This is a genomic window from Uliginosibacterium paludis (genome assembly GCF_039631355.1).
In the GTDB taxonomy this organism is placed as follows: Bacteria; Pseudomonadota; Gammaproteobacteria; order Burkholderiales; family Rhodocyclaceae; genus Uliginosibacterium; species Uliginosibacterium paludis.
Window position 1 is genome coordinate 1 of record NZ_JBDIVF010000011.1, and the last position, 56,380, is coordinate 56,380.

49 protein-coding genes (1 of these 49 cut by a window edge) are annotated in these 56,380 nt (G+C 64.7%); 28 read left to right on the forward strand and 21 right to left on the reverse strand.

Features of this window, described 5'->3' with window-relative positions; translation table 11 throughout:
• Positions 1-80: 80 nt before the first annotated feature.
• Together ABDB87_RS17905 and ABDB87_RS17910 are read left to right on the forward strand one after the other, a co-directional pair.
• Positions 81-974, forward strand: a complete 894-nt coding sequence (locus ABDB87_RS17905) for a LysR family transcriptional regulator (protein WP_345929611.1) — start codon at positions 81-83, stop codon at positions 972-974.
• 118 nt (positions 975-1,092) lie between these two features.
• Positions 1,093-2,364 carry an O-acetylhomoserine aminocarboxypropyltransferase/cysteine synthase family protein gene (locus ABDB87_RS17910; protein ID WP_345929613.1) on the forward strand — a complete coding sequence of 424 codons (1,272 nt, stop codon included), beginning with the start codon at positions 1,093-1,095 and terminating at the stop codon, positions 2,362-2,364.
• A gap of 186 nt (positions 2,365-2,550) precedes the next feature.
• On the opposite strand, the gene ABDB87_RS17915 is transcribed toward ABDB87_RS17910, so the two are convergent.
• Both ABDB87_RS17915 and ABDB87_RS17920 read right to left on the reverse strand, forming a co-directional pair.
• Positions 2,551-3,072, reverse strand: coding sequence for a hypothetical protein (locus tag ABDB87_RS17915; protein ID WP_345929615.1), 522 nt, complete (start codon positions 3,070-3,072; stop codon positions 2,551-2,553).
• A gap of 369 nt (positions 3,073-3,441) precedes the next feature.
• Complete coding sequence (locus tag ABDB87_RS17920) at positions 3,442-4,590, reverse strand: PQQ-dependent sugar dehydrogenase (RefSeq protein WP_345929617.1); 1,149 nt, start codon at positions 4,588-4,590, stop codon at positions 3,442-3,444.
• 175 nt (positions 4,591-4,765) lie between these two features.
• Between ABDB87_RS17920 and ilvA the strand changes: the two genes are divergently transcribed.
• The 3 genes from ilvA to ABDB87_RS17935 all read left to right on the forward strand — a co-directional run bounded on the left by ilvA (position 4,766) and on the right by ABDB87_RS17935 (position 8,826).
• Entirely contained in the window at positions 4,766-6,289 is a 1,524-nt protein-coding gene (ilvA, locus tag ABDB87_RS17925) for a threonine ammonia-lyase, biosynthetic (protein ID WP_345929619.1), read from the forward strand.
• A gap of 841 nt (positions 6,290-7,130) precedes the next feature.
• Positions 7,131-8,126 carry a hypothetical protein gene (locus ABDB87_RS17930; protein ID WP_345929621.1) on the forward strand — a complete coding sequence of 332 codons (996 nt, stop codon included), beginning with the start codon at positions 7,131-7,133 and terminating at the stop codon, positions 8,124-8,126.
• Between the two features lie 112 nt (positions 8,127-8,238).
• A complete protein-coding gene (locus ABDB87_RS17935; protein ID WP_345929623.1) occupies positions 8,239-8,826 on the forward strand; it encodes a LysE family translocator in 588 nt (195 codons plus the stop codon).
• Positions 8,827-9,330: 504 nt separating this feature from the next.
• On the opposite strand, the gene ABDB87_RS17940 is transcribed toward ABDB87_RS17935, so the two are convergent.
• Together ABDB87_RS17940 and tyrS are read right to left on the reverse strand one after the other, a co-directional pair.
• A complete protein-coding gene (locus ABDB87_RS17940; protein ID WP_345929625.1) occupies positions 9,331-10,158 on the reverse strand; it encodes an AraC family transcriptional regulator in 828 nt (275 codons plus the stop codon).
• A 19-nt stretch (positions 10,159-10,177) separates the two neighbouring features.
• Complete coding sequence (gene tyrS / locus ABDB87_RS17945; RefSeq protein WP_345929627.1) at positions 10,178-11,452, reverse strand: tyrosine--tRNA ligase; 1,275 nt, start codon at positions 11,450-11,452, stop codon at positions 10,178-10,180.
• A 185-nt stretch (positions 11,453-11,637) separates the two neighbouring features.
• Here tyrS and ABDB87_RS17950 point away from each other — a divergent pair, with 185 nt between their 5' ends.
• Entirely contained in the window at positions 11,638-12,036 is a 399-nt protein-coding gene (locus tag ABDB87_RS17950) for a hypothetical protein (protein WP_345929629.1), read from the forward strand.
• Between the two features lie 8 nt (positions 12,037-12,044).
• Here the strand turns inward: ABDB87_RS17950 and ABDB87_RS17955 are convergent, their stop codons facing one another.
• The 4 genes from ABDB87_RS17955 to ABDB87_RS17970 form a co-directional block, all read right to left on the reverse strand.
• Entirely contained in the window at positions 12,045-12,383 is a 339-nt protein-coding gene (locus ABDB87_RS17955; RefSeq protein ID WP_345929631.1) for a zinc ribbon domain-containing protein YjdM, read from the reverse strand.
• Positions 12,384-12,435: 52 nt separating this feature from the next.
• Positions 12,436-13,014: a DUF4337 domain-containing protein gene (locus ABDB87_RS17960; RefSeq protein ID WP_345929633.1), complete on the reverse strand. Its 579-nt coding sequence runs from the start codon at positions 13,012-13,014 to the stop codon at positions 12,436-12,438.
• A gap of 211 nt (positions 13,015-13,225) precedes the next feature.
• The gene (locus tag ABDB87_RS17965; protein WP_345929635.1) at positions 13,226-14,440 is read right to left on the reverse strand and encodes an exo-beta-N-acetylmuramidase NamZ family protein; all 1,215 of its coding nucleotides are present in this window, start codon (positions 14,438-14,440) and stop codon (positions 13,226-13,228) included.
• Positions 14,437-14,982, reverse strand: a complete 546-nt coding sequence (locus ABDB87_RS17970) for a DOMON-like domain-containing protein (RefSeq protein WP_345929637.1) — start codon at positions 14,980-14,982, stop codon at positions 14,437-14,439. The genes ABDB87_RS17965 and ABDB87_RS17970 overlap by 4 nt, the downstream gene beginning before the upstream one ends.
• 234 nt (positions 14,983-15,216) lie before the next feature.
• On the opposite strand from ABDB87_RS17970, the gene ABDB87_RS17975 reads away from it, so the two are divergent.
• Genes ABDB87_RS17975 through ABDB87_RS18005 form a run of 7 tightly spaced genes read left to right on the forward strand, consistent with a single transcriptional unit; the run spans position 15,217 to position 22,967 of the window.
• Entirely contained in the window at positions 15,217-15,669 is a 453-nt protein-coding gene (locus ABDB87_RS17975) for a type IV pilin protein (protein WP_345929639.1), read from the forward strand.
• The gene (locus ABDB87_RS17980) at positions 15,663-16,259 is read left to right on the forward strand and encodes a GspH/FimT family pseudopilin (protein ID WP_345929641.1); all 597 of its coding nucleotides are present in this window, start codon (positions 15,663-15,665) and stop codon (positions 16,257-16,259) included. The genes ABDB87_RS17975 and ABDB87_RS17980 overlap by 7 nt, the downstream gene beginning before the upstream one ends.
• Positions 16,256-16,648: a type IV pilus modification protein PilV gene (gene pilV, locus ABDB87_RS17985; protein ID WP_345929643.1), complete on the forward strand. Its 393-nt coding sequence runs from the start codon at positions 16,256-16,258 to the stop codon at positions 16,646-16,648. Before ABDB87_RS17980 ends, pilV begins: the two co-directional genes overlap by 4 nt.
• Positions 16,645-17,811, forward strand: coding sequence for a PilW family protein (locus ABDB87_RS17990; protein ID WP_345929645.1), 1,167 nt, complete (start codon positions 16,645-16,647; stop codon positions 17,809-17,811). Before pilV ends, ABDB87_RS17990 begins: the two co-directional genes overlap by 4 nt.
• A 2-nt stretch (positions 17,812-17,813) precedes the next feature.
• The gene (locus ABDB87_RS17995) at positions 17,814-18,407 is read left to right on the forward strand and encodes a pilus assembly PilX family protein (RefSeq protein ID WP_345929647.1); all 594 of its coding nucleotides are present in this window, start codon (positions 17,814-17,816) and stop codon (positions 18,405-18,407) included.
• 26 nt (positions 18,408-18,433) lie between these two features.
• Positions 18,434-22,381: a pilus assembly protein gene (locus tag ABDB87_RS18000; RefSeq protein ID WP_345929649.1), complete on the forward strand. Its 3,948-nt coding sequence runs from the start codon at positions 18,434-18,436 to the stop codon at positions 22,379-22,381.
• A 7-nt stretch (positions 22,382-22,388) separates the two neighbouring features.
• Positions 22,389-22,967, forward strand: coding sequence for a hypothetical protein (locus ABDB87_RS18005; protein WP_345929650.1), 579 nt, complete (start codon positions 22,389-22,391; stop codon positions 22,965-22,967).
• 282 nt (positions 22,968-23,249) lie between these two features.
• On the opposite strand, the gene dusA is transcribed toward ABDB87_RS18005, so the two are convergent.
• On the reverse strand, positions 23,250-24,251 hold the full coding sequence (dusA, locus tag ABDB87_RS18010) for a tRNA dihydrouridine(20/20a) synthase DusA (protein WP_345929652.1): 1,002 nt from the start codon (positions 24,249-24,251) through the stop codon (positions 23,250-23,252).
• A gap of 80 nt (positions 24,252-24,331) precedes the next feature.
• On the opposite strand from dusA, the gene ABDB87_RS18015 reads away from it, so the two are divergent.
• Positions 24,332-24,808 (forward strand): hypothetical protein, encoded by a 477-nt coding sequence (locus tag ABDB87_RS18015; protein WP_345929653.1) that lies wholly within the window; start codon positions 24,332-24,334, stop codon positions 24,806-24,808.
• 66 nt (positions 24,809-24,874) lie between these two features.
• Here the strand turns inward: ABDB87_RS18015 and ABDB87_RS18020 are convergent, their stop codons facing one another.
• The 5 genes from ABDB87_RS18020 to ABDB87_RS18040 form a co-directional block, all read right to left on the reverse strand.
• The gene (locus ABDB87_RS18020) at positions 24,875-26,191 is read right to left on the reverse strand and encodes a DcaP family trimeric outer membrane transporter (protein WP_345929655.1); all 1,317 of its coding nucleotides are present in this window, start codon (positions 26,189-26,191) and stop codon (positions 24,875-24,877) included.
• A 63-nt stretch (positions 26,192-26,254) separates the two neighbouring features.
• Positions 26,255-26,989 (reverse strand): amino acid ABC transporter ATP-binding protein, encoded by a 735-nt coding sequence (locus ABDB87_RS18025; protein WP_353978494.1) that lies wholly within the window; start codon positions 26,987-26,989, stop codon positions 26,255-26,257.
• Between the two features lie 22 nt (positions 26,990-27,011).
• Positions 27,012-27,767 (reverse strand): amino acid ABC transporter permease, encoded by a 756-nt coding sequence (locus tag ABDB87_RS18030; protein ID WP_345929660.1) that lies wholly within the window; start codon positions 27,765-27,767, stop codon positions 27,012-27,014.
• A gap of 63 nt (positions 27,768-27,830) precedes the next feature.
• Positions 27,831-28,598 (reverse strand): ABC transporter substrate-binding protein, encoded by a 768-nt coding sequence (locus ABDB87_RS18035; RefSeq protein WP_345929662.1) that lies wholly within the window; start codon positions 28,596-28,598, stop codon positions 27,831-27,833.
• Positions 28,599-28,796: 198 nt separating this feature from the next.
• Positions 28,797-28,952, reverse strand: coding sequence for a hypothetical protein (locus ABDB87_RS18040; protein WP_345929664.1), 156 nt, complete (start codon positions 28,950-28,952; stop codon positions 28,797-28,799).
• A 305-nt stretch (positions 28,953-29,257) separates the two neighbouring features.
• Between ABDB87_RS18040 and ABDB87_RS18045 the strand changes: the two genes are divergently transcribed.
• The 3 genes from ABDB87_RS18045 to ABDB87_RS18055 all read left to right on the forward strand — a co-directional run bounded on the left by ABDB87_RS18045 (position 29,258) and on the right by ABDB87_RS18055 (position 33,394).
• Positions 29,258-30,181, forward strand: a complete 924-nt coding sequence (locus tag ABDB87_RS18045; protein ID WP_345929666.1) for a LysR family transcriptional regulator — start codon at positions 29,258-29,260, stop codon at positions 30,179-30,181.
• A gap of 46 nt (positions 30,182-30,227) precedes the next feature.
• Positions 30,228-32,864: an EAL domain-containing protein gene (locus ABDB87_RS18050; protein ID WP_345929668.1), complete on the forward strand. Its 2,637-nt coding sequence runs from the start codon at positions 30,228-30,230 to the stop codon at positions 32,862-32,864.
• A gap of 155 nt (positions 32,865-33,019) precedes the next feature.
• A complete protein-coding gene (locus ABDB87_RS18055; RefSeq protein ID WP_345929670.1) occupies positions 33,020-33,394 on the forward strand; it encodes a DoxX family protein in 375 nt (124 codons plus the stop codon).
• Between the two features lie 66 nt (positions 33,395-33,460).
• On the opposite strand, the gene pepN is transcribed toward ABDB87_RS18055, so the two are convergent.
• Positions 33,461-36,142, reverse strand: coding sequence for an aminopeptidase N (gene pepN / locus ABDB87_RS18060; RefSeq protein WP_345929672.1), 2,682 nt, complete (start codon positions 36,140-36,142; stop codon positions 33,461-33,463).
• A 233-nt stretch (positions 36,143-36,375) separates the two neighbouring features.
• Here pepN and ABDB87_RS18065 point away from each other — a divergent pair, with 233 nt between their 5' ends.
• Positions 36,376-36,789 carry a hemerythrin domain-containing protein gene (locus tag ABDB87_RS18065; protein ID WP_345929674.1) on the forward strand — a complete coding sequence of 138 codons (414 nt, stop codon included), beginning with the start codon at positions 36,376-36,378 and terminating at the stop codon, positions 36,787-36,789.
• A gap of 62 nt (positions 36,790-36,851) precedes the next feature.
• Here ABDB87_RS18065 and ABDB87_RS18070 read toward each other — a convergent pair whose 3' ends face one another.
• The 3 genes from ABDB87_RS18070 to ABDB87_RS18080 all read right to left on the reverse strand — a co-directional run bounded on the left by ABDB87_RS18070 (position 36,852) and on the right by ABDB87_RS18080 (position 40,679).
• Complete coding sequence (locus ABDB87_RS18070) at positions 36,852-37,898, reverse strand: PfkB family carbohydrate kinase (protein ID WP_345929675.1); 1,047 nt, start codon at positions 37,896-37,898, stop codon at positions 36,852-36,854.
• Between the two features lie 144 nt (positions 37,899-38,042).
• Positions 38,043-39,239 carry an acetate/propionate family kinase gene (locus tag ABDB87_RS18075; RefSeq protein WP_345929677.1) on the reverse strand — a complete coding sequence of 399 codons (1,197 nt, stop codon included), beginning with the start codon at positions 39,237-39,239 and terminating at the stop codon, positions 38,043-38,045.
• Positions 39,240-39,260: 21 nt separating this feature from the next.
• Positions 39,261-40,679 (reverse strand): bifunctional enoyl-CoA hydratase/phosphate acetyltransferase, encoded by a 1,419-nt coding sequence (locus ABDB87_RS18080; RefSeq protein WP_345929679.1) that lies wholly within the window; start codon positions 40,677-40,679, stop codon positions 39,261-39,263.
• A 163-nt stretch (positions 40,680-40,842) separates the two neighbouring features.
• On the opposite strand from ABDB87_RS18080, the gene glmU reads away from it, so the two are divergent.
• From glmU to ABDB87_RS18130, 10 genes are all read left to right on the forward strand, one after another.
• The gene (gene glmU / locus ABDB87_RS18085) at positions 40,843-42,201 is read left to right on the forward strand and encodes a bifunctional UDP-N-acetylglucosamine diphosphorylase/glucosamine-1-phosphate N-acetyltransferase GlmU (protein ID WP_345929681.1); all 1,359 of its coding nucleotides are present in this window, start codon (positions 40,843-40,845) and stop codon (positions 42,199-42,201) included.
• A gap of 35 nt (positions 42,202-42,236) precedes the next feature.
• Positions 42,237-42,707 (forward strand): MOSC domain-containing protein, encoded by a 471-nt coding sequence (locus tag ABDB87_RS18090; protein WP_345929683.1) that lies wholly within the window; start codon positions 42,237-42,239, stop codon positions 42,705-42,707.
• A 381-nt stretch (positions 42,708-43,088) separates the two neighbouring features.
• The gene (locus ABDB87_RS18095; protein WP_345929685.1) at positions 43,089-45,359 is read left to right on the forward strand and encodes a TonB-dependent hemoglobin/transferrin/lactoferrin family receptor; all 2,271 of its coding nucleotides are present in this window, start codon (positions 43,089-43,091) and stop codon (positions 45,357-45,359) included.
• 22 nt (positions 45,360-45,381) lie between these two features.
• Positions 45,382-49,362 carry a cobaltochelatase subunit CobN gene (gene cobN / locus ABDB87_RS18100; protein WP_345929687.1) on the forward strand — a complete coding sequence of 1,327 codons (3,981 nt, stop codon included), beginning with the start codon at positions 45,382-45,384 and terminating at the stop codon, positions 49,360-49,362.
• Positions 49,363-49,398: 36 nt separating this feature from the next.
• Complete coding sequence (locus ABDB87_RS18105) at positions 49,399-49,902, forward strand: MotA/TolQ/ExbB proton channel family protein (protein WP_345929689.1); 504 nt, start codon at positions 49,399-49,401, stop codon at positions 49,900-49,902.
• Positions 49,899-50,288, forward strand: coding sequence for a DUF2149 domain-containing protein (locus ABDB87_RS18110; protein ID WP_345929691.1), 390 nt, complete (start codon positions 49,899-49,901; stop codon positions 50,286-50,288). The genes ABDB87_RS18105 and ABDB87_RS18110 overlap by 4 nt, the downstream gene beginning before the upstream one ends.
• A 907-nt stretch (positions 50,289-51,195) precedes the next feature.
• The gene (locus ABDB87_RS18115) at positions 51,196-51,495 is read left to right on the forward strand and encodes a hypothetical protein (RefSeq protein ID WP_345929693.1); all 300 of its coding nucleotides are present in this window, start codon (positions 51,196-51,198) and stop codon (positions 51,493-51,495) included.
• A 29-nt stretch (positions 51,496-51,524) separates the two neighbouring features.
• A complete protein-coding gene (locus ABDB87_RS18120) occupies positions 51,525-51,722 on the forward strand; it encodes a hemin uptake protein HemP (protein ID WP_345929695.1) in 198 nt (65 codons plus the stop codon).
• A 112-nt stretch (positions 51,723-51,834) separates the two neighbouring features.
• Positions 51,835-52,446, forward strand: a complete 612-nt coding sequence (gene rpsD / locus ABDB87_RS18125) for a 30S ribosomal protein S4 (RefSeq protein ID WP_345929697.1) — start codon at positions 51,835-51,837, stop codon at positions 52,444-52,446.
• 36 nt (positions 52,447-52,482) lie between these two features.
• A complete protein-coding gene (locus ABDB87_RS18130) occupies positions 52,483-53,736 on the forward strand; it encodes a DUF2325 domain-containing protein (RefSeq protein WP_345929699.1) in 1,254 nt (417 codons plus the stop codon).
• A gap of 13 nt (positions 53,737-53,749) precedes the next feature.
• On the opposite strand, the gene ABDB87_RS18135 is transcribed toward ABDB87_RS18130, so the two are convergent.
• The 3 genes from ABDB87_RS18135 to ABDB87_RS18145 form a co-directional block, all read right to left on the reverse strand.
• A complete protein-coding gene (locus tag ABDB87_RS18135) occupies positions 53,750-54,196 on the reverse strand; it encodes a PilZ domain-containing protein (RefSeq protein WP_345929701.1) in 447 nt (148 codons plus the stop codon).
• Between the two features lie 82 nt (positions 54,197-54,278).
• On the reverse strand, positions 54,279-54,527 hold the full coding sequence (locus tag ABDB87_RS18140; RefSeq protein ID WP_345929704.1) for a DUF3820 family protein: 249 nt from the start codon (positions 54,525-54,527) through the stop codon (positions 54,279-54,281).
• 171 nt (positions 54,528-54,698) lie between these two features.
• Positions 54,699-56,380 carry the 3' portion of a B12-binding domain-containing radical SAM protein gene (locus tag ABDB87_RS18145; RefSeq protein ID WP_345929706.1) on the reverse strand. It continues 244 nt past the right edge of the window, so only the last 1,682 of its 1,926 coding nucleotides appear in the window; its start codon lies beyond the right edge, outside the window; its stop codon occupies positions 54,699-54,701.

Sequence of the window (56,380 nt, forward strand, 5' to 3'; positions counted from 1 at the left end):
CTCCCGACTCCCGACTCCCGACTCCCGACTCCCGACTCCCGACTCCCGACTCCCGACTCCCGACTCCCGACTCCCGAAAAATGAAAGCCCTGCAAGACCTGGACATCTTCCTGCGCACGGTCGAGTCCGGCAGCCTGTCTGCCGCCGCCCGCGCGCTGGACATCACGCCCGCGGCCGCCAGCGCGGCGCTCAAGCGCCTGGAAGCCGAGCTGGCTGCGCCGCTCTTCGTGCGCTCCACGCGCAGCATGCGGCTCACCGGTGAAGGCGAGACCTTTCTCGCCCATTGCCGCATTGCGCTGGATGCGCTGCGCGAAGGGCAGGCCGCGCTCTCGGGGCGCAGCGAGATTGCCGGCACCCTGCAGATCACCGCGCCCTCGGATCTGGGCCGCAATGTGCTGCTCGAATGGCTGGCGGAATTTGCGGCGCGGCATCCGGCGATCCGCTACCGCCTGCATCTCGGTGACCGCATGGCAGACTTCTACCGCCAGCCGGTGGACATCGCGATCCGTTATGGCGAGCCGCAGGATTCCGCCCTGATCGCACTGCCGCTGGCCCCGGAGAACCGCCGCGTGCTGGTGGCTTCGCCCGCCTGGCTGGCGGCGCATTCCGCGCCCGCATCGCCGCGGGAACTGGCAGGGCATGACTGCCTGTGCTTCATGACCGGCGAAGACGTGCATGACCGCTGGAAGTTCCGTCAGGCGGCCGAGCGCCTGACCGTGCGGGTGCGCGCGGCACTGGTCGCCAATGACGGCGACGTGGTGCGGCGCTGGGCGCTCGCCGGGCTGGGCATCGCCTACAAGTCACGGCTGGATGTGCTGCCCGATCTGGCGGCGGGCCGGCTTGTTGCGCTGTGTGAGGACTGGGAGGGCGAAGCCACGCCGCTCTACCTCACCTGCGCGGATCGTCGCCAGCTCACCCCGGCGGTGAAGCTGCTGCGCGAATTCCTTTTGCATAAACTTGCGCAGCCGGCCTGAGCCGGCGGCTTGTTCATGTTGTATTCCGTGCTGTATTAACTAATCGGATTTCCGTCTTTTGCCGCGTCGCGCAGCGGCGTCAGAATGAACGGTTTTCCAGCCTGAGGAGGATTATTCGATGCGTTTCGACACCCTGGCCATCCACGCCGGTTACAGCCCCGACCCCACCACCAAGGCGGTGGCGGTGCCGATCTACCAGACCACCAGCTACGCGTTTGACGATACCCAGCACGGAGCCGATCTCTTCGACCTGAAGGTGAAGGGCAACATCTACACCCGCATCATGAATCCGACCACCGATGTGCTGGAGCAGCGCGTGGCGGCACTCGAAGGCGGCATCGGCGCGCTGGCACTGGCGTCCGGTCAAGCCGCGATCACCTACGCGATCCTCACCATCGCCGAAGCGGGTGACAACATCATCGCCACCGGCACCCTCTATGGCGGCACCTACAACCTCTTCGCCCACACCCTGCCGCAATATGGCATCCAGGTGAAATTCGTCGACGCGAACGACCCCGCATCGGCCGCTGCGCTGATCGATGAACGTACCAAGGCGATCTATTGCGAATCCATCGGCAACCCGCTGGGCAATGTTGTCGACTTCGCCGCCTTCGCACAGGTAGCGCATGCCGGCGGCATTCCGCTGATCGTGGACAACACCGTACCCTCGCCCTATCTCACCCGGCCGATCGAGCACGGTGCCGACATCGTCGTGCATTCGCTCACCAAATACATGGGCGGCCATGGCACCAGCATCGGCGGCATCATCGTCGATTCAGGCAAGTTCCCCTGGGCCGAACACAAGGCCCGTTTCCGTCGGCTCAACGAGCCCGAAGTGAGCTATCACGGCGTGGTGTATACCGAAGCGCTCGGGCCGGCCGCCTTCATCGGCCGCGCGCGCACCGTGCCCCTGCGCAACATGGGCGCCGCGATCTCGCCCTTCAACAGCTTCCTGATCCTGCAGGGGCTCGAAACGCTCGCCCTGCGCATGGACCGCCATGTGGAAAACGCCACCAAGGTGGCCGAATTCCTGCGCACGCATCCGAAGGCTGCCTGGGTGAATTACGCCGGCCTCGCCGACCACCCCTCGAAGCCGCTGGTCGACAAGTACTTCGGTGGCAAGGCCTCCGGCCTGCTCACCTTTGGCGTGAAGGGCGGGCGGGAAGCCGGCGCACGCTTCCAGGACGCGCTGAAGCTCGTGACCCGACTGGTGAATATTGGCGACGCCAAGTCGTTGGCCTGCCACCCGGCCTCCACCACCCACCGCCAGCTCTCCGACGAGGAGCTGAAGAAGGCCGGTGTATCGGATGACATGGTCCGCCTCTCCATCGGCATCGAACATGTCGATGACATCATCGCGGACCTGGAGCAGGCACTGGCGGCAGTCTGATCGCGACATCAGGTGTCGGGAATGAGGGCTGAGCGAAGTCGCGGCGCTTCGCTCGGCACTTTTTCCGCGCCCGAGGCTCGTTGGGCGCCGTGAGCAGCGCGAAGCGCGCCGCATGCGTAAGAGCACGCAGAGGGGACACTGCGCGTCCCGCCCGATGAAGCGGGTCTGATCCTGCTCACGCAGTGCTTAAGGGCGGCGCTTCCAGCCTGCCATTGAGCAGAGGTAGTCGGCGATTCGTGACGGAGCGCTATTGGTATCTTCTGCCCACTCTTCGTCTCGATCATCGTCGTCGCCAGCGAGACGTTCCAACTCGATGCTGCCGTATCCCTGGAGGCAGTCGTCTTTTTCGAGCTCGACTTTGTAAAGCTCAGCGTGGGCTGGACGCTTCTCTACCGAGGTGACGCTTCTCCCTGCAGAATCAGTGTCACCAGAAATGGCTGCAATTCCATAGGCACCACCGGCGAAGGCGCTTCCTTTCGAGTGTCCGGTTGTATTGGTAATGGTCAGGTCCGACTGAGCAACGAAATTCCAGCGGGTAATGGCTTCAATGCTTTTGCGGCCAATCTCAATCCCGCTGTTCTTGATGTCCACGCTGTAGATCTCTGTGGAAGCAATAGGTCGCCAGCCTGGAGCAGTGGTAATCGTTTCGGGTGTTGTTGCGCAGGCCGATAAGCCGGCCAGAATGAACATCAGGAAAACGGATTTCATGTTCGTGCAGACGCGAGTGAAAACGATATTTTCCGTCTGATGCAAACATCAAGTGGTTGCAGCTTGTGTCCTGCCAAGGGTTCAGCGCATTTTCTACGGCACGCGAAGGGTGGATCATCCTGCGCACCCAGCACGTAGGGCGCATTGAGCGCAGCGAACTGCGCCGCATGCGTGAAAGCATGCAGCAGGGTGTTTCTCTGCGGAGCTTTTTGGCAGGGATTGCAGGCTGGCTTGCGATGCATGGGGTGCTACGGCGCGCTTCGCTTCGCTCAGGGCGCCCTGCAGCACGCGAAGGGTGGATCATCCTGTGCACCCAGCACCCAGCACCCAGCACCCAGCACCCAGCACCCAGCACCCAGCACTTAAAATTTAGCGCATTGTCATGCGCAGGATGCGGCCTTCGGATTCGTCGGTGAGCAGGTAGAGCCAGCCGTCCGGGCCCACGCGGATGTCGCGCACACGGTCGCCCACCGGGATGCGTTCGCTGCCGCTCACCCGGCCTTCGCGCAGCACGAGGCGATGCACGGCTTCGTCCTTGAGCGCTGTCACGAAGAGGTTGCCACGCCAGGCCGGCGCCTTGTCGCTGTCGTAGAAGGCGAGGTTGCCCGGGGCGATCGAGGGATCCCAGTAGCATACCGGCTGGGCCATGCCGGGCTTCTCGCTGCCTTCGCCGATCTTGAGCCCGGTGTAGTGGCGGCCATAGCTGATGACTGGCCAGCCATAGTTGCTGCCTGCGACCAGCAGGTTGATCTCGTCGCCGCCCATGGCACCATGCTCGGCGAGCCAGATGCGCTTGCTGCCGGGCTCGAGCGTCATGCCCTGCGGATTGCGGTGGCCCAGCGTCCAGATTTCCGGCAGCCAGCCCTTGCGGCCGGCGAAGGGGTTGTCGGCCGGAATGCTGCCGTCGGGCTGGATGCGCACGACCTTGCCGAGCGACTGCTGCGGATCCTGCGCCGGGTCGAATTTCTGCCGCTCGCCGAGCGAGATGTAGAGCATGCCGTCGGCGCCGAATACCAGCCGGCTGCCGAAGTGGCCATTGCCGCCGACCTTGGGCGTCTGGCGGTAGATCACGCGAAGCTCGCTCAGCGCGAGCCGGCCCGTGTCGAGTCTGGCGCGGGCCACGGCGGTGCCGCTGCCACCGCTGCCGGATTCGGCGTAGCTCAGGTAGATTGTCCGGTTGCTGGCGAAAGCCGGGTCGAGCAGCACGTCGAGCAGGCCGCCCTGGCCACGCGCCGAGACCTCCGGCAAGCCCTCGACGGGCTCGGAGAGTTTGCCGTCCGGGCTCACGATGCGCAGGCGGCCCTCGCGCTCGGTCACCAGCATGCGGCCGTCAGGCAGGAAGGCCAGCCCCCAGGGATTGGCCAGTCCGCTGGCCACTGTCGTGATCTGTACGCGTCCGGCCGGCTCGGCCGCCACGGCGTTGCAGGCGCTGGCCGCAGACGGGGTCTGGGCGTGCGCCGCGAGGGGAAAGAGGCTGGCCAGGCCGAGGCACAGGGCCAGCAGGTCGGAACGAGGCATGGTGACTCCTGCAAGAATCCGGTTCGGTTCCGGGGCCGGGGCCCCGCTTGATGCGGGTTGTTCGCATCGAATCCAGCAGATTACGGCAGCTTGCGCCGGAACTGTTGAGTCGCCGTGCGCGGTCTGGCGGACTGTGCGGCGATAATGAGCGTCCGAACCCCTGCAGGACCGTCTGATGAGTCAGGAAAGCAGTGCCACCGACTACCTTGTGCGCATTCTCGATGCGCGTGTCTATGAAGCGGCCATCGAGACGCCGCTGGACGCCATGCCCGCGCTGTCGCGCCGCATCGGTCATCAGGTCTGGCTCAAGCGCGAAGACATGCAGCCGGTGTTCTCCTTCAAGCTGCGCGGGGCCTACAACAAGATGGCGCGGCTCACGCCCGGGCAGCGCGCCCGCGGCGTGATCTGCGCTTCGGCCGGCAACCACGCCCAGGGCGTGGCGATGTCGGCCCAGAAACTGGGCTGCCGCGCCGTGGTCGTGATGCCGCTCGCCACGCCATCGATCAAGGTCGATGCGGTGCGCGCGCGTGGCGGCGAGGTCGTGCTGGCGGGTGACAGCTTCGATGACGCCTACGCCCGCGCCCGCGAGCTGGAAGCCCAGCAGGGGCTTACCTTCGTCCATCCCTTCGATGATCCGGATGTCATAGCCGGGCAGGGCACCATCGGTGTCGAGATCCTGCGCCAGCATGCCGGGCAGCTCGATGCGGTGTTCTGCACCGTGGGCGGCGGTGGCCTGCTGGCGGGCGTGTCGGCCTACATCAAGCGCATCCGGCCCGGTACGCGCCTGATCGGTGTGGAGGCGGTCGATTCGGATGCGATGGCGCAGTCGCTCGCGCGTGGCGAACGGGTGGCCTTGCCGCAGGTGGGTCTGTTTGCCGACGGTGCGGCAGTCAAGCGGGTGGGTGAGGAGTGCTTCCGGCTGTGCCGCGAATATGTCGATGAAATCATCCTGGTCAACAACGATGCGATCTGCGCGGCGATCAAGGATGTGTTCGAAGACACCCGCTCGATTCTGGAACCGGCCGGTGCGCTTGCGCTGGCCGGCGCGAAAGCCTGGCTCGCGCGCCAGAAGGGGCCGCGCAGTGTCGTCGCCGTGGCCAGCGGCGCCAACATGAACTTCGACCGGCTGCGCTTCGTGGCCGAGCGCGCCGAGGTGGGCGAGCAGCGCGAAGCCGTGCTCGCCGTCTCCATCCCGGAGCAGCCGGGCAGCTTCAAGGCTTTCTGCAGCCTGCTGGGCGGGCGCACCATCACCGAGTTCAATTACCGGCTCAACGAAGGCAATCTCGCCCATGTTTTCGTCGGGCTCGCGATTTCACAGCGCAGCGAAACCCAGGCGCTGATCGCCCAGCTCGCCGAGGCCGGCCTGCCGGCGCTGGATCTGAGCGACGATGAAATGGCCAAGTGCCACACCCGCTACATGGTGGGCGGCCGGGCGCCTTACGCGGCCAATGAGCGCGTCTATCGTTTCAGCTTCCCGGAGCGGCCCGACGCGCTGCTGCGCTTTCTCGAACACTTGCGCTCGGACTGGAACATCAGCCTCTTCCACTATCGCAATCACGGCGCCGATTTCGGCCGCGCCCTGGTCGGCATGCAGGTGCCGCCGGAGGACGTCACCGCCTTCGAAGCCTTCCTCGCCCGGGTTGGCTACGAATGCGTCGAAGAAACCGCCAACCCGGCGTATCGCCTGTTTTTGCGTTAGGGGGCGTGGGGAGTAGGGAGTCGGGAGTAGGGAGTCGTTGTGGCGGCTTGGCGGCGGAGTGGATCGACTGTCGGGGGCCTCTCGCACACATTGCAGCGCAGGGTGCCGTGAGCAGAGCGAACCGCGCCGCATGGGGGCCTTGGGCATGGGTGTGCTCATGCCGCGTCGTGTCGTGTCGCCAGAAAAGTCGGGCGCTCTGGATTGGGAAGTGAGAGTACGGCGCGCTTCGCTGCACTCAGGGCGCCCTACTGGGGGCGAGGGGCAGGCCATCGCGCGGAGGTGGTCTTTCGTGTCGTAGGGCGCCGTGAGCAGAGCGAACCGCGCCGCATGGGGGCCTTGCGGCATGGGTGTGCTCATGCCGTGTCTTGTCGTGTCGCGAGAGAAGTCGGGCGGTCCGGGTTTTGAAGGGAGCGTACGGCGCGCTTCGCTGCGCTCAGGGCGCCCTACTGGGGGCGAGGGGCAGGCCATCGCGCGGAGGTGGTCTTTCCTGTCGTAGGGCGCCGTGAGCAAAGCGAACCGCGCCGCATGGGTGGCCTTGGGCATGGGTGTGCTCATGCCGTGTCTTGTCGTGTCGCCAGAAAAGTCGGGCGCTCTGGATTGGGAAGTGAGAGTACGGCGCGCTTCGCTGCGCTCAGGGCGCCCTACGGAGCGCGACGGGGGCACCATCGCGCAGCCCCGGTTCTCCGCAGCCAAGGTGCATCATTCTCCGCACTCCGCACTCCGCACTCCGCACTTCCGCACTCCGCACTCGGAACTCAGAACTCGGAACTCGGAACGCAAGACCCGCGAGCGCGCGTTCGCCGGCGCATAATGCCGGCCTCATGGCGAAGGGATGACGGGAATGCGCAGGTGGCTGGTACTGGTGGCGGGGCTTGGTGTCATGGGCGGGTGTGGCAGGACGGATGCCGGGCCTGACACGGCGCCCGGTCCCGTCGAGCCAACGCCCGCAGCCACCGTCAGCACGCCGCCCGCGCCGGCACGGGCCAGTGGCGAGGGCACGGCGGAGGCGCTGATGCAGCTCGCCTTTCCCGGCTGGTCGAAGAGTCGGCCCAGTGTGGTGCGGATGAAGCCGGTGAGCAGGGAGGCCGAGGAGCAGGACGCGGCGCCCTGGGTGAAGGTGACGCCTGCTCTGCGCATTCCACTGGCCGAAGACCGCATCGTGCTGCTGGTGGCAGGGCGGCCGAGCACGGATGAGGGCGTCGACCAGGCCGGCCACGCCAGCCCGGCGAATCTGGGGGCCTACTGGTTCAGGCGTGAGGCGGGCGGCTGGCGTCTGGCGGCTTCGCAAGCGAGTTTCGTGTGGACAGGTTTCTTCGGCGAACCCGGTGAGTTGCATCCGGTGAAGCTCTCATCCCGCCGCCAGGGCGTGGCGGTGAGCAATGGCAGCTGCTGGCAAGGCCAGTGCGGCGAGTGGCTGAGCGTCTTTGAAATCGGTGACGGCCGGGTCACGCCCTTGCTGGGCGGCCAGGACGCCCCGCAGATTGTCTCTGACGTGAGTGGCGCCACCGAAGCCTGCAGTGCGCTGCTGGCGGCGGGCCCCGGTTCGCATCGGGTCGAGGCGGACGCCTATTCCGATGCCTACGGCTGCTTCACGGTGAAGGGCGAGTGGTTGGTGCGGCCCGGCGATGACGCGCCCGGCGAGCTGGAAATCCGCTTCAGCGGGCACCAGGCCTCCGCCGCCTCGCAGGCTCCGGCCGAGACATCGGCACCTGCGCCGCAGGGCGATGGCGCGATGCGGGACGTGAGCGTCAGCCCGGTCAGCGAAACCGTGGTCTACCGTTTCCGCAACGGCCGCTACGAATTGGCCAGCGGCCGCAATCCCGCGCCGTCCTTCTGACGCGTGATCGCCGCTTGCCGGCCCGGCGCCGGCCGCACAGGGTGATTTTCTTCAATACCCGCCCGACATGAAGCCTCAGGCTCGTGGCCTGTCATTCACCACGAGGTGCTTCATGTCGTCCTTGCTTCCAATGTTCCTGTTCGCGTTGGCCGCATCCCTTTCGCCCGGTCCGGTCAATCTGGTCGGGCTGGGCACCGGTGCGCAACGCGGCCTGCGTGCCGGCTTGCTGCATGTGTCCGGCGCGACCTGTGGTTTCGCGCTGCTGCTGGTGCTGTGCGGCTTCGGCCTGCGTGAGTTGCTGGCCGTCGCACCGTGGCTCCTCGGTGGCATCCGTGTGGCAGGCACGCTCTGGTTCGCCTGGATGGCGGGAAAGCTCTGGCTGGATGCCGGGCGCCTGAGTGCGGCGGGGGCGGGCGAGGGTTCGCTGTTCTGGCAGGGCGCGCTGATGCAGTGGCTCAATCCGAAGGCCTGGATCGCCTCGGCCGCCGGCATGGGGGCTTTTGCCGCCGAGGGGGGCAGCGGGCGGATCGGCCTCTTCGCGCTGATCTATTTCGTCGTGTGTTATGCGTCGCTGGCCTGCTGGGTGCTGGCGGGATGGCGCCTGCGCGGCTGGGTGGAAGCACCACCGCGCGTCCGCCTGCTCAACCGCGTGCTGGCCGTGATGCTTTTGTCATGCGCGCCCGCGATGTGGCTCACCTGAGCAGCTGGGTATATTGCAAACGGATGCCGGTGTGCAGGACACAATCCCGCAGGGCGCCGTGAGCAGAGCCGGCTGTGGAGATGTCGGGCGGGGGCTTGGGTGGGCGGGCCAGGCTTTTTTGGGGCCGTTTCGTCGCGTCTGGCGGTGCTGCTGCGGCGCGCTTCGCTCGGGGCCGCTACGGCGCGCTTCGCTTCGCTCAGGGCGCCCTGCCTGTCGGGCCAGAGGCGCTTCCTGCCACGCTGCGCCCGAATTTCGTAGGGCGCCGTGAGCGAAGCGAACCGCGCCGCACGTGGTGAGTCGGCGTGGCAATTTCCGTACGACCGGGGCAGCCGTCTCGGGCATGAGCGCGGGCGTGTCGTGCCGGATTTCTTTGGCGCGTTTCGCTTTGCTCGGGGCAGCTACGGCGCGCTTCGCTTCGCTCAGGGCGCCCTACGGCAAGCCAAGGGCGGATCATCCTGCGCACCCGGCGCCCGGCGCCCGGCGCCCGGCGCCCGGCACCCGGTTTCAAACCCTGCAATACTCGCCCGGCGTGGCAGCGACGTGGCGTTTGAAGGCGCGCTGGAAGTGGGCCTGGTCGGCAAAGCCGGCATCGGTGGCCACCCGGGCCAGCGGCTCGCCGCGGCGCAGGCGTGCACGGCAATGCTGGATGCGGCAGTTGGTGAGGTATTCGTGCGGCGTCATTGCGTAACGGGCCTTGAACGCGCGGATCAGGTAAGAGGCCGAAAGCCCCGCCTCCCGGCAGATCACGGCAAGCCTCAGGTTCTCATGGCAGCTTGCGCGGATGAACTCGGCGGCGCGAGCGAGGCGCGGATCCGTCTGAATGCCGTCGTCATGAGTGGCGAGCGGTGCACGCGCGACGAGCCGGCTGAAGTACGCATGCAGGCGTGCGTCCTTCTCGAGCAGCGCGATATCGTCCGAGATCAGCGCGGCATGCAGCTGGCGAAGCGCCTGGTAGTGCTGCGGATCGGTGCCGAGGTGTTCGGCCAGTGGCCGGAAGCCGCCGCCTTGAGCGCTGCCGTGTTCGTCCTGCAGGGCGCCGAGCCAGCTGCAGTCGATATATAGCATCAGGTAGGACCAGGTGCCGGCGAGCGGGCTGCAGGCGTGTACCTCGCCCGGGTTCATCAGCACGACTGCGCCGGTGTCTGCACGTTCGCGATGCGCGCCGTTCAGATAGTTGCAGCAGCCACCGGTGATGGCGCCGATCGAGAAGGTGTCGTGGGCGTGGCGGTCGTAGCAGACGCTGCGACCGTCCGACACCTCGCGGGCTTCGATGAAGGGCAGGGCTGCATCCCGCCAGAAGCGCTGCCGGACGGGTGTGGCGGGCGCTGTCATGGTGTGCGGCCCTGCGGGCTTACGCCCAGCGGATCATCGCGTAGAGCTTCTTGCCCCGGCGCAGCAGGGTGAAGCGGCTGAAGAGGCGTTCGGCATCACTGAAAGCGTGGTCCAGTGCTTCGGCCTTGTTGCCGTTGATGGCCACCGAGCCGCTCTGGATGAAGCTGCGGGCTTCGGTCTTGGACTTCGCGAGGTTTGAAGCGACCAGGGCGTCGATCAGGCTGCCGACTTCGCGGGAGAGCTCGATGCCGGGCAGGCCGTCCTGCGCCAGCTGTTCGAGGTCGGCTTCGGTCAGCGAGGCCAGATCGCCCGAGAACAGTGAGGCGCTGATGCGCTGCGCGGCTTCGAGCGCGGCCTTGCCGTGCACGAGTTCGGTGGCGTTTTCAGCCAGGATGCGCTGGCCCTGCGGCTTGCCGGAGGCCTCCTTGTCGGCGGCTTCGATCGCGTCGATTTCTTCCACCGAGAGGAAGGTGAAGTAGCGCATGAACTTGTACACGTCGGCGTCCGCCGTGTTCAGCCAGAACTGGTAGAAGGCGTAGGGCGAGGTCTTCTTCGGGTCCAGCCACACGGCGCCGGATTCGGTCTTGCCGAACTTGGTGCCGTCGGATTTCGTGACCAGCGGCAGCGTCAGGCCGTACACCTGCTTCTGGTGAATGCGGCGGGTGAGGTCGGTGCCGGCAGTGATGTTGCCCCATTGATCCGAGCCGCCGATCTGCATCACGCAGCCGTGGCGGCGGTAGAGCTCGGCGAAGTCGAAGCCCTGCAGCAGGCTGTACGAGAATTCGGTGTAGGAGATGCCCTGGTCATCGCGGTTGATGCGCTGCTGAACCGACTCCTTCTTGATCATGGCATTTACCGAGAAGTGCTTGCCGATGTCGCGCAGGAATTCGAGCGCGCCCATGCCGCCGAACCAGTCGTAGTTGTTGGCCATGATCGCGGCGTTTTCGCCCTCGAAACTGAGGAAGGGCGAGACCTGACCGCGGATCTTGTCCACCCAGCCGGCGATCACGTCGGGCGTGTTCAGCTTGCGCTCGGTGGCCTTGAAGGAGGGGTCGCCGATCATGCCGGTGGCGCCGCCGACCAGTGCGATCGGCTTGTGGCCGGCCTGCTGGAAGCGCTTGAGCACCAGCACCGGCACCAGATGGCCCAGGTGCAGCGAGTCGGCCGTCGGGTCGAAGCCGCAATACAGCGTGACTTGCCCCTGCATGAGCATTTCATCGAGTGCTTCTGCATCGGTGGTCTGGGCAATCAGGCCACGGGCTTGCAGGTCCTTGAGCAGGGGGGACTGGTACATCACGCTTCTCCGGGAAAAGGCGCCATGGTCGCGGGCGCCGGGCTTCAGAACCGCACATTTTAGCCTGTTCGCCCTGCCGCAGGCGCGCCCGGCGGCTTACGGCTGGACAATCCGGGCTGGCCGGACGACCATCGCAGTCATGACACGGCCTGCAATCAGGTGGCCGGCGCGGGGGAGGGTAAGGAATGTTCAGAAGCTTTCTGGCAGCACTGGCGCTGGTCTCGCTCGCGGCCTGCGGGCAGGATGCCAGGCGCATCGACGAGGCCGAGCGGGCGGTGCCGGACTTTCATCTGGCCCTGATCGATGGCGATTTTGCCGGGATCTATCAGCGCGCTGCGCCCGAACTGCAGCAGCAGGAAACGGCGGAGGCCTTCGTGGCCCGCCTGCAGACGCAGCGCAAGGCGCTGGGCAGCATCCGCGGCACCGAGCGCAGCAGCGCGAAGGTGGAAGGCGAGCGGGTCACGCTGAGCTACAACACCTTCTATGAAGCGCAGCAGGCGAGCGAGGAATTCGTGATCCTCGCGCCGGCCGGCCAGCCGCCCCGGCTGGCCGGCTACCGCCTGCTCTCGCCGAAGCTGGACTGAAGCCCCGCTCAGACCTTTTTCAGGAAGCAGGCCTTGAGCATGAACTTGCCTTCGTCGAGCTTGCAATCCACTTCGTGATCGCCATCGCCGACCAGGCGGATGCTTTTCACCTTGCTGCCCTGCTTCAGCGTGATCGAGGAGCCTTTCACCTTCAGGTCCTTGATCAGCACCACCGAGTCGCCGTCGGCCAGCACGGTGCCGTTCGCGTCGCGCACGATGCGGCTGTCTTCTTCGGTGCTGGCGGCGACTTGCGGAAACTCATGGCCGCAATCCGCGCAGACATAGTTTTCGCCGTCCGGATAGGTGTTTTCCATCGAGCAGACGGGGCAGGCGGGAATGGCGGACATGGCAGGCTTTCTGATGAAACGGGAAGGGGGCGGAGTCTACCCCTTCAGGCGCTCAGAAGTGCATCAGCGCGGCAATGCCCAGCGCGAGCCCGCCGGCAGACACCAGCCAGACGCCCGTCTGAAGCCATTTGCGCCGCGTCAGCAGGGCAATGGCCGCCAGCGCGATGGCGACCTGCAGCAGCGTGGTGGCCCGGGCCCAGCGGTGGTGAACATGCATCACCGCTTCCGAGCGCTCATCCCACTCGTGCGATTCGGCTTCGAGCGCTTCCGCTTTCTGCTGGATCTCGGCCTTTTCGGTCTTGTAGCGCTCCACATCCTTGCGGTAGGCCTCGGCCTTGCTGTCGGTGGTCAGCGTCGCGCCCAGCTCCGCGAGGTTCTGCTTGCTGCTCTTGGCCTGGTAGAAATTCCACTGGTTCGAGGCCTCGGTCTTCTTGATCGCGGCGTTGTTCTTGAACAGCATCGCGTCAGCCTGCGTGGCGCCGCCCTGATAGGCAAACAGGGCGCCGAGCGTGGCGAGAATGGCCGTGGTGACGGCGATGCGGCCGGCAAAGCGGTCGCTGCCGCCATGCTGGCTGGCGTGTTCGATTTCATGGTCGTGCGGGCCGTGCACATGGAATCCGTGTCCGGACATTTTTTCTCCTGGGAGTGGTGGGCTGAAAGCTTGTTTACGATCTCGTCAAATGCAGCACGGGCGCCCGTTCATGCTTCGACAGGCTCAGCAGGAACGGGGTTTGAAGCCTCACGCGATCCACCCTGAGCTTGTCGAAGCCTGTCCTGAGCTTGGTCGAAGGGGGTGAATCAATGACAACGAACAGATCCTGAACATCCAAGGGTGTCGGGGTTCAGCGATAGAGCAGGAAGGGCTCGCGCTCGGCGCGCCAGCCCGCTTCATCCGGCAGCGTGAGCGCCTCCAGATCGGCCGGCGTGGCGGCCGGATCGTCCACCCACTCACGCAAGAGCGGCGAGCCGTTGATGAGGTCGATGGCGAGGCGGTCGTGCTCGTACTCGTAGGCGAAGTCGCGCCACAGCGGGTAGTCCGGGTAGAGCGCGCGGATCGCCTTGAAAGCCAGCGCCTGCAGCCGCCAGGGGCGGAAGGCGGCGTGATCGTAGTGCGCCGTTTCGACATGAATCTGCACGCCGGCGCAGAGCTTGCCGACATGCTTGTGGAAGGTGGGCTCGAACCAGATCTCGCGCAGCACGCAACCGGCAAGCCACGCCGGGGCGAGTTCTCGCATCTTCGCGATCACGGCGCGAGCATCGAGGTCCGGTGCGCCGAAAAGCTCCAGCGGGCGCGTGGTGCCACGGCCTTCGGAGAGCGTGGCACCTTCCAGCATCACGGTGCCGGCATAGGCGCGCGCCATCGAGAGGTTGGCGGCGTTCGGGCTGGGGTTGATCCAGGCGCGCTCTTCCGGCCAGCCGTAGCCGGGCGCGGCTTCCGGTTGCCAGCCCTGCATCGTGATGACCTTGTATTCCAGCTGCAGGCCGAGCGTGGCGATGAACCAGTGGCCCAGCTCGCCCATGGTGAGGCCGTGGCGCATCGGCATGAGGCCGGCGCCGACGAAGCTCTCCCAGCCTTCGCGCAAGCGCAAGCCTTCCACCGGGCGGCCGGCCGGGTTGGGGCGGTCCAGCACCCACACCGCCTTGCCCAGCTTCGCGGCGGCTTCAAGCACGTAACGCAGCGTCGTGATGAAGGTGTAGATGCGGCAGCCCAGATCCTGCAGGTCGACGAGCAGCACGTCGAATGTCGCCATCATGGCGTCGGTGGGGCGGCGCACTTCGCCGTAGAGGCTGAAGACCGGGATGCCCAGCTGCGGGTCGAGGTAGTCCGGCGACTCGACCATGTTGTCCTGCTTGTCGCCACGCAGGCCGTGCTGCGGGCCGAAGGCGGCGGAAAGATTGATGCCCGGGCAGGCGGCGAGCGCGTCGAGTGCGTGTTCCAGCGTGCGGGTGACGGAGGCCGGATGGGCGAGCAGCGCCACGCGGCGCCCGGCAAGCGGGGCGCGCAGGGCGGGTTCGGTGAGCAGGCGGTCGAGGCCGAAGAGCACGGGCGAGGTCATGGTGCGGAAGCGTCCAGATCGAGTTCGAGGATGAAGGCGTCGCGGCGATGAAAGTCCGGCCGCTCGGCAGTGTGGCGCAGCGCGCGGTAGTCGAGCGTGCCGTCAGCATGCTCCAGCACCGCGCTGAGGCCCAGCGCCAGCACGGTGCTGTCCGGCAGCAGCGCGCGGGGCAGCTCGACCTGTACTTCAAGCGCATCCGCCGCTTGCATGCAGCGGATCAGCGGAGCACTGGCGGGCTGCCAGTCGAGCCGCTCGCGGTAGCCGCTGAAGGCGTAGGCCGCCCAGTGGCCGGAGGGTGCGAAGTTGAATTCGCGGTAGGCCGTGCCGCCCGGCGCGGCCGCGAAAAACTCGAAGCAGGTGTGCTGCCAGAGCCCGTCAGTGAAGCTCGGGGCCTCGGCCGCAGGTGGCAGCCGCAACAGACCCGGCCCGCACGCCGCCCGGAAACACAGCTGCAGCGAGGTACTGCCGGACGCAAGCGACACCGTGAGCCCGATCTCGGTCGGCGGACGGGTTGCAGGATGGCTGGACAGGGCGTGTGGCATGGCGAAGCGTTCCGGAGCGAGGCGCTACTTTACCGGAGCGGCCCGGCAGCGAGTGAGCTGCCTTCGATCGGCGACGAATGAAAACAAAGGTGCTTTTGTGGGTTTTGACGCCGTTTTACGGCGGTGCATGTGTCAATAGCGACCAGTAGAAGACCCTCCGTCAAGGGGCGTAAAGGGCAGTCATTCCGTTGGGCCAGAATGCCCGGGTCGGGCCGCAGTACAGGACAGAGAACCATGCCGAGCAGAACCCATTCCGCCAGCCAGAGAGGCTTCACGCTGATCGAGCTGATGATCACCGTTGCGATCATCGCGATCCTGGCTTCCATTGCCTTGCCGGCTTACTCCGATTACGTGACCCGCAGCCGGCTCGTTGATGCCACCAATGCGCTCTCGACGCTTCGCGCGAAGATGGAGCAGCACTACCAGGACAACCGGACCTACCTGACGGTGGGCAGCTACACCACGCCCTGCAAGGCGAGTGCGAACACCACCGCCGGCAGCTTCACGATCTCCTGCACCGTGGCGGCCACCAGCTACACGCTGACCGCAACCGGCAGCGCGACGACCAGCGGCTTCGTCTACACCATCGATCAGGACGGCACCCAGAAAACCACCGGTCTGCCTTCAGGCTGGGGCAGCGCTCCGCAGACCGGTTGCTGGGTCCAGCGCAAGGCGCAGACATGCTGAGCCGCCTGCGATCCGCTGCGCGCGGATTCACACTCATCGAGATGATGGTCACCATCACGGTGATGACCATCCTCGCGCTGCTGGCCATGCCCGGCATGACGGCCTGGGTGGCGAACAATCGCGTGCGCACGGTGGCGGAAGCCATGCAGAACGCATTGCGTCAGGCGCAGGGCGAGGCCGTCAAGCGCAGCCGCCAGACCGTGTTCGCGCTGACTGCGCAGACGCCTGCGGCCAGCGCGACCCCCTCAGCGAACGGCGGTAACTGGTATCTGCAGACCCTGCCCCTGAGCGGCTCGGACGATGGCACGGCGGGCAGCTTCCTGCGCGGCGAGAAGGTCGCCACGACGCAGTCGGTCACTATCACCGGCGCTTCCTTGCTGTGCTTCAACTCGCTGGGCCGGCTGGTCAGCAACACCTCGACCGGGCTCGGTGCCAGCTGTACGGCTCCGACCAGTTACACCGCCTACAACCTGACGGCCAGCGGCGCGGATCGCCCCTTGCGGGTTGAAGTCTATCTGGGCGGCAAGGTGCGCATGTGCGATCCGGCCAAGACACTTTCCAGCAGCAATCCGGACGGGTGCGCAACATGAAGACGAATCCTGCCCGCCGCGGCCAGCAGGGCATGGCCTTGCTCGAAGCCCTGATCTCCATCCTCATCTTTTCATTCGGCGTGCTCGGCATCGTTGCGCTGCAGGCCAAGGCTTCGCAGTTTTCCGTGGATTCGGAAGACCGCACCCGCGCAGCGATGCTCGCGAACGAAATCATCAGCCAGATGTGGGAGGCCGGCAGCACGTCGGATTGCAGCAGCATCGCTTCCACCACGATCAGCGGCCGAACCGAGCTCGCCCTGCCCGGCAGCAATGCGAGCTGCTCAACCGACAGCAGTGGCGTGGTCACGGTCACCGTGACCTGGAAAGCCCCCTGGCGCAAGAGCAGTGAGCAGAGCAACACCTATGTGACCAAGGTGGTCATGCCATGAGCATGAATGCCATGCGCCAGCGCGGCGTCACCCTCATCGAACTGATGGTCGCGATCGTGATCGCCTCCCTGCTGGCGATCGCGGTGTCCACCGTGCTGGCGGGCTTCGAGGGGCGAAAGCGCTCGACGACTTCCGTCAATGACCTCAACCAGGCCGGCAACTATGCCGCCTGGGTCATCGATAATCTGGTCCGCAGCGCCGGCTCGGGTTATGCGCAGACCGCGGAGTTCTCCTTCGGCTGCAAGCTCTATGCGGCGAAGTCTTCCGCCGTCGTGCTGGGGGACTCGACGACCGTTCCGGCCCCTTTCTCCAGCTATACCGCATTCTCGAGCGGCTTTCGCCTCGCCCCGATCCTGATCGCCAAGGACGCGACCACGCCGGCCAACAGCGGCAGCGGTTCGGATGTGCTGGTCATCATGAGCGGCGCCGCGGGCAAGGCGGAAGCACCGGGCTATCTGAGCACCTATCCGGCGGCCGCTTCACTCTCGCTCAAGAACACCCTGCTGTTCACCGCAAACGATCTGGTGCTGCTGGCCGATCCGGAAGCCACCAGCAGCAGTCTTGCACCCTGCATGCTGACCCAGGTCAGCAGCAGCTTCGTGGAGGCAGGCAGCACCAGTGTTGCACTGGCCGGCACCTACTACGCCGCATCGGTCAATTCGACCCTGCTGACAGGCTTTACCAAGGACGCGGTCGCCATGGTCGTGGGCAATGTCAGCAACGCCAATCCGCCGGCTTTCAATCTCGTCGGTGTCGGGGACAACGGCACGCTCTACACCTATGACCTGCTGCAGGCCACCGGCAGCAGTGCGCAGGCAATCGCGCAGGGCATCTTCGAAATGCATGCCTTGTACGGCCTCGATAGCGATGGCGACGGCAAGCTCGACAAGTGGGTCAAGCCGGAGGGCACCTATTCCTACAGTTCGCTCACGGCGGGCACCACGACCGTGGCCGCAACCCTGGCGACGATCAAGGCGGTCCGCATCGGCCTCATCCTGCGCACCGACCTGCTGGAGAAGGAGACAGTCAGCCCGGCCTCGATCACGCTCTTCAGCGATCTGGGTCTGAGCTACAGCCCGACCATTACGGGTGACAACACCCGCTATCGCTACCGCACGGTGGAACTGACCGTGCCCTTGCGCAACACGATGCTGCTGGAGTGATCATGAAACGCACAATGCCTGCCTCGCGCAGCCGACAGCGCGGCGTGATCATGCTGGTCACGCTGATGGCGATGGTGATCCTGCTGATCTCCTCGATCGCCATGCTGCGCTCCTTCGATACCTCGGTGCTGCTCTCCGGCAGCATGGCCTTCAAGCGCGACCTGATGAACCAGGGCGAGCGCGGCATCGCCCAGGCGATCACCTATTTCAACAGCGGCGCGTTGAGTACCGACTCGGCACGGCAAGCGGATGTGAAGAGCGTGAATTACTCCGCCACGATGCTTTCATCGAATGCCCGTGGCATTCCGGAAGCCCTGCTGGGAAGCGCCAAGTTCTCGGCCGCCGGCATGACCGGCACCGACATCACCGACAGCAGCACCGGGGTGACGATCCGCACCGTGATCGACCGCCAGTGTTCCGCCACAGGCGAGTTCAGCACATCGGGCTGTGTCTATGTGCCGGGCTATTCCGACTCGGGCGGCACCAACTGGCTCAAGAAAGCCGGTGCCGAATATGTGCCGGTGTATCGCATCAGCGTGCGGGTCGACGGCCCGCGCAATACCCAGGTTTATCTTCAGACCACGCTTGCGCGCTGAGCGCCGTCAGCCCAAGGGAGTTCCCGATGATCCATAAAGCCCGTCGAGCCGCGAACCTGCTGCGTGCCGTCCTGCTGGTTGCAGGACTTTCCATGCCGGTACTGGCCGGCGCTGCCGTTGACCTGGCCGATGCGCCCTTGTTTTCGTCGGTGACCGTACCAGGCAATCTCGCACTGACGCTGTCGGTTGAGTGGCCGACGGCAACCACGCCAGCCTACACGGTGGCTTATTCCTCAAGCAGTACGTATCTGGGCTACTTCGATCCGGTCAAGTGTTATACCTACGTTTATAACTCGACGACGCCGTCATCCAGCTACTTCACGCCGTCAAGCTACAGCAGCAGTGGAAGCCATACCTGCAGCAGCAGTAGCAGCGCCCAGCTCTGGAGCGGGAATTTCCTCAATTGGGTGTCGATGCAGACGCTCGACACCTTTCGCTGGGTGTTGACCGGAGGTTACCGGAGTACCGACACGAGCAGCGAAACCATCCTGACCAAGACTTTCGCCGGCTACAACAGCTCAGTAATGCCGCACAAGAGCATCTCGTCAGCAGCGACCACGCTGACCGGGGCCACCCCTCTGAAATGGACCGCATGGAACAGTCGTGTGCGCTACGCCGGGACAGCGGTTTACTTCACGAATTCGGGTACCAGTGCAACAGCCTGGACGGACTACACCGACCCTGCAAGCAAAACGGCCACCGGGACCGATTACAACGGACACAACAGCTACGTCACGAGCAGCAATTCGAAATATGCAAATCCCGCTACGGTGTATCGCATTTTCATCAACGTGAAGGTCTGCGACAGCAGTGTGAAAGTAGAAGACAACTGCGTGGGGTATCCGCTTGGAAGCTCCAGCCCCACGGTATACAAACCGGAGGGGCTGCTGCAGAGCTACTCGTCGAAACTGCGCTACTCGACCTTTGGCTATCTGCATGACGACTCCCGAACCGAAGGGGGAGTGTTGCGGGCTCGAATGAAGTACATCGGCCCGACTCAACCCGTTCCGGGGTCGTCAGCCATTACCAATTCGCTGGCCGAGTGGAGCAGTACCACCGGGATCATGACGACCAACCCTGACAGTACCGATGCGACGACTGCACAGACCTTCGCCAAGTCGGCTGGCTGGACGGTATCGATCACCAACAGCGGTGTCATGAACTACCTGAACAAGTTCGGGTCGATGGGTTTTTCCAGCGGCGGCAACTATTACAAGTCCAAGGATCCGGTCGGAGAGCTCTATTACAGCGCCACGCGCTATTTCCGGAACAAGGGGAATGTCGCTTCATACAGCACCCTTTCCGGTGCAGGAAGCTCTGCAACCGCGGCAATCTGGATGGATGGTTTCCCGGTCATTGCGACCTGGGATGACCCCATCCTCTACACATGCCAGAAGAACTTCATTCTCGGCATTGGCGATACGTATTCATGGTATGACGCTGAACTCCCCGGCTCTGCCCTGTCATCTTCGCTGTCCAGCGAGGTGTCTGCCGACGCTGCCAGCGAAAGCGCACCGACAACTGCCGACAAGGTTAACGTGCAGGCGGCCACCAATATGGTTGGCAAACTTGAGGGCTATTCAGGCAACCTCGGTACGCAATACAACGGCAGCAGCCGCTCCAACACGATGTATATCGCCGGCCTCGCCTACGACGCCCACACACGCGACATTCGCTCAGATCTGACGGGCACACAGACAATCAATACCTACTGGCTCGATGTGCACGAAAATGCCTACTACGAGCACAAGAATCAGTACTGGTTGGCCGCCAAATATGGTGGGTTCGAAGTCCCGTCCGACTTTTCGCCCTATGCCTCCAGCTACGACACCTCGACCCTGAAGGACAGCACCTGGATCGCCAGCAGTTCCTACGTACCTTTCTCCGGCACGACCTATGCCACTTCCAACGGCCTGAGCTATTCCACTGACTCCAACACCAACTGTTCGACTCTGACGGGTGGCGTTTCCAGCAAGTGTGACAAACGCCCGAGCAACTACTTTCCGGGAAATTCTCCGGACACGATGAAGTCGGGCCTCACGACAGCCTTTGCCAAGATAGCTTCTGAAGCTGCCGCCGCGACCGCGACGGCCCTCTCTTCGCCCACGCCGCAGCAGACCTCCAGCGGCAACGCCAACTATGAGGCGACCTATGATCCCTCGAACTGGACCGGCACGCTCAAGGGCCAGACCGTGAGCTACGACAGCAGCGGCAACCCGATTCCCACCGTTGTGTGGAATGCCCATGCTCTGCTCACCGAGCGCACCTACACCACCCGTCAGATCGTGACCTGGTGCGGCAGCACCGGTGTGGCCTTCAACACCAGCATGAACTGCACGGCATCGCTGGCGGCGGTGGATGGGGTCAGCAGCCAGTCAGCAGCCAACTACATCGCCTACCTGCGCGGTGACCGGACCCAGGAAGTGGCCAATGGCGGCGTATATCGCACCCGCAGCTCCAGCAACCTGCTCGGTGATATCGTCAATGCCAAAGTCATTGCGGTGGGCGCGCCGGACGGCAACCTGACCGACCGCTACAACGACGGTTACAGCGCCTTCAAGCGGACCTACGCCTCGCGCAATACGGTGGTCTACGTGGGGGCCAACGACGGCATGATGCACGCCTTCGACGGCTCGGTGACCAGCTCCACCGGCGGCAAGGAGCTCTTCGCCTACATCCCGGGGCTGATCTACAGCGACACCGACTCGACAACCGGGGGCGGCCTCTCCTCGCTGGGCAACCCGAGCTTCACCCACCGCTATCTGGTGGACGGCACGCCAAACGTGTTCGACATCGATTTTGCCAAGGCCGGCACGCCGACCGCGACGAGCACCAACTGGCACTCAGTGCTGATCGCAGGCGTGGGCAAGGGTGGCAAGGGCTACTACGCGATCGACGTGACTGATCCTTCGAGCTGGACGAGTGAGTCGGCGGTGGCCGGCAAGGCCCTGTGGGAATTCACGAATACCCACATGGGATACAGCTACGGGGCCGCGCTGGTAGTGAAGACCGCCAAGTATGGCTGGGTAGCGGTGCTCACTTCCGGCTACAACAACGACGATGGCAAGGGCTATTTCTTCTTCGTCAATCCCAAGACCGGCGTGCTGCTCGAAACCGTGGTGACCAGCGAAGGCTCGACCTCCTCGCCGCTGAACATGGCCCATGCTTCGGCCTTCGTACCGAACTACAAGGACGGCACGGCCGACGCGATCTATGCCGGTGACTTGCAGGGCAATGTCTGGCGGCTGGACCTGACCAAGAACTCGGGCAGCTATGCCAGCCCGACGAAGTTCGCCACGCTCAAGAGCACGGACGGTACCGCGCAGCCGGTGACGACCCGCCCGCTGATCGAGATCGAGCCCTCGTCCTCCAAGCGCTATGTGCTGGTCGGCACAGGCCGGCTGCTGGCGGATTCGGACATCTCGAGCGCACAGGTGCAGACCTTCTACGCGATCATCGATGGCAAGAGCGACAGCGGTGCCTTCTACGGCGGCAGCACCAGCCTGCCCAGCGGTGTCACGCTGCCGGTCACGCGTTCGGTGCTGCAGGCCAATACCGACCTCACTGCCGGCATCGGCAGCAATCCTGCCAAGACCATGGGCTGGTACTACGACCTGTCGGTGAGCTCGAACGTGGCCGCACGCGTAACCGTGGACCCGACCTACAACAACGGCATCGTGGCGTTTGCCGCCAACCTGCCGAATGGTGAGGCCTGTTCGCCTTCCGGCACTTCGCAGAACCATGCCCTCGCCGTGGGATCGGGTCAGAGCGTGCTGACCGACAGCTCCGGCAATACGGTGGCCTACATTTCGCAAAGTTCGGTTACGACCGAGCTCGCCTTCGTCAATGTGAATGGCAAGATCCGCCTGCTCGCCGGCTCCTCGGACGGCACGGTAGTCAATGTGCCCGGCACCTTCTCCACCAGCACCTCGCTCAAGCGCATGAACTGGCGCATGGTGCCGATGGTGGATTGATCCGGGCATGCGTACGGTCTGGCTTGCGGTGGCGGCGTCCGCCGCTCTGCACGGCGGTCTGCTGGCCTGGCCGGCAGTGGCTCCGGCTGACGGCGCTGGCCCGCGCCTTGCCGGCACGAAGCTCGAGGCGCGCCTGCTGACGGCGCAGCCTTCACCGGACGCGCGCCTGACGCAGCGCGCATTCGAGGCGGCAGGCCTCGCGCAGACCCCGGCGCCGCCGCCCGAAGCCGTGGGCCACACGGATTCGCGCATGGCGAACCGGCAGGCCGACGTGAGAGCACCGGACTACTGGCCGGCGAATCAGCTGGAGCGCGCCCCGGTTCCGGTGTCCGCACCCGACAGCGGCCTGCTGCAGGGCGTGGAACTGCCCGCCGGCAGCCTGCGTCTCGAACTCTTCATCGACCGCAGCGGGCAGGTCCGAACGGTGCGCCCGGCAGACGCGCGCGAAAACGCGGAAGGGATTCCCCGGGCGATCACCGAGATGTTTCTGGCCACCCGTTTCCTGCCCGGCCTGCGCGCCGGCGCCGAGGTGCCCAGTCGCATCGTGATCGAGGTGAGCATCCAGGATCTGCTGCGCATGTCGTGAGCATGCGGCCGGACGGCTGTGTGCGAATTTCCGCGCTGACCGGTACGCAAACGCGTCGGCAAATCTGCCCGCCGCTTCATGATATTTCCGCTTCTTTGCTGAATGTGCGCAGTGCGCGAGTGTTTTTGCGCGCCTGCCGGAATTCATCCTGAATGCACCGGTCGGATGTACCGGCAGCGTGGTGTGCGGAACGTGGCCCGATTGGCCGGTCTCAAAGGGGGAGGGCGGCCCGCGGCTCCGCCGCCACGCATGCCTTCACAATGAGGGCCGTCTGCCTGATGCTCAGGATTCTGCCGAAGCGGGCCGTTTGCCGACCTGCTGCCAGGCCTCGCGCAGCAGGTCGGGCCGGGCGTCGCGCAGCAGGTTCGGGTCCGACAGCATGCGGCGGAAGCCCTTGGCGCCGGGCAGGCCGTTGGCAAGGCCCAGCATGTGGCGGCTGATGGCTCGCAATGGGGTGCCGTGTTCGCGGTTTTCCTGTTCGGCATAGCGCACCATGCCTTCGATGATGTCGGCCCGGTCTGGCGCCCAGTCGGCGTCAAAGAGCGCGCGCTCCCATTCACTGAGCGCCCAGGGGTTCTGGTAGGCCTCGCGGCCGATCATGACACCGTCAAGTCTGCCGGCCTGCTCGACGATGCTGGCGGTGTCGGCCAGACCGCCGTTGAGCAGGATTTCGAGCTGCGGGAAATCCGCCTTGAGCTGGTGAGCGACTTCATAGCGCAGCGGCGGGATCTCGCGGTTTTCCTTGGGTGAGAGGCCCTTGAGCCAGGCGTTGCGGGCATGCACGATGAAGGTCTGGCAGCCCGCGCGTGACACCGTCTCAACGAAGTCCCGGACGAAGTCGTAGTGCTCGATCTGGTCGATGCCGATGCGATGCTTCACCGTGACCGGCAGGGAGGTGGCTTCGCGCATGGCGGCCACGCACTCGGCCACGAGTTGCGGCTCATTCATCAGACAGGCGCCGAAGGCGCCACGTTGCACGCGCTCCGAGGGGCAGCCGCAGTTGAGGTTCACTTCGTCATAGCCCCATTCCTCGGCCAGCCTGGCGCAATGGGCAAGATCGGCCGGCTCGGAGCCGCCCAGCTGCAGTGCGACCGGATGCTCCGGCGCATTGAAGCGGAGATGGCGGGCAATGTCGCCATGGATCAATGCTCCGGTGGTGACCATCTCGGTGTAGAGCCAGGCGTGCGGGGCCAGCAGGCGGTGGAAGTGACGGCAGTGGCGGTCTGTCCAGTCGAGCATGGGCGCGATGGCCAGACGGCGCGGGGGCAGGGCAGGGGTGTTCATGCGGGGATTTTACCGGATGAGGCCGGCGCCACCTGAAGCGAACTGTTAACATCCTCCCTTTGCTGCGCGGAGACCCCCCAATGAAAAGAATCCTTGCCATCGCACTGAGCTTGCTGCTTGCCGCCTGCGGCGCTTCCATGAACCTGCACCGTCTGGCGCCCGGCAGCGTGACGCTGGAGCAGATGCGGGCCAAGCAGAAGCCCACGGCGGAGTGGAAGAATGCCGACGGGACGGTGACGCTGGAGTATTCGAAGCAGCCGGTTACCGCCTACAACGTGATGCTCGATTTCGACGCGAAAGGCGCACTGAAGCAGTCGCGCATCGTGTCGGTGGCGGAGAATATCTCGCTGCTCAAGACCGGCATGACGCGGGCGGAAGTGCAGCGCCAGGTCGGCTCGCCGGCCAGCATCTTCAAGGACCCGGCCACGGGGGGGGACATCTGGGAGATTCCGACCGATTTCCCGACGGATGACTATCCGCAGCGCGCGATCATCATCCACTGGCATCCGGTGGTGGATGCCGCGACCCGCATCGAGATGGGCAACCACTACAAGTAAGCGGCGTCAGGGCGGAAAAGAAAAAGCCGGCTTGCGCCGGCTTTTTCATGCACTGCTCCGTGGCGATCAGTTGCCGAAGGAGTAGGTCGCTGCGAAGTTCAGGCGGGGCTCGGTGCCGCTGCGGCCGTCCAGGGTCTGACGGTGCGACAGCATGAATTCGCCACCCAGTTCCACATTGGCGACCGGCGCCCAGATCACGCCGACGGTGCCGGACTGGACGGAGCGATTCGCGCTGCCGTCGGCGACGTTGATGTAATCCCCGCCGAGCAGACGTTGCTGGCCATAGGTGACGCTGCCGCGCAGGGTGTCGCTGAGCTTCTGCTGCACGCCCAGAACGTAGCCGTATTCCTTCGGCAGGTAGACCTTGTTGTTCGCTGCGTCGGCCTTAGCGCCAACGGATTCGTTGAAGAAGCGGCCCATGCCCTTGCCGTAGCTGGTGCTGGCCAGCAGCGAGGTCGTCGGGGTCACCATGTAGTGGCCGCCCAGACCCACACCGTAGCCGCGCTTGGAGCCAGTTGTGCCCGGAACAAAAGCCGTGCTTCCGCTGCTAGTCGTTTCTGTGTGATCGTCGCTCTTGATTGCGTTCTCGGTAGTCAGACCGCGCAGGGCCACATGACCCCAGTCACCGGCCTTTTCCCAGCGCAGGACGACGTCCGGCACACGGGTCATGGTGTTGTCATCGGATCCGACATATCCGCCGTTGGCCTTGGTTTCGATGGCGGCAATGAAGTTGCCGGCAGCGCCTGCGCCGTAGGTGTAGCGGATCTGCGGCTGACGCAGCGAGGTGTTGCCGGTCGGGCCGTTGAAGTCGACGGTTTCAGGCGTCGAGTCCAGATCCATGAAGGTCGACCAGGTCTGACCGATCAGCCAGTTGCCGAGTTGGCCATAAGCGTGACGCAGACGGAACAGGCCGCTGCCGGTGGTGTTGTAGAAGTCGGCTTCGACCTTGGTGTTCAGCGCGCCCAGGGCGGTCGGGGCGCTGGCTTCCACGCCGATACGCGAGGTCTTGGCAAACATGTAGGTTTCGCCACGGCGGGCAGCGTCGTTCGAGCCGGTCAGGGCGATCGAGGGCTGGTACGCAGCGTAGTCACCCTGGGCGGCGTTGTTGCGGCCACCGAAGTTATGCACGGCGTCCAGGCGTGCGAAGCCATAGACGCGCACCGAGGTATCTTCACCGGCGCGCTTGAAGGAGCCGGGCAGATCACCCTTCACGACGGCTTGCTGAGCCGGAGCGGGCTGGGCCGTCTGGGCTGCCTTGAGTTCGGAGATCTGCTTCTGCAGATCGGCGATCTGCTTTTCCAGCTTTTCCAGAGCGGGGTCTGCAGCGAAAGCCGGAATGCTGAGCGCGGCAGCGATGGCACCTACGAGGACTCGTTTTTTCATGGTTTTCTCACGAACGATTGGTTGGGAAGAAATGAAAGGGACTGCACTAAAACCAGCACTTCATCAGGCCGCGTGCTTGATCTGCTTCAGGAAAGCCTGTGCACGCGGGTGACTGGGACTACTGAAAAACTGCTGTGGTTCAAGACTCTCTTCAACGATGTTGCCCTGATCAAAGAAGATCACCCGATCCGCCACTTCACGCGCGAAGCCCATTTCGTGGGTGACGATCAGCATGGTCATGCCGCTGCTGGCCAGATCACGCATCACGAGCAGCACTTCATTGACCATTTCCGGGTCCAGTGCCGAGGTCGGCTCATCGAAGAGCATGACCTTGGGCTGCATGGCCAGCGCACGGGCGATGGCCACGCGCTGCTGCTGACCCCCGGAAAGCTGGTTCGGATACTTGCGGGCATGCGCGGAAAGGCCTACCCGCTCAAGCAATTCCAATGCCACCTTCTCGGCCTTGTCCGCACTCCATTTGCGGACCCGCCGTGGCGCCAGCGTGATGTTGTCGATCACGGTCATGTGCGAGAACAGGTTGAAGCTCTGGAACACCATGCCAACCTCTGCACGCACGGCGTCGATGTTCTTGATGTTGTCATCAAGCTCGATGCCGTCGACGACGATGCGGCCGGCATCATGGCGCTCAAGGTGGTTGATGCTGCGAAGAAGCGTGGATTTGCCCGAGCCCGAGGGGCCGATGATGCAGACCACTTCGCCTTCGCGGAAGCTGACCGAGACGCCGTTGAGGGCGGTGAAGCTTCCCCAGCGCTTGAAGATGTTCTCGACCTGGATGATGGGTTTTCCGTTACGCATGGGCTTATCGCTTGCCGACAGCGAGCTTGCGCTCGAGCGCAGCTGCAAACTGGGTGAAGGTGGTGGTCAGGAGCAGGTAGACGACGGCGACCGTCGGCAGGACGATGTCGGGGCGGAAGCTCTCGGCCTGTACGCGCGAGCTGGCCATGGTCAGCTCTACTACGCCGATGGCATAGGCCAGCGATGAGTCCTTCAGCAGTGCGACCATATTGTTGGCAAGCGGTGGCAGCGAGATGCGCACGGCCTGCGGCAGTACGATGTCCCAGAAAGTGTAGAGCGACGAGAGACCCAGAGAGCGGGCCGCTTCGACCTGGCCGGGAGGCACTGCGGCAATCCCGGCGCGTATGACTTCGGCATTGTACGCGCCGACGTTGAGCGACAGGGCCAGCACGGCTGTCCAGAATTCGGAGAGTTGAAGCTCCGGCACCATGGCGGGCAGTGCGAGGAAGAAGAACAGGATCTGCAGCATCAGCGGCGTGCCACGGATGATCCAGACATAAAGATCCGAAATCCAGCGTACCGGTGGCAGGTGAGAGCGCTTGCCGACGGCGGCGAGAACGCCGAGCACCAGACCGATGGCCCCCGAGCAGAGGGTGAGTTCGACGGTGGTCAGGGCGCCGTCGGCGAATTGCTGGGCTGCCGGGCCGATGGGGGCGGGCAAGGGTGCGAGCGCCGAGCCCAGCAGCGACAGGATCAGGCCGAGCCCGAACACAGCGCCGACGAGGATCAGGACGTCGCGGTCTTTGAGTTTTTCAATCATCTTCAGAATAAGGATACGGGCACCAGAACGGTGCCCGTTTTAGCACAAGGCGGAAGAACTGCCTTAATTGGTGCAGGTGATGTCTTCGTGGAAGTACTTCTCGGAGATCGCCTTGAGCGTTCCGTCAGCCTTCAGGGCCGCCAGCGCCTTGTTCAGTTCGGCGTTGAGTTCGGCGTTGCCTTTCTTGTGGACCATGGCGATGCGCTCGATGAAGAGCATGTCGCCCGCCTTCAGGCCCTTGGCGTTGCTCTTGGAGAGTGCTTCCTTGGCCACGAAGCGGTCAGTCACCCATGCGTCCACGCGGCCACCCATCAGCGCCTGGAGGGCGTCGGTGTCCTTCGAGTAGGTCTTGACTTCCTTGGTGCCGCCGACCTTCTTGGCTGCGTCGGCATAGGTCGTGGAGAGCTGCACGCCCAGCGTCTTGCCGGCGAGCTGGTCGGCCTTGAGCGGGCCGTCAGCCTTGGCGACCAGCTGGCCGCCGGAGCAGTAGTGCGGGCTCGTGAAGTCCACCGACTTCAGGCGTTCCTCGGTGATGCCGTGGCTGGCGATGGCCACATCGAAGCGATCCTGGCGGATGCTGGCGATCTGGGAGTCGAACGGCAGTGCGCTCCACTTCACCTTCAGGCCGAGATTCTTGGCGACGGCTTCCAGAACGTCGATCTCGTAGCCGGTGAGCTTGGTGCCCTGATAGAAGTTGAAGGGGGGGTAAGCACCTTCACTGACGGCATTGATGGTGCCGGACTTCTTGATCGTGGCCCAGTCGCGAGCCTGAGCTCCGACAGTGACGAGGGCCAGTCCGAGGGCAAGCGCAATGGTGGTGGTCGCACGCATGAAGGTTTGCATCTCCAGTAAAGGTAAGGAAAACGAACTAAAGCAGGCCATCAATGCTATGGAAAACGATAGACGCTGTCCATGCGTACAGCCAGCAGTTCCTGCCTATACTTGACATGCAACAGGGTATATAGCTTCCGCACCTGTCATGAAGGGGCGGGAAGCCAGCCCTGTCTGCCCGGAAACCGGTCCTCCGGGTCAGCGGGGAAATTGTTCGTGATAGGCGAACACCCCTATTGCCGCAACGGCATAAGGGAGAAGTGTGACGCAGACGGAAAACAGGAGTTTTCCAGCACGCTCGGAGAGCTGCAGATGGAAGGCGTGGCTGGGGTGAGCGGGAACGGCGAGTTTCATGTTGATCTCCGTGATTTCAGGCGTGCAGCGCTCCCTCCGCGCAAGAGGCGGGTTTGGCGGAACGTGCGGGAGTAAAGGGCGTGTTCAGGCGCGGGACGATGGCTCAGGGCACATCGGGCTGTCGCGGAAGGACAGCTCCAGGGGCATGCACGCAAGGAGACCGGAAAAATCCGCCAGGCGCCTTGCGTTTGCCCCGCCGTGATTGCGGTTGGACATGGGGTCACCTCTTGGGTTGGCTATGTGCTTGAACTATAAGTGAGCTTATGGTCGAATAGGCCTAATTCATTGTTCGACTGGAATGAACAGTGCGCAGCCTCAGGCATTTCAATGAACTGCAGACATTTCTGGTCGTGGCCGAGCTCGGCTCCTTCTCGGCTGCAGCCAAGCGGCTCGGACTTGCCCGCTCGACCGTCAGCACGCAGATCCAGGCACTGGAGCGGGTGCTGGGCTTTCCGCTCTTCCTGCGGACCACGCGGCATGTATCGCTGACCGCCGATGGCGAGCGCTACGCCACCCGTGCAGCGGTGCTTGTCAGCGGGCTGGAGGAGCTGACGGCCGAGTTCTCGCAGCGTGCCGGCCGGGTGGCGGGGCGGCTGCATGTGCAGATGACCGAATCCATCGCCAATACTCTGGTGCTGCCGCGCATGGCCGAATTTCTGCGCGCCTACCCTGATCTGGCTCTGCGCATTTCGCTTTCCGAACGGGCGCCGGATCTGGCCGAGGAGGGCATCGATGTGGCGCTGCGGCTTTCCGACAACAAGGATTCAGCCTATCGCTACAAGCGTTTCGGCCAGGTCAGCTTCGTCATGGTGGCGAGCCCGGCCTATCTGGCCCGGTTCGGCGTGCCGCGTCATCCGAACGATCTGCTGCGTCATCAGACCATTGACTTCTTCGACGGCGATGCCGGGCGCGCGATCGACTATGTGCTGGTGAAGGGGCGCGAGAGCATCACGGTGGCCGCCGATGGAGACCTGGCGGTGGACAACGCACGGGCCGGGCTCACCTGTGCACTCGCGGGGCTCGGGATCTATGAGGACTTCGATTTCCTGCTGCGCCCGCACCTGGCCGAAGGCAAACTGGTGCACGTGCTGCCGGACTGGCGACGGCCTGGTCCGGCGGTGGTGGCGCTCTACCCCAGTGGACACCAGAACTCCGCCCCGGTGCGCGCTTTCCTCCGGTTTCTTGACATGGTGCTGAGTCCGGCCCTCAAAGGCGGTGTGGCGGCCTGAAATCCGGTATCTTTGCTGTTGCTCCTTTCCCATGATCTCTGGCCCAATGGCAGGAAAGCTCACCCGCTCCGCACTTCTGCTTCTTGTCATCGCGTGTTTCGTGCTGGTGAGCATTGGCGGCCTGATCGCCTGGAACAGCATCCGCACTGATGTGGATGGCATGAACCGGCGCGCCCTGCCGGCGCTGATCGCAGCGTCCGACATCGGTGCCGATTACCGTGAGCTTCGCAATCTGGTGCAGAGCCTGGCGCAGGAGCCGGATAGCGGTCGGCGCAAGGATCTGGGCGAGCGCATGGATGCCGTCCAGCAGCATCTGCTGGGCGCATTCAGTGCTCTTCGCGGTCTGGGCATGGCGACTCCCGCACTGGATGAAATCGCCGCGGCCTACCTCGGGGCGCTGGAGCGCACGCGCGAGGCGGCACGCGCCGGTGTGGCGGATCAGGCCCAGGCGCTGGTGTACGCGGCCCTGATTCCGGCCGAGCACAATCTGCAACTCTATGTCGAGAAGGTGCGCGAGAACATCCAGGCACAGCAGCGGGCAGTGGACCAGAGTCTGAGCCTGGGCGGTGCCCGTCTGCTGGGCTACAGCGTGCTTTGCATGTGCTTCGGCCTGGTGCTGTGGACAGCCCTGATGCCTCCGGTGGCCGCACTCCTGCCGACCGGGGAAGATCTCTTCGTGTCTCGCGAGATTGCCGCGGTGATGTATGGCTTCACCGGGGCGGTGCTCTCGGCCTCCCTGATTGCTTCGGGCGCCTTGCTGGTCATCTTTCTCGATCATCCGGCCCGCCCGCTGCTCTATTGCTGGTGGGCGCTCTCGCTTGGTGTGCTGCTCGCACGCGGCATCAACTATCTGCGCTGGCGAGCGCGCCGCGACACCGCCTTCGACGGAGCGGCGGCGATCCGCAGTTTCGGGGCCGGCAGTCTGGCGTCGGCGATGGTCTGGGCGGCGTTTCCGGTGATGTTCTTCTCCGAGGCGAACCCGGTCCAGCGGATGGCCATGGCCTTCGTGTTTGCCGCGATGGCCGGTGGCGGCGCGCTGATCCTGGCCCCCACGCGCAAGATTTCGCTGATCTACCTTTCGCTGCTGCTTGTTCCCCAGATCGCCCTGTTCGGGTTTGCCGGCACGCGCATGGATCTCACCGTGGCCATCCTCAGCTTCGGCATGCTGTTGATGCTGGCGCATTCGGCGGTGGCCGCGCGCCAGACGACGACCACGGCACTCAAGCTGAGCCGTGAGAACCGCCGCCTGGCTGAGGAGTCCGTGGCACGCCAGCAGGCGCTGCAGAAACTCAATCTGACTCTGGAAGACCGCGTACGCGAGCGGACGACCCAGCTCGAACGCGAAGTGGATGCGCGCGAGAGCTATGCCGCCCAGTTGCAGGAGCTGGCCTTGCGTGATCCGCTCACCGGCTTGCTCAACCGCCGCGCGCTGGCCGAGCAGATGCCGGCCATGCTGGCACGGGCATCCAAGTCGGGCGCCGGCGTGCAGATCCTGTTCATCGACCTCGACCGCTTCAAGGATGTGAATGACGTCCAGGGCCACTATGTGGGTGACCAGGTGTTGCTGGAGCTTGCCCGCCGCCTTCGCCGGACCCTGCCTGATAGCGCGCTGGTGGCACGCTGGGGCGGCGACGAGTTCCTGGTTGCGGTGCCGGGGGGCGTCAGCCTGAATCATGCCGGCGCGATCCGCGCCGCGATCATGGAGCCGGTGAGCGTGCGCGAACACGAGGTGCGGCTCGATGCCAGCATCGGCATCTCGCTGTTTCCCTCGCAGGGCGAAAACGTCGAGGTGCTGGTACGGCAGGCCGACGTTGCGATGTACCAGGTCAAGCTCAAGGGGCGCTCCGGTGCGCTGGTCTATCACCCCGAGATGGGCGAGGCGCTGCGCCGCCGTCATGAGCTGGGGCAGGCGCTGCGCGAAGCGCTGGCGAACGACTGGATGAACATCGCCTACCAGCCGGTCGTGCCGGAGGCAGATGGCCACGTGCTCAAGATGGAAGCGCTGCTGCGCTGGACCCATCCGCAGCGCGGCATGATTTCGCCGGCCGAGTTCGTGCCGGTCGCAGAGGATGCCGGCCTGATCGGCAAGCTCGGCCACTGGTGCCTGAATCAGGCCTGCTGCGAGGCAGCGCGCTGGGAGGGTGATGTCATCGTGGCGGTCAATGTGTCGGCTCTGCAGGCGATGTCGGGCGAGCTGCTCGGCAATGTGGCCGATGCGCTGGCGGTCAGCGGGCTGCCACCGCATCGCCTCGAGCTCGAGCTTACCGAGAGCGTGTTCGCTCATGATTTCGCCGCGATTGCCAGGGTGTTCGGCGCGCTGAGGGAGATGGGCGTGCGCATCGCGATCGACGATTTCGGCACCGGCTACTCGTCGCTCTCCTATCTCTATCGCCTGCCGATTGACGGCATCAAGATCGACCGAAGTTTCGTGCGGGATGTGGAGCACTCGGGTGAGCAGTTGCTGCGGGCCATCCTGGGCATGGCCCGCGGGCTGGGCTTCACGGTGGTCGCGGAAGGCGTCGAAACCCCGACGCAGCGGCAGATGCTGCGGCGCATGTCGGTGGATTACATCCAGGGCAGCTGTCATTCCGTGCCGCTCCAGCCCGAAGCGGCTGCTGCCTGGATTGCCGAGTATCAGTCCCGCGCGGCAGAGCCTTGCCTGTCGGATGATGCCCTGCACTGAGCGGAGAGCCCGGACGAGAGGATGTTTGATGCTGATTTCGGGATAATCAATCCTGATTTTGCATCTTTATCTCGATTTTTAGTGAGCCTAAAGTGGAGCACATGCCGGGCCGGGAAGCGGACGGCAAGACCACCACACTTTCTGGAGCTCACATCATGGAACGCTATTCTCACCTCGCCGGCCGCATCCTGCTGGCGCTCATCTTTGTCCTCTCCGGCTTCGGCAAGCTGACCGACCCAGCCGGCACCGCGGGCTACATGAAGGCGATGGGCGTGCCCACGCTGCTGCTCTGGCCGACCGTGGCGCTTGAACTGCTGGGCGGCATCGCCATCGTGCTGGGCTTCCAGACCCGCCTGGTTGCCGTCGCGCTCGCCGGCTTCAGCATCGTCAGCGCCGTGATCTTCCACAGCAATTTCGGCGACCAGATGCAGATGATCAATTTCCTCAAGAATCTGGCCATGGCTGGAGGCTTTCTTCACCTGGCCAGTACCGGCGCCATCGGGTTCAGCCTCGATACGCGCAAGGCCTGAAGCAGTCCCGCCTGCAAAAGAAAGCCCGGCGCCAGGCCGGGCTTTCTGCTGTCTGCCGCGCCGGATTCAGGCTTCGAGCGCCTTGCCGACCACCTCGGCCACATCGGCCGAGAGGCTGGATGCTGCACGGATGCGTTCGAGCTGCTGGCGTGCCAGGGCCTGGCGCGCGGGGTCGAACTTTCTCCAGCGGTCGAAACAGCGCGCGATGCGTGAGGCCACCTGCGGGTTCATCGGATCGAGCTGCAGGATCACGTCGGCCGCCAGCCGGTAGCCCTCGCCATCGGCCCCGTGGAAGTGCTTCGGGTTGGCGGCGCAGAAGGCGCGAACCAGCGCATAGACCTTGTTCGGGTTGCGGATGTCGAAGGCCGGGTGCGTCATCAGTGCGCGCACATCGGCCGTGGTGCCGGGCAGACGGGAGAGCGCCTGAACCTGCAGCCACTTGTCGACCACCAGCGCTTCGTCGCGCCACTTCGAATAGAAGCTGTCGAGCGCGACATGGCGGGCCGGAATGTCGAGGCTGGCGAGGCTGGCCAGCGCCGCGAAGGTGTCGGTCATGTTGCCGGCCTGCTCGAAGTGCCCCACGACCAGCGCCTGCGCGCCCGCTTCATCGAGCTGGGCGAGATAGCTCAGGCAGGCGTTGCGGAGCGCCCGGCGCCCGGCCTGTTCACCTTCGGGTGAATAGGGCTCGTCGCTTGCGAGTTCGAGATAGGCCGCCAGAAAGGCTTCGCGCAGCTCGCGGGCAAGGGTGCGCAGCAGCGTCATGCGGGCGCCGTGAATGGCGTCGGGATCGACCACTTCCATCTGTTCGGCGAGAACGTTTTCCGAGGGCGGATTGAGCGCCTCGGCCACCAGGGCCGGATCGCCGCCTTCAACGAAGGCCGAGCCCAGCAGGCGAGCCAGGGCGGTGATGTAGTCCTGCGGGATCCAGTCGTTCGTGGTCTTGCCGGCCTGGATTGCGGCCACGCCTTCGAGCAGGATGCCGGTGGCCAGCCGCTGACCGGCTTCCCAGCGATTCACCGCATCGGTGTCGTAGGCCATCAGGTGGGTGAGCTGGGCGGTGCTGTACGGATAATCCAGCAGCACGGGCGCGGAAAATCCGCGCAGCAGCGAGGGCACCGGCTCGGTGGCGACGTCTTCGAAGACGAAGCGCTGCTGTGCTTCGCGCAACTCCAGCACGCGCTGCGTGCCCACGGGTGACGTTTCGCCTTCGAGGCGCAACGGCAACTCGCGGCCCTCGCCATCCAGCAGGCCGATCACGATGGGCAGGTGGTAGGGGCCGCGCGCTTGCGGCAGACCGTCCTTTGTCATGCGTTCTTCATAGGGCGTGGCCGGGAACTGCTGCGTGACCTCGAGCGTGTAGCGGCGGGCGGCCGCATCGAACTGGCTGCGCACCACGAGTTTCGGCGTACCGGCCTGGTTGTACCAGCGCTGGAACTGGGCAAGATCCTTGCCGGAGGCGTCCTGCATGGCCGAGATGAAGTCCTCGCAGGTCACGGCCTGGCCGTCATGGCGCTGGAAGTAGAGGTCCATGCCACGGCGGAACGCCTGCTTGCCGATCAGGGTGTGGATCATGCGGATCACTTCCGCACCCTTTTCATACACCGTGGCGGTGTAGAAGTTGTTGATCTCGGCGTAGCTGGCCGGGCGGATCGGGTGGGCCATCGGACCGGCATCCTCGGGGAACTGCGCGGCGCGCAGGCCGCGCACTTCCTGGATGCGGGTCACGCCGGCCGAATGCATGTCCATGCCGAACTGCTGGTCGCGGAAAACGGTGAGGCCTTCCTTGAGCGAGAGCTGGAACCAGTCGCGGCAGGTCACGCGGTTGCCGGTCCAGTTGTGGAAGTACTCGTGCGCGACGACGCGGTCGATGTTCTGGTAGTCGGTGTCGGTGGCGGTGTCGGGGCGGGCGAGCACGTACTTGGTGTTGAAGATGTTCAGGCCCTTGTTTTCCATCGCCCCCATGTTGAAGTCGCCCACGGCAACGATCATGTAGTGGTCGAGGTCCATTTCCAGACCGAACACGTCTTCATCCCACTTCATGCTCTTCTTGATCGCGGCCATCGCGTGATCGCACTGGTCGAGCTTGCCAGGCTCCACATACACCGCGCAGCGCACGCGGCGGCCGGAGGTGGTGACGTAATAGTCCTCCACCATGTCGAGCTTTGCGGCGACGCAGGCGAACAGGTAGGCGGGCTTTGCGAACGGGTCTTCCCAGGTGGCCCAGTGGCGGCCGTTGTCTTCGTCGCCCTGCGCCACCGGGTTGCCGTTGGCGAGCAGCACAGGGAAGCTGGCCTTGTCGGCATGCAGAGTGCATACGAACTTCGCCATCACGTCCGGACGGTCCGGGTAGTAGGTGATGCGGCGGAAGCCCTGTGCCTCGCACTGGGTGAAGTAGCCGTCCTTCGAGCGATACAGGCCGGAGAGCTGGGTGTTCTGGTCAGGATCGATGCGGACCACGGTTTCAAGCACGAAGGCATCCGGCACTTCGTCGATGACCAGAGTTTCGCCCTCGAGGCGCCAGGCGCTTGCGGTCAGCGGCTGGCCGTCGAGCGAGAGGGATTCGAGTTGCAGGTCTTCGCCGTCGAGCTTCAGCGGGCCACCGGCCGAGACCGGGTTGCGCCGCATGGCCAGGCGCGCGGCCACGCGTGCAAAACCTGCATGGATGGAGATGTCGAGCGTGACCTGGTCCACCAGGCAGTTGGGCGGCGTGTAGTCCTTCAGATAGATCGTAGCGGGGGTATCAGCCATGGCCATTATCGGGAAAGTCGTTGGTGTGGCCCGAGTGTAGCCGAGAGCGCAGGCAGACGGTCTGCGGGCAAGGGGCGCGTCGTGATGGCCACGCGTATTGCATGGATTTCTGGCCTGCATGTTGATGCCAATCAAGCGCCGGTGCGGCGGGTTATGCTTTGCTACACCTCACAACAATCACTGAGGTCAGTCCCTGAGCGGCTGCCCCGACTTCACACACCGAGAGCCTCGTCATGAGAAAACTGAATCTTCGTCTGAAGCACCTTGCCCAGGAGCATCAGGCCGTCATGCACTTCATTTCAGCCGTGCGTGGCGCCAATCCCGAGAGCGAGGCCGATCTGCCGGAGGTGGTACGCCGGGTGCGCAAGGTGTTCGTGAGCGATCTCGATCCGCATTTCGTCGAGGAAGAGCGTTATGCGCTGCCGATGCTGCGCGAAGCCGGCCGCGACGATCTGGCCGACAAGGTGTTTGCGCAGCATGAAGCGATGCGGGCAATGGAAAAGGCGCTGGACAAGCCGACGACCGAAATGCTGGTCAAGTTCGTGCATCTGCTCGAGCAGCATGTGGAATTCGAGGAAAACGAAGTCTGGGACGTGCTCGACGTCGAGCTGGAAGCCCAGGCGCGGGCCGCCGCAACCGCCGGCTGAGCGCCAGCCGCGAGGCAAAAAAAGAGCGACCCGCGGGTCGCTCTTTTTTCATGCGTTCGGCATCAGCGCGAGATGCCTTCGCTGCCGTCGCTTTGCATCAGGGCCTTCACTTCATCGGCAGTGACCAGGTTGAAGTCACCGTAGATGGTGTTCTTCAGCGTGGCGGCTGCAACCGCGAATTCCAGCGCCAGGGCGTCGCTCGCCGGGTAGTGGATCAGGCCGTAGATCATGCCGGCAGCAAAGGCGTCACCCACGCCAACGCAGTCGACAACGTGATCAATGGCATGCGTGCGCGCGGGGATCAGCTTGCCCTGGCTCCACAGCAGGCCGGTCAGGATGTGGTGATTGGCGTCCAGCGTGTTGCGCAGGGCGACAAAGAATTTCTTGTCCTTGCCGGCTTTGGCTTCCACCTCGCTGAAAAAGCGTTCCCAGCCGGCCAGATCGATGGCTTCATCCGCCGTGCGCACCTTGTAAGCCGGCGCGGAGCCGACGCCGTAGGCCACCTTGTATTCGCCCGGCGTGCCGAAGAGCGCGTCGGTGAGGGCGAGCATCGGCGCCATGACTTCGAGCGCGCTCTTGCCGTATTGCCAGAGATTCTTGCGGTAGTTGAGGTCGCAGGACACGGTCAGGCCCAGCTCCTTGGCTGCACGGATGGCTTCCAGCGTGGAGTCCGCGATGCCTTGCGAGAGCCCGGGGCCGATGCCGGACCAGTGGAACCAGGTCGCGCCCGCGAGGACTTTCGTCCAGTCGATCATGCCGGCCTGCAGCGTGGCGAAGGAGGAGTTCGCGCGGTCATAGACCACCTTGGAGACTCGCTGTGCGGCCGGGTTTTCGTAATAGTAGAGACCGAGACGCTCTCCGCCGAAAACGATGTGTCCGGTACCCAGACCATGCGAGCGCAGTTCGGCGAGGCAGGCTTCGGCGATGTCGTTCTTCGGGAAGCGGGTGACGAAATCGCTTTTCAGGCCGAAATGGGCCAGCGACACGGCGCAGTTCGTTTCACTGCCGCCAAAGGTGGCTGCGAAGGTGTTCGTTTGTGAAAGCTTGAGAAAACCGGGTGGCGTGAGCCTGAGCAGGACTTCGCCGAAGTTGACGATTCTGTGTTCCATTGCTGATCCGTTCTTTCTTTTTGGGCAGGGGGAGACAAACAAACCGGTGCTGCAGGGTGATGCGGAGCGCTGCGGAAGGGACATGGCCTGCCGCTGTAAAAAGGGCCATCCCGAAGGATGGCCCCTGAACTGCTTGCCGAGGGCTCAGAGGCCCAGCAGGCTGACGGCGTGATGCGCAATCATCCATTCTTCGTTGGTCGGGATCACCGCCACGGCGATCTTCGAGTCAGCGGTGTGGATGGTGTGGGCCTTGCCGCGCACCTTGTTGAGTTCGGCGTCGATCGAAGCGCCCATCCAGGCGAGGTAGCCGATCACCTTGTTGCGCACGAATTGCGAGTTCTCGCCGATGCCGCCGGTGAACACCAGGGCGTCGAGACCGCCGGCAGCCATCATCAGCGAGCCGATTTCGCGGGCGGCGCGGTAGCAGAACAGCTCCAGCGCTTCCTTCGCTTCGGGCGCGTCGGAGGCTTCGAGCGTGCGCATGTCCTGGCTGATGCCGGAAACGCCCAGCAGGCCCGATTCCTTGTACAGGAAGTTGGAGATTTCCTTCGGGCCGTAGCCGTGGGTTTCCATCATGTACAGCAGCACGCCCGGGTCGATCGAGCCGGTGCGGGTGCCCATCATCAGGCCTTCGATGGCGGTGAAGCCCATCGAGGTGGCGACGCACTTGCCGTCGCGCAGCGCAGCCATCGAAGCGCCATTGCCCATGTGCGCCACGATCACGGCGCCCTTGGCCTTCTCTGCGCCGATCACTTCGTCCAGCTGGCGGGAGATGTAGTCGTAGGACGAGCCGTGGAAGCCGTAGCGCTTAACGCCTTCAGCGGTGATCTTGCGCGGGATGGCATAGGTCTGGGCTTCGAGCGGCTGGGTGCGGTGGAAGGCGGTGTCGAAACAGGCCACTTGCGGCAGGTTCGGGTACTTGGCCGCCAGCACGCGGATCGGGCGCAGGTTGTGCGGCTGGTGCAGCGGGCCCAGCGGGATGAAGGTTTCGAGCACCTTGAACACCTCCGGCGTGACCACCACCGGAGCGGAGTACTTCTCGCCACCCTGCAGCACGCGGTGACCGACAGCGGCCAGCTCGACGTTCTGGGCTTCAACCCAGTCCAGCAGCGAAGTCAGCGCCAGTTCCTGCTGGGCTTCCAGCGGGGTGCCTTCCGGAGACTTGATCGTCGTGTCGAGCAGCGTCTTGCCGTCGATATCCTTGGCGACGAACTGGGTGTTGGCACCGATCCCGTCGATCTGGCCACGGAAAACGGACGGAGCGTCCTTGACCAGCGGCAGGTTGAAGACGGCGAACTTCAGGCTTGAGGAGCCGGCATTGATGATGAGGAGGGACTTCATTGCTTTCTCTTTCTCCAGAACTTAGAGGGTTGCCGCTGCGAGGCGGTGAGCTACAAGACGCTTGACGACAGCGCAGGACGCCGACCGGGCATCCGCCCTGTCCGCGCGACTGGTCAGCACGATGGGTACGCGAGCACCCAGCACTACACCGGTCAGCAGGCCGCCGGCGAGGTATTCGAGTTGTTTGGCCAGCATGTTGCCGGATTCCAGGTCCGGTACCACCAGCAGGTCGGCATTGCCGGCCACCTCGGAAACGATGCCCTTGGTGCGCGCTGCAAAAGGGGACACAGCATTATCGAAGGCCAGCGGGCCGTCAAGGATTCCGCCGCGGATCTGGCCACGGTCGGCCATCTTGCACAGCGCCGCAGCGATCAGCGTGGAGGGAATCTTGGGGTTGACCGTTTCCACCGCCGAGAGCAGGGCGACGCGCGGATTCGGAATGTTGATGGCATGGGCGAGATCGATCGCGTTCTGCACGATGTCGACCATGTCGGCCAGCTCGGGCTGGATGTTGATGGCCGCATCGGTGATCAGCAGCGGGCGGGGATAGCGCGGCACGTCTGCGAGGAATACATGCGAGATGCGTCGTGCGGTGCGTATGCCATGCGTCTTGTCTACCACCTGGCTCATCAGCTCGTCGGTATGCAGGCTGCCCTTCATGAGGGCATCCACCTTGCCTTCGCGGGCCAGCGTCACGGCCTTTTCGGCCGACTCCACGCTGAACGCGGCCTCGATCATCTCGACACCGGTCAGGTCTTCGCCGAGCTCCTCGGCCACCTTGCGGATGCGGTTGCCCGGCCCGACCAGCACCGGCACGATCAGGCCCTCATGCATGGCCTGCAAGGCGCCCTTGAGGGATTCCGCGTCACAGGGGTGGGCCACCGCCATGCGGACGGCGGGCAAGCCTTCGCTGAGCGCGATCAGCGCTTCATAGCGACGCTGGCGGTCCGTCACCGTGATCTCGGGCAGCGGCGCCCGGGCGCGGCGGATCCGGTTCAGCGGTGCGGCCACCACGGCCTCGCCATCCACAATCAGCCGGTCATCCTGGTTGCTGACCAGACAGGCGATGCGCACCTGCTTGGCGGCCGGGATCTTTTCGACGCACTGAAGCTTGACGGTCAGCGTGTCGCCGATATGCACGGTGGCATGGAAATTCAGGTTCTGGCTGACGTAGACGGTGCCGGGGCCGGGGAACTGGTTGCCCAGCAGCGCCGAGATCATCGCGCCGGAGAGCATGCCGTGCGCGGTGACTTCGCCGCCCGGGATGTCCCGCGCATACAGGTCGTCGAGGTGCGAGGGGTTCACATCGCCCGAGACGGCGGCGAAGAGCTGGATGTCCTCGCGACGCACGGTGCGTGACAGCACGGCACTGTCTCCGACCTTGATCTCGTCGAAAGTGATGTTTTCCAGCGTGTCGAGCGGGGGATTGGTGATATCCATGGCTTTTATCCGTCTGAATGAATACTAGCTATCGAACATGCCGCGCCGAGTGATGTTCATCAAACCATGATGCAAATTGATGACGCAGCGCCGCAAAACCGGCCATGGGCTCGCGGGGTACAATTCGCGCCTCTCCGCAAGGCTCACGGACACTACCTACATCATGCAGATCACCATCCTCGCTGCCGGTCAGGGCAAGCGCATGAATTCCCGCCTGCCCAAGGTCCTGCAACCCGTCGCCCGCAAGGCCATGCTGGCCCATGTGCTGGATGCGGCGCGCGCGCTGCAGCCCGCCACGCTGTGCGTGGTCTATGGCCACGGCGGCGAGCAGGTGCGAGCAGCGCTTTCAGCGCCCGATATTGTCTGGGCCGAGCAGGCGCAGCAGCTTGGAACCGGCCACGCCGTGCAGCAGGCGATGCCTTGGCTGTCCGACGACGGTGCCGTGATGGTGCTCTATGGCGATGTGCCGCTGACGCGTGCGGCCACCCTGCAGGCGCTGGCCGAAGCGGCCGGCACGGATCGCCTGGCGCTGCTGACCGTCGATCTGGCAGAGCCCAAGGGCTACGGGCGCATCGTGCGTGACGCGGCAGGGCGTGTTCAGTCCATCGTAGAAGAAAAGGACGCGGATGCCGCCATCCGTGCCATCCGGGAAGTCAATACCGGCATCCTGTGCGCGCCGGCAGCCCGTTTGCGTGGCTGGCTCTCGCGCCTGCAGAACAACAATGCCCAGGGCGAGTTCTATCTGACCGACGTGATCGCGATGGCGGTGGCCGACGGGGTCGAGATCGTGACCCAGCAGCCGGCGCACGAGTGGGAGGTGCTGGGCGTGAACAACAAAACCCAGCTCGCGGAGCTCGAACGCATCCATCAGCGCAATCTTGCCGGCGCTCTGCTCGAAGCCGGCGTGACCCTGCTGGATCCGGCGCGCATCGACATCCGTGGTGAGCTTGTCTGCGGCCGCGATGTGGAGATTGACGTGGGCTGCGTGTTCGAGGGTCGGGTCGAACTGGGCGACGGCGTGAAAATCGGCGCGAACTGCGTGCTGCAGGATGTGAAGGTCGGCGAAGGCACGGTCATCAAACCCTTCTGCCACTTTGAATCCGCCGAAATCGGCGCGGCCGGCGTGCTCGGCCCCTTTGCGCGCCTGCGCCCGGGCACCGTGTTGGGCGAAGACGTGCACGTCGGCAACTTCGTCGAGGTCAAGAACAGCCAGATCGCGGCCCATACCAAGGCCAACCATCTGGCCTACATCGGCGACGCCACCATCGGCAGCCGGGTGAATGTCGGCGCGGGCGTGATCACCTGCAATTATGACGGCGTGAACAAGTTCCGCACCGTGATCGAGGATGACGCCTTCATCGGTTCTGACTCCCAGCTCGTCGCACCGGTGACCGTTGGCCGCGGTGCCACGATTGGCGCCGGCACCACGCTGACCCAGAATGCGCCGGCGGACGCGCTGACCCTCGGCCGCTCCCGGCAGTTGAGCCTGACCGGCTGGCAACGGCCGGTGAAGAAAAAGTAAGCGCCTGTCATGCCGCAGCCAGCACCCGTGGCGCCATGAAGGTCGAGCGTCTCTATCTCTCGGCGGAGCAGGGCGCGCCCCAGATCGAGCAGGCCTCGATCCGCGTCGTCGCGGGGGCCGGCATCGAGGGGGACCGCTACTTTGGCTGCCGCGACGAGCCTGGCCAGAACCTGACCCTGATCGAGATCGAGGAGATCGAGGCTTTTTTCAGCGAGCAGGGCCGGGAGCCGGACCTGTCGATCACCCGCAGGAACGTCCTGACGCGGGGTGTGCGCCTCAATGCGCTGGTCGGTGCCGAATTCCTGGTGGGCGAAGTCCGGCTCAGGGGTGTCGAGCTCTGCGAGCCCTGCCGCATCATGGGGGCGGCACTTTCGTTCCCGGGATTTTCGTCAGCCGAGGTCGTGAAGCGTTTCCTGCAGCGTGGCGGCCTGCGCGCCGAGGTCCTGTCCAGTGGGCAGATCCAGCGCGGCGCCGCGCTGACGCTGCTGTCGCCTGCCTCGGATTGAAGCTGCCGCGTGCTTGCCCCGGCGACTTCCTGCCCGGCATGCAGCAGGTGTGGCTTCTGACCCGCGCCCCTGAGCGCGCTCGCCGCCCGGCGGTACGGTCATGCCGTCCCGATTCGGCGGCCGCACACGTCAATCGCATCTTTGCAGTTTCTTGTGTTTTTATTACATTCATTTTGTTGAGAATGATTCCTGTTTGCGTATAATCGCAGGCAGTGTGTTGCGGCGGAGCGCCGTTGCAACGCGCCCTCCGGCAAGCCGGGCGAGTGACTGCGCCCGGCACGGACAGCCCGGGAAGACTGCCCGTGCCGGACCCCCTCAAGCACCAGCCAGCCATTGCAGCCAGCCAGTGATTTTCAGGTTTCACTTCGAGAATTCACCGGCATGGACCAACTCCACACGAACGTAATGCCGCTGCGTCTGCAGCGGGTCTCGCAGCTCGCCCTTTCAATCATGATGGCCTGGCCGCTGGCCGGCCTTGCCCAGGAAACCGTGCCGGTGAAGGCGCTCGGCGCCGTGGTGGTGACGGCCACCCGCACCGAAACCGATTCGGCCGGCGTGGCCGGCGCTGTCAGCGCAGTCACTGCGGAAGACATCGAGCGCAAGGGCGCGAAGGATCTGCGCAGCCTCCTGGCGGACGAGCCCGATGTGGTCGTTCCCTCCGATTCGCGTCGCTTCGGCGGCGGGCAGGTGAATATCCGCGGCATTGAAGGCAACCGCATCCTGATGCTGACCGATGGTGTGCGCGTGACTGACTACCGCGCCGCCGGCACCAGCAACTACGACCAGGCCAGCCGCGACGTGCCCTTCTCCGAATTCCTCAAGCAGGTAGAGGTGGTTCGCGGACCGGCTTCCAGCCTGTATGGCTCGGACGCCATCGGCGGCGTGATGGGCTTCATCACGCTGGATCCGGCCGACCTGCTCAAGGGCCGCAGCTTCGCGGTCGGTGGTCAGACCGGCTATTACTCGGCAGACAACAGCAAGCGCCTGAGTGCCTGGGTGGCGAGCGGCAACGAGCGCTTCCAGAGCCTGCTGATGGTGGGCACGGCCAAGGGCGAGGAAACGGACAACAAGGGCAGCAGCCGGGTGCAGGGCAATACGCGCACTGCACCCAATCCGCTCGATTACACGCAGAGCAATGTGCTGGGCAAGCTGGTCTTCACGCCGAGCCGCGAGCATCGGCTCAAGCTCACCGCGGAGCACAAGGAAAGCGAATCCGATGTCGATGTGCAACGCGTGGCCAACGGCACGAGCCTCGCCCGCGTGAGCAGCAATACCGGCACCGACTCGATGCAGCGCGATCGTGTTCAGCTCGACTATGAATACCTGCCCGTGGCCGGCTGGTTCGACAGCCTTGCGCTGAAGCTCTACACGCAGAAGGAAACGACCGACAACCAGAACCGGCAACTGCGCAGCAACACCGCCTCCACCTGTTCGTCGACCACCGCAGGCACGATGAACTGCCTGGTGAACAACCGCTACGACTACGAACAGACGCATACCGGCTTCGGCCTGCAGCAACGCAAGGCCTTCACCTTCGGCTTGCCGCAGGAAGTGGTCTGGGGGCTGGATTTCGATCGTGCCGAAACCGAGGAGAAGACCTACACCACCTGGACCAATCTGGCGACCGGTGCGGTGTCGAACACGCTGCTGGGCTACACCTATCCGGTGTCCTACTTCCCCGCCGGCCACACCGATCAGATCGGGCTCTTCGCGCAGGACGAGATCCGTGCCGGCAATCTGCATGTCACACCCGGCCTGCGTTTCGACCGCTACAGCCTGAAGCCGGAAAGTACCGGCCTCTATGTGCGCACCGACGGCAAGGATCCGGCGAGCAAGAACGGCAGCCATGTGTCGCCCAAGCTCTCGCTGCTGTATGACCTGCAGCCGGACTGGAACGTGTATGCGCAGTATGTCGAAGGCTTCCGCGGCCCAAACTACGAGGAAGTGAACCGCTACTTCGTGAATGGCTCGTCGGCTTATGGCGTGGTGGGCAACGCCGACCTGAAGCCCGAAACCAGCCGCGGTCTGGAGCTGGGATCGAAGTACAGCGGCAACCGCTGGGGTGCACAGTTCTCGGTCTTCCAGACCCGCTACAAGAACTTCATCGACTACTCGGTGCTGGGCGCCAGTGATCCGCGCAACATCTATGTCAATGGCACGCGCTACTCCACCTATCTGTACCAGAACCTCTCCAGCGTCGTGATCCGCGGCGCCGACTGGGGCGGCTACTGGCAGGTGTTGCCGAGCCTGCGCCTGAATGCGGCCTTCGCGATCGCCAACGGTTATGACGCCACCAGCAAGGCGCCGCTCAACAGCATCGAACCCAGGCGTGCCACGCTTGCAGCGGTCTGGACGCCTTCCGAAATCTGGGGCGCTGAATGGCGTCTGCGTGCGGCCACCGGCAAGAACCGCATCGATACGTCCAGCACCAACTACTTCCGCACCCCTGGTTACGGCGTGAATGATGTGTCGGCCTGGTGGCAGTTCCGCCCCGGCTCACGCCTGAACTTCGCGGTGAACAATGTTTTCGACAAGACCTGGTATCAGTGGAGCGATGTGCGTCTGGCCGGCGTGACCGCCACCGAAGCCGCGCCGCTCTTCTACAGCCAGCCCGGTCGCAACTTCGCGATCACGCTGAAGCTGGACTACTGAGCGCCCGATGTCGACGCCCCGCATGAGTAGTACCGTCCTTGCGGACTTGCGCCTGCTGCTGCAGGCGCTTTTTCTTCTCGTCGCCTGCAATCTGGCGCAGGCGGCACAGCCTTCCGTTGCGCTGATTACGGCGTCTCCCGCGCCGGGAGGCAAATACGAGGTGCTGGCCGACGCGGCACAGCGGGCGGGTTTCCGCTTTGAGGCCCGCTACATCGAATCGATGGATGACGCGGCGCTGGCGCAATTCGCGCAGATGGCCGATCTGCTGATCGTCGAGCCGCCCCGGCCCGGCGTGGTCGAATCCATGCTGGCGAAGCTCGGCAAGGCCTGGAGCGCACGGAATGCACCGCGCCTGCTGCTCGATGGCGACAAGGTCGAGGCGCGCGGCATGGACGCGGCACTCGCCAACACCCTGAACACCTATTTCACGAACGGTGGCCGCCAGAATCTGGATGCCGCTGCGCGCGTGCTCGCAGCCCGCCACTTCCGTCTGGCTGATGACAAAGGCATTCCGCCGCCGCAGAAATTCCCGGCAGCGGCCTACTACCATCCGCGTCTCGCCACGACGGTGACCACCGATCCGGACGCGGCACTGGCCGTCTCCGGCAAGCCGGGCGAGCCGGTGATCGGCATCGCGATCCACCAGGGTTATGTGTCGGCGGTGGATGGCGGTTTTGTTGACACGCTGATCGCCGAGGTGGAAGCCCGCGGTGCACGCGCGCTGGCTTTCTATACGCCGGTGATGGGCGAGGATCTCTTCCTGAAGATGGCCGCACCGGGGGGGCGTCGGCTGGTCGACGTGCTCGTCACCAGTCAGATTCTCTATGACGCCACCGGCCGCAAGGCCGAGTTCGAGCGCCTGGGCGTGCCGGTGATGCAGGCGATTCCGTACCGGCGCGGTGACGCGGCAGACTGGCGCGCCGATCCGCAAGGCATGCGGCTCATCGATCTGCCCTTCTACCTCGTGCAGAGCGAGATCGCTGGCAGCATGGATCCGATGGTGGCCTCGGCGGTGGAGAAGGGCAGCGGCAAGGTCGAGCCCATCCTGCCGCAGATCCGCAGCATGGCTTCGAAAGCGGTGAATCTGGCGAAGCTGCGCCGCATCCCGAACGCCGACAAGCATGTTGTTGTCATGTACTACAACTATCCACCCGGCGAGAAGAATCTCTCGGCCTCCTTCATGAACCTGCCGAAGAGCCTGGAGGGCACGCTGGCGGCAATGAAGGCGGCGGGCTATCGCACCGAAGCGCCGGATGAAGCGGCCTTGACGCGCGATCTCGGCCAGCTGCTCGCCGGCTTCTATCGCGATGGCCAGCTCCAGGTGCTGCTCGACAAGGGCTTGGCTGCCTGGCTGCCAATGGCCGAGTACCGGCGCTGGTTCGCCACGCTGCCGGCCGACCTCCGCAACGAGGTGACGAAGCGCTGGGGCGAGCCGGAGCAGAGTTCGATGTCTGCGAACATCAAGGGTGAAGCCGGCTTCGTGATTCCGCGCCTGCAACTGGGCAATGTGGTGCTGATGCCGGTGCCGCCGCGTGGCGAGCGCAAGGAGGATCAGGAAGCGGCGCTCTATCACGCCACCGGCGCTGCGGTGAATCACTTTTATCTTGCTGCCTACCTGTGGGCGCGCAGCCATCGGGATGCGCTGGTGCATTACGGCACCCACGGCACGCAGGAATGGACGCCCGGCAAGGAGCGCGGCCTCTCGGTCGAGGATCAGGCGATGGTCGTGCTGGGCGACATCCCGGTGGTCTATCCCTACATCGTGGACGACGTCGGCGAAGCCATCCAGGCCAAGCGGCGCGGGCGCGCCACCATCGTCAGCCACCAGACGCCGAGCTTCCGCCCGGCCGGCCTGCACACCGATCTCAACGCGATGCATGAGCAGCTGCACGTCTGGCTGCAGCAGGATGAAGGCGGCGTGAAGGAAGCGCTGCAGCGCGATCTGCTGCGCACCGGCGAGAAGCTCCACCTCTTCGAGGACATGGGCTGGACCCGCGCCCGCGCGAGTGCCGAGTTCCCCGCCTGGATCGATGCCCTGCACCTCCACCTGCATGCGCTGGCGAGCCAGCTGCAGCCTTATGGCCTGCACAGCTTCGGTCAGAACAAGAGCGACGAGCTGCGGCTCTATACCGTCATGACAATGCTGGGGAATGACTTCTACAAGCGCATCGAGCCCGAGGAGCCGCAGGAGCTCTTCGCGCTCGATTACGAGAAGCTCGCCACGACGAAGCCCTTCGCGCTGCTGCGTCATCATCTGGTCGAGGGCGCGCCGGCAAGCGAAGTGAAGGACGCCGCATTGCGCGCCGACATCGAGCGCGCGAAGCAGCTGTGGGCGAGCCTGGATGCGTATCCCGAAATCAGCGGATTGCTGGCGGGCCTCAATGGCGAATTCCTGCCGACCAATACCGGCGGCGACCCGGTGCGCAATCCCGAGTCCCTGCCGACCGGGCGCAATCTCTACGGCTTCGATCCCTCCAAGATTCCGACCAGGGCCGCCTGGGAAGCCGGTCAGCTCGCGACCGAGGCCATGCTCACGGAGTATCGACAGCGCCATGGCAGGTATCCGCAGAAGCTCGCCTATTCGCTGTGGAGCGTGGAGACCATGCGTCACTCCGGCGTGCTCGAAGCGCAGGCGATGGCGGCACTCGGCGTGCGGCCGAAGTGGGATCAGGGCGGCCGGCTCAATGGCGTGGAGCTGATTCCGGCGGCCGAACTCAAGCGGCCGCGGGTGGACGTGGTGCTCTCCGCCACCGGTCTCTATCGCGACCATTTCCCGAATGCCATGAAGTGGCTCGCCGAGGCGGTGAAGCTCGCGGCCGCGCAGAAGGAACCGGACAACGCGGTGCGCAAGTCCTCCGAGGCGATCCGCCAGGCGCTCGCCGGCAAGGGGCTCAGCGCCGCGCAACTCGATGCGATGGCCGACACGCGCATCTTCAGCAACGCTTCCGGTGGCTACGGCACCGGGCTCAACGATGCGACGCTGGCGTCCGACAGTTTCGCGAACAAGGGCCGGGAGGCGGACGAGAAGCTCGCGAATCTCTATCTCTCGCGCATGCAGTACGCCTACGGGCCGGATGAGAAAAGCTGGGGCCAGAAGCTGGAAGGCGTGAATCTCTATGCCGAAAACCTCAAGGGTGTGGAAGCGGCCTTGCTGGCGCGCTCGTCCAACCTCTACGGCATGCTCACCACCGATGACCCCTTCCAGTATCTGGGCGGCATCGGGCTCGCGGTGCGGCATCTCACCGGCAAGGCCCCCGAGCTGCTGATCTCCAACCTGCGCGACCCGCGCAATGCGCGCACCGAGACGGCGGCGGGCTTTCTCGCCACCGAGCTGCGCACGCGCAATTTCCATCCGGGCTGGATCAAGGGCATGCAGGCGGAAGGCTATTCCGGCGCGCTCAACATGCTCGACTCGATCAACAACTTCTGGGGCTGGGCCGCCACTTCGCCGGAGATCGTGCGGGACGATCAGTGGCAGGAATTCGCGGACGTGTACGTGCGCGACAAGTACAAGCTCGATCTTGACCGCTGGTTCGAGAAGAACGCGCCGCAGGCCCAGGCGCAGATGATCGAACGCATGCTGGAAGCCGCCCGCAAGGACTACTGGAAGGCCGATGAGGCGACGCTCTCGACGCTGGCCAGGCGCTACGAGGATCTCGCCCGGCGCTACGACATCCAGAGCCACAACCAGGCCTTCCGCGAGTTTGCCGCCGCCAAGGCCGGCCCGGCGCCGGCAGGCTTCGGTCTCAGGGTTGCCACGGCGGCACCTGCGCCCGCGGGCGTGGCTGCTGCGGCCCCGCAGGCCACTACGGCACAGGCCGAACCGCTCAAGCCAGTGGCGCCACCGGTGCAAGGCATCAAGCTCGAAAAGGTCGAGCCGCCTTCGCTGCCGCCTGCCTCGCTGGCCTGGATCAGCGGTGCCGCGATGATGCTGATGGCATTCCTTGCCGGTGCGTTGCGTGCCGCTTTCGCTCAGCCGGCCCGCTCGCGGGCGGCTGCCTGATTCTTCCGAAACCCTCTTCACACACAAGGCTGTCGCATGACCCCCAATCCGCTTGAATCGATGATGTACGACATCGGCCAGATCTTCCTGCTGCCGGTGCTGATCCTGATTGCCATCCTGTTCCTGTATGCCTTCTGGGCACTCGGGCATTTCCTTGTTCAGGCCGTGCAGCGCACCCGGAACCGGCCCGCGAGCGGTGTCGGCTACGCACTGATCGCGCTCGCCCGCTCGCAGCGCCTGCGGGATGCGGACGCGCTCGATGTGGCCGCGCACAAGCTGCTGGAAAAACCGCGCATTGCCACGCGGGTGGCACCGATGCTGGGGCTGGTCGCCACCATGATCCCGATGGGCCCGGCGCTGCGTTCGCTCTCGGATGGCAATCTGGGCCAGGTCGGCCAGAGCCTGACGATTGCCTTTTCCGCGGTGATCCTGGCGCTGATCGCTGCGTCGATCACCTTCTTTGTTGTCGGCGTGCAGCGTCGCTGGCTGGCCGAAGAGCTGGTCTGGCTGACGCAGCAGAGCGAGGAGTCGGCAGGATGAACGCGCCTGCTACAAGCGAAGTTCGCCCCGCGCAGGCGCTTCGGGCAGATACGCCACGGCGTGCCTCGCGCTTTCTGCATGAAGAGGAGGGCGACGACCCGATCCTGTCGGTGGTGAATCTGATTGACGTGTTCCTGGTGATCATTGCGGCGCTGCTGATCGCGGTGGCGCAGAGTCCGTCCAATCCCTTCTCGGCAGACAATGTCACCGTCATCAAGAATCCCGGTCAGCCGGACATGGAGATCACGATGAAGGAAGGCCAGAAGATCACCCGCTACCAGTCCAAGGGCAACATCGGCAGCGGTGACGGCACCAAGGCCGGCGTGGCCTACCGGCTCAAGGATGGCTCGATGGTTTATGTGCCGGAGGCCTCCGCCCCGCAGTAAGTCACTGAGTTGGGCGGAGCATACGGTGTTTGGCATCGGATGCAGCGGGCATGACGCTCGGCGCGGCCTTTGCCGTTCTCAAGGCACGCTCGCAGGCAGGGGGAGTACTGGCCTCTTCTGCCTGCAGTTGTCCAGGGGGCGGGACCGGATTCGCTAGCCTCTCCCCGACTCCCGACTCCCGACTCCCGACTCCCGACTCCCGACTCCCGACTCCCGACTCCCGACTCCCGACTCCCAACTCCCAACTCCCGACTCCCGACTCCCAACTCCCAACTCCCAACTCCCAACTCCCAACTCCCAACTCCCAACTCCCAACTCCCAACTCCCGCCTTCATGCCGGTGCCACCAGAAACCGTTCGCCCTGAGGTATCGAAGGGGAACGGTTTCGGGGCCGGGCGCCCGCCCGCGCTTCGGTACCTCCGCACGCACGGGTTTGGGAATCGGGCCGAGCGTTTGTTCAGGCCCTTCGACACGTTCCGGGCAAACCGCGTCTGACAGCACGGCATGGCGCTCATTCCGGAGCCTGAATGCACCGGGCTTTCCGGTGGCTGGCACTGGCCCGGGGCTTTCCCCTTCCGCTCGTTTGCCCCGAGGCGGCGGGCCGTGCCGACTGCTGCTGAGCGACAGGAATGAAAAGTTTGCCGTCGACTGTTGCGAACGATTCTCATTTATATATAATCGATTCCAAGCCGGTGTCGCCCTGTCAGGTCGCCGGTGACCCGGAACGTGCGAGCACTCTCTCTCGCGCGGCAGCCGGCGGATCGGGGGCGGTCTGCCGGTTGTACCGGGGCTTTCAGCGCAAGCCAGCGGACGCGTTCCGGCCAGCCAGCGATTTTCCGGATTTCGTGCCGACGCGGTCTTTGCCGCGTTCGTGAAGATGTGGCGATCCGCCGCAAGGAGCTTGCTGATGAACATCGATCCCGACTTCGCCGAAGCCAGTCCCGCCGTACTGATGGCGGCGGCGCTGCACCTCCTGAGCTGCTCGGCTGCACACGGACTCAGCAGCGCCAAGGCGCGTGCGCTGGTCCAGCACCTCTCGACCCTCGCCGGCCGGCCGGATACCGATCCCCTGCTCGCACGCAGCTGCGATGAGCTCGCCGAGGTATGGACCCGGCTGGGCGAAGAGCTCGAGATGCGGCGCCAGGAAGAAGCAGCGCAGGCGCGTGCGGCGGCCGCGTTTCCGGCGCAAGGCGCCATGCTGCACTGAGCCATCCCGAACCCTTGAAGGAGATCGTCATGAGCACCGCATTGTCTTCGCCCGTTCAGGCCGCACCGACCCTGTCCCGTCCAGCCTCTGCACCGCTCGCCATCAGCGAGGCGCTCGTTTCGAGCCGGGCCCTGCTCGGCAGTGCGAGCACCCTGATCATCGAGCACATGGGCATGCATTACACGCTGCGCGCCACGCGCAACGGGAAACTGATCCTGACGAAGTAGGTCGCGGGGCTTCGGCCCGGTTGCCTGCTTTCCGTTTGTCCCTTCCGCAGCGGGGCCCCGGGCCTCGCAGGCGGAAATCCGTCTGCTGAAAACTGTTCTGGAGTGATACCGAATGTCCCGTTATACCGGTCCCCGTCTCAAGGTCATGCGCGCACTGGGCGTTGATCTGCCCGGCCTGTCGCGCAAGAGCATCGCCGACCGTCCCTATCCGCCGGGTCAGCATGGCCAGCGGCAACAGCGCAAGTCGGGCTTCGGGCTGCAACTGCAGGAAAAGCAGAAACTGCGCTTCAACTACGGCCTGTCCGAGCGCCAGATGCGCCGCCTGGTGCTCGATGCCCGGCGTGACAAGGGCTCGACCGGTGCCAAGCTCGGCGAGCTGCTCGAACGCCGTCTCGACAACGCCGTGTTCCGTGCGGGCTTCGCGGCGTCCACCGTCGCGGCGCGCCAGCTCGTCAATCACAGCCATGTGCTGGTCAATGGCCGCAAGGTGAACATTCCGTCCTTCCGCGTTCGCGTGGGCGACGTGATCACGCTGAGCGCCAAGGGCCGCGAGATGCTGGTCGTGAAGGCGAGCTTCGCCGCGCCCGCGCTGAGCCGTCCGGAATGGCTGGCCGTGGATGAGGCCGCGTTCTCCGCCACGGTGAGTCATCTGCCGGATGTGGCCGAGATTCCCTTCCCGATCGAAATGCAGCTCGTCGTCGAGTACTACTCGCAACGGATCTGAGTTTCACCCAGCCAGCCCCAGTTTCCGGAGGTGCCCATGTTTCCCACTGGCCTGATCAAGCAAGCTTTCGTTCCCGGGCCGGGTTCGCCGGCAGCCAGGCCAGTGCGGCGGCGCAAGCTCTGGGAGCTGGCGGGGCATGCGCATTGTCCGGTGGTGGGCGTGTGCCTGTCCTTCCAGGCGCTGCGCAGGCTGGCTGCGCGGGTGGCGCCGGAGACGGCAGGTTTTGACGACTACGCGCTGCATTCGTCGTCGGTCCAGGCCTCGCGCAGTCGCAACAAACTTTCCGAAGCCATCCAGGAGGAGCTGGAGCAACGCCACGCCGGCAAGGTCCGCCAGTACCGCAAGCTGCGCTCACGGGCCGAACTTGAAGCCGCCTGGCATGCCGCCATGGCGGAGGGCGATGTTGCGCCGGGCCTGTGGGCCGTGCTGACGCATCCGGCCTGCGATCCGCTGCTCGCCGAGTCGATCAGCCAGCAGATGCACATGCTGCAGCATCAGGCCGGCGCTTCGCTGCGCCTGGACATCGCGCACTATCACGCGCTGCAGGAAGAAAACGCCTCGCTGGCCCGTACACTGGCCGGCGCCCAGCAACGCTGCGAGCGCACGACGCAGGAAAAAACCGCGGCGCTCGAAGCCCTGCAGGAGCGCTTCATCCGGCAGCGCGGCGAGCTGATCGCCCGCGAAACCGAGCTCGCCGGCCTGAAGGCGATGCTCGCCGAGCTGGAAGCGAAGCTGGCTGATGGCGGCGCCCGGCGCCGCCTCGAGCAGCAGTTGCAATACCAGGAAGAGCGCAACGCTCACCTGTGTCTCGAGAATGCGCGTCTGAACCGCGAACTCGAACGGCATGAAGGCCGCATCATCGAAATCGTCCCGGTGGCGGAGGTGTCGGCCGACGACGCGGACTGCGCGCATGCCTGCAGCGACGGCTCGCTCGAAGGCCATCGCATTCTCTGCGTGGGCGGGCGGGAGTCCGCAGTGCAGGTGTATCGCAAGCTGGTCGAAGAGGCCGGCGGAGAGTTCCTGCATCATGACGGTGGCGTGGAAGACCGTTTCGGCCGGCTGGATTCCGCGCTGGGGGCGGCCGACCTGGTGATCTGCCAGACCGGCTGCATCAGTCACAACGCCTACTGGCGCGTGAAGGACCACTGCAAGCGCACCGGCAAGCGCTGCGCCTTCGTGGCCAATCCCTCCGGCGCCGGACTGGCGCGCGGCCTGCAGCGCCTGCTCAGTCCGGATGAAGACGACAGTTCATCGCCGCCAGCGATGACTGGCTTGCTTCAGCAGGACTGATTGACGCTGCCGCTCAGGCAGCAAAGGTGGGGAAGCGCTCCGCGTAGATGTTGATCCACTCGATCGCGGCTTCGGCGCTGTCGATCTCGCGCCCCTGGTGTTCCTTCACATGCTTGCGGTAACGCTCGATCTGGCAGAGCTGCTCGACCATGCGGAGGGCGAATACCTCCTCCTGCGAGGTGAAGCGGATACCCAGCTCGAAACCCTTGGTGAGTGCACGGCACCAGCACACCGCTCCGCGCGTCTGGAATGGTGGCGTGCTGACCGGAATTTCGATCATCACTTCGCAGCCGATGGGCATGGCCTCGTCCGAGCGGCAGGCGAGACCGCCTGCGCTGATGTTGGAGAGATTGCGCACGGTGCGTCGCGAGGTTTCCTCGCAATGAATCCGGATCGGGATCTCGGTGGGATGGCGAAGGAACTTGCGCTGGCGAGTTTCAGTTACGGTCTGTCGGGTCATTTGGGCTTACCGTATTCTGTTTGTTTGCATCAGTATTCGGAAATTTCTGACAGAAATGAAAGCGACTGGCCCGATGAGGCAGTCAGCTTTTCCCTGACCGGATATTCCCTGATGTGCTGACGCGACCGCGCAGCGGATCGAGCAGGCCGCGCAGATTGTTGTGATCGAGTTCGTACATCAGCGCCAGCAGCTGACCGATTTCACCTGCCGGAAAACCTTCGCGGGCAAACCAGCCGAGGTAATGCCCCGGCAGATCCGCCATCTTGTGGCCCTTGTACTTGCCATAGGGCATTTCGCGAGTAAGGAGTTTTTCGAGGTCTTCGGGACGCATGAGGCCAGGGCTGCTACGAATGGGAGGGTTTTTTGGGCGGCAGAGGATCGCACACTTTTCCCGCCTCGGGCGACGCTTGTCAGGCATGAGGCTTATCGGTGCATTGCGGCGGCCATCCGCACAGCCTGCAAGCCCCGGCAAAACGGCATGCGCGGCGCCCCGAAGCGCCCCTCAGCTGCCCTGAAGGGCCCGCGAAACGAAGTGCCGGGGGACCTGCGTGCGCGGCACGCGGCACTCTTCGAACCAGTTGCGCACATCCTGGTCCAGGCCGATGCCGTGCATGTAGTTGTAGATGGCGCGGGTTAGGGCGCGGCCCAGCATGGCGTGGTCGACGCCGCTCGGGTCGATGAAGGCCACATCGTTGTTGGCAAAACTGCCCGGAGCACGGGACACCAGGCGGATGCCGTATTCCTCTGGATGCATGCCGACCGGCGAATGCACCGTGCAGGCAAAGCGGTGGAAGAAGCCGGACTGGATGCAGCCCTCGGCGAAGAGCTGGCGCACGTATTCGAGCGCATCCACTGTGTCCTGCACGGTCTGGGTCGGGAAGCCGTACATCAGATACGCATGCACCAGGATGCCGGCCTGCGAGAAGCCGTGCGTCACGCGCGCCACCTGCTCGACCGACACGCCCTTCTTCATCAGCTTGAGCAGCCGGTCCGAGGCGACTTCCAGCCCGCCGGAGATCGCGATGCAGCCGCTTTGCGCGAGCAGCTCGCAGAGCTCGGGGGTGAAGGATTTCTCGAAGCGGATGTTGCCCCACCAGGTGATCGCGAGATTGCGCCGCAGCAGCTCTTCGGCCATCGCCCGCAGGGCCTTGGGCGGCGCGGCTTCGTCGACGAAGTGGAAGCCGGTCTGGCCGGTCTCGTGGATGATGGCCTCGATGCGGTCGACCAGGGTGCTGGCGTTCGCCGTTTCGTAGCGCGAGATGTAGTCCAGGCTCACGTCGCAGAAGCTGCATTTCTTCCAGTAGCAGCCGTGCGCCACGGTGAGCTTGTTCCAGCGGCCGTCGCTCCACAGGCGGTGCATCGGATTGAGCATGTCGAGCACCGAGAGGTAGCGGTCGATCGGCAGGCCATCCCAGGTCGGCGTGCCAACCTGCTCGAAAGGCACGTCGGGCTCGGGGAAATTCACATGGCGGACCTGGCCTTCGTCGCGCAGGAAGGTGCGCACCAGCCGCTCCTTCGAGCGCCGGCCGGCGATGTGGTCGAGCAGCGCGAGGGTGGGGCGCTCGCCGTCGTCCAGCGTGATGAAGTCGAAGAAGTCGAAGACGCGTGCTTCCTTCAGTGAACGCAGCTCGGTATTCACATAACCGCCGCCCAGCGCCAGGCGCACCTCTGGAGCGTGAGCGCGGATCGTCTGTGCGATACGGAATGCGCCATAGACCGAGCCGGGAAACGGCGTCGAAACCAGCACGACGTCGGGCCGGTGGCGGTCGATGGCTTCCCGTGTCAGCGTGGCCAGCGTGTCGTCGATCAGGTTGGGGTCTGCAGCGAGGGCCTCGGCGAGCGGATCGAAGCTCGCAGCCGATTGCGCGATGGACTCGGCATAGCGTACGAACTCGAAGCGCTCATCCACCGCGTCGCGCAGCACATCAGCAAGGTCATTGAGGTAGAGCGTGGCGAGGTGGCGGGCGCGATCCTGCAGGCCCAGCGAGCCGAAGGCCCAGCCCAGAGGATCATCGTCGTCGCCGGCCAGATAGCCGTCCAGGGCGGCAAAGCGCGTGCCCTCGGGCAGATACATGCGGCCGCAGATGCGGAAGGCCAGGGTCGAGTCGCGCCCCTGCAGAAAAGCGATGACCGGATTGATCGTTGCCGCATAGCGGTCGAAGTGCTCCAGAAAGAAGCGCACCG

What these genes read in the sequence shown, in the direction of transcription:
- ABDB87_RS17905 (WP_345929611.1), top strand. Translation starts at nt 81, where the DNA reads ATGAAAGCCCTGCAAGACCTGGACATCTTCCTGCGCACGGTCGAGTCC.
- ABDB87_RS17910 (WP_345929613.1), top strand. Translation starts at nt 1,093, where the DNA reads ATGCGTTTCGACACCCTGGCCATCCACGCCGGTTACAGCCCCGACCCC.
- ABDB87_RS17915 (WP_345929615.1), bottom strand. Translation starts at nt 3,072, where the DNA reads ATGAAATCCGTTTTCCTGATGTTCATTCTGGCCGGCTTATCGGCCTGC.
- ABDB87_RS17920 (WP_345929617.1), bottom strand. Translation starts at nt 4,590, where the DNA reads ATGCCTCGTTCCGACCTGCTGGCCCTGTGCCTCGGCCTGGCCAGCCTC.
- ilvA (WP_345929619.1), top strand. Translation starts at nt 4,766, where the DNA reads ATGAGTCAGGAAAGCAGTGCCACCGACTACCTTGTGCGCATTCTCGAT.
- ABDB87_RS17930 (WP_345929621.1), top strand. Translation starts at nt 7,131, where the DNA reads ATGCGCAGGTGGCTGGTACTGGTGGCGGGGCTTGGTGTCATGGGCGGG.
- ABDB87_RS17935 (WP_345929623.1), top strand. Translation starts at nt 8,239, where the DNA reads ATGTCGTCCTTGCTTCCAATGTTCCTGTTCGCGTTGGCCGCATCCCTT.
- ABDB87_RS17940 (WP_345929625.1), bottom strand. Translation starts at nt 10,158, where the DNA reads ATGACAGCGCCCGCCACACCCGTCCGGCAGCGCTTCTGGCGGGATGCA.
- tyrS (WP_345929627.1), bottom strand. Translation starts at nt 11,452, where the DNA reads ATGTACCAGTCCCCCCTGCTCAAGGACCTGCAAGCCCGTGGCCTGATT.
- ABDB87_RS17950 (WP_345929629.1), top strand. Translation starts at nt 11,638, where the DNA reads ATGTTCAGAAGCTTTCTGGCAGCACTGGCGCTGGTCTCGCTCGCGGCC.
- ABDB87_RS17955 (WP_345929631.1), bottom strand. Translation starts at nt 12,383, where the DNA reads ATGTCCGCCATTCCCGCCTGCCCCGTCTGCTCGATGGAAAACACCTAT.
- ABDB87_RS17960 (WP_345929633.1), bottom strand. Translation starts at nt 13,014, where the DNA reads ATGTCCGGACACGGATTCCATGTGCACGGCCCGCACGACCATGAAATC.
- ABDB87_RS17965 (WP_345929635.1), bottom strand. Translation starts at nt 14,440, where the DNA reads ATGACCTCGCCCGTGCTCTTCGGCCTCGACCGCCTGCTCACCGAACCC.
- ABDB87_RS17970 (WP_345929637.1), bottom strand. Translation starts at nt 14,982, where the DNA reads ATGCCACACGCCCTGTCCAGCCATCCTGCAACCCGTCCGCCGACCGAG.
- ABDB87_RS17975 (WP_345929639.1), top strand. Translation starts at nt 15,217, where the DNA reads ATGCCGAGCAGAACCCATTCCGCCAGCCAGAGAGGCTTCACGCTGATC.
- ABDB87_RS17980 (WP_345929641.1), top strand. Translation starts at nt 15,663, where the DNA reads ATGCTGAGCCGCCTGCGATCCGCTGCGCGCGGATTCACACTCATCGAG.
- pilV (WP_345929643.1), top strand. Translation starts at nt 16,256, where the DNA reads ATGAAGACGAATCCTGCCCGCCGCGGCCAGCAGGGCATGGCCTTGCTC.
- ABDB87_RS17990 (WP_345929645.1), top strand. Translation starts at nt 16,645, where the DNA reads ATGAGCATGAATGCCATGCGCCAGCGCGGCGTCACCCTCATCGAACTG.
- ABDB87_RS17995 (WP_345929647.1), top strand. Translation starts at nt 17,814, where the DNA reads ATGAAACGCACAATGCCTGCCTCGCGCAGCCGACAGCGCGGCGTGATC.
- ABDB87_RS18000 (WP_345929649.1), top strand. Translation starts at nt 18,434, where the DNA reads ATGATCCATAAAGCCCGTCGAGCCGCGAACCTGCTGCGTGCCGTCCTG.
- ABDB87_RS18005 (WP_345929650.1), top strand. Translation starts at nt 22,389, where the DNA reads ATGCGTACGGTCTGGCTTGCGGTGGCGGCGTCCGCCGCTCTGCACGGC.
- dusA (WP_345929652.1), bottom strand. Translation starts at nt 24,251, where the DNA reads ATGAACACCCCTGCCCTGCCCCCGCGCCGTCTGGCCATCGCGCCCATG.
- ABDB87_RS18015 (WP_345929653.1), top strand. Translation starts at nt 24,332, where the DNA reads ATGAAAAGAATCCTTGCCATCGCACTGAGCTTGCTGCTTGCCGCCTGC.
- ABDB87_RS18020 (WP_345929655.1), bottom strand. Translation starts at nt 26,191, where the DNA reads ATGAAAAAACGAGTCCTCGTAGGTGCCATCGCTGCCGCGCTCAGCATT.
- ABDB87_RS18030 (WP_345929660.1), bottom strand. Translation starts at nt 27,767, where the DNA reads ATGATTGAAAAACTCAAAGACCGCGACGTCCTGATCCTCGTCGGCGCT.
- ABDB87_RS18035 (WP_345929662.1), bottom strand. Translation starts at nt 28,598, where the DNA reads ATGCGTGCGACCACCACCATTGCGCTTGCCCTCGGACTGGCCCTCGTC.
- ABDB87_RS18040 (WP_345929664.1), bottom strand. Translation starts at nt 28,952, where the DNA reads ATGAAACTCGCCGTTCCCGCTCACCCCAGCCACGCCTTCCATCTGCAG.
- ABDB87_RS18050 (WP_345929668.1), top strand. Translation starts at nt 30,228, where the DNA reads ATGGCAGGAAAGCTCACCCGCTCCGCACTTCTGCTTCTTGTCATCGCG.
- ABDB87_RS18055 (WP_345929670.1), top strand. Translation starts at nt 33,020, where the DNA reads ATGGAACGCTATTCTCACCTCGCCGGCCGCATCCTGCTGGCGCTCATC.
- pepN (WP_345929672.1), bottom strand. Translation starts at nt 36,142, where the DNA reads ATGGCTGATACCCCCGCTACGATCTATCTGAAGGACTACACGCCGCCC.
- ABDB87_RS18065 (WP_345929674.1), top strand. Translation starts at nt 36,376, where the DNA reads ATGAGAAAACTGAATCTTCGTCTGAAGCACCTTGCCCAGGAGCATCAG.
- ABDB87_RS18070 (WP_345929675.1), bottom strand. Translation starts at nt 37,898, where the DNA reads ATGGAACACAGAATCGTCAACTTCGGCGAAGTCCTGCTCAGGCTCACG.
- ABDB87_RS18075 (WP_345929677.1), bottom strand. Translation starts at nt 39,239, where the DNA reads ATGAAGTCCCTCCTCATCATCAATGCCGGCTCCTCAAGCCTGAAGTTC.
- ABDB87_RS18080 (WP_345929679.1), bottom strand. Translation starts at nt 40,679, where the DNA reads ATGGATATCACCAATCCCCCGCTCGACACGCTGGAAAACATCACTTTC.
- glmU (WP_345929681.1), top strand. Translation starts at nt 40,843, where the DNA reads ATGCAGATCACCATCCTCGCTGCCGGTCAGGGCAAGCGCATGAATTCC.
- ABDB87_RS18090 (WP_345929683.1), top strand. Translation starts at nt 42,237, where the DNA reads ATGAAGGTCGAGCGTCTCTATCTCTCGGCGGAGCAGGGCGCGCCCCAG.
- ABDB87_RS18095 (WP_345929685.1), top strand. Translation starts at nt 43,089, where the DNA reads ATGGACCAACTCCACACGAACGTAATGCCGCTGCGTCTGCAGCGGGTC.
- cobN (WP_345929687.1), top strand. Translation starts at nt 45,382, where the DNA reads ATGAGTAGTACCGTCCTTGCGGACTTGCGCCTGCTGCTGCAGGCGCTT.
- ABDB87_RS18105 (WP_345929689.1), top strand. Translation starts at nt 49,399, where the DNA reads ATGACCCCCAATCCGCTTGAATCGATGATGTACGACATCGGCCAGATC.
- ABDB87_RS18110 (WP_345929691.1), top strand. Translation starts at nt 49,899, where the DNA reads ATGAACGCGCCTGCTACAAGCGAAGTTCGCCCCGCGCAGGCGCTTCGG.
- ABDB87_RS18115 (WP_345929693.1), top strand. Translation starts at nt 51,196, where the DNA reads ATGAACATCGATCCCGACTTCGCCGAAGCCAGTCCCGCCGTACTGATG.
- ABDB87_RS18120 (WP_345929695.1), top strand. Translation starts at nt 51,525, where the DNA reads ATGAGCACCGCATTGTCTTCGCCCGTTCAGGCCGCACCGACCCTGTCC.
- rpsD (WP_345929697.1), top strand. Translation starts at nt 51,835, where the DNA reads ATGTCCCGTTATACCGGTCCCCGTCTCAAGGTCATGCGCGCACTGGGC.
- ABDB87_RS18130 (WP_345929699.1), top strand. Translation starts at nt 52,483, where the DNA reads ATGTTTCCCACTGGCCTGATCAAGCAAGCTTTCGTTCCCGGGCCGGGT.
- ABDB87_RS18135 (WP_345929701.1), bottom strand. Translation starts at nt 54,196, where the DNA reads ATGACCCGACAGACCGTAACTGAAACTCGCCAGCGCAAGTTCCTTCGC.
- ABDB87_RS18140 (WP_345929704.1), bottom strand. Translation starts at nt 54,527, where the DNA reads ATGCGTCCCGAAGACCTCGAAAAACTCCTTACTCGCGAAATGCCCTAT.